This window comes from Ochrobactrum sp. RH2CCR150, from assembly GCA_014138095.1.
Classification (GTDB): domain Bacteria; phylum Pseudomonadota; class Alphaproteobacteria; order Rhizobiales; family Rhizobiaceae; genus Brucella; species Brucella gambitense.
This window is the reverse complement of sequence record JACGXE010000025.1, coordinates 1-43,230: the sequence shown is the minus strand read 5'-3', so window position 1 is coordinate 43,230 and position 43,230 is coordinate 1. Positions and strand designations below refer to the sequence as shown.

Here is a 43,230-nt window from a genome sequence, read left to right as displayed (position 1 = left end):
CAACCCGATACGACAAACGCGACGACAATTTCCTCGCATCTATCCAGCTTGCTTCAATTCGTATTTGGCTTCGATCTTATGAGTCGGTCACCTAGTCTGAATGAGCAGATCCGGTAGCGCTGTCCAGCGACACGCTGGATGAGATGCTGTCTGATTAAAGAGTGTGTCGAGAAATCGCCACGCGGATTCGTCATGCACCAGATGATGGGTCAGGATCCCCATGCTGCCGCCGCCAGCAAACATAACCTGCAGTCGATGGATGATATCTTCAACCAGCGCCGCATGGTCGCGAGCCCCCCGCGTCCCATGCCAGTCCATCAGATCGACATGGGTGTTGATCATCGGCAACGGACCGATCTTCTCTGGTCCGAAAACCGAAAGAGCCTGAAACCCAAGACCGGCAAGCGTCCCCACCAGAGAAGGTGCAATGCGGTTCCATGGCGGCACGAGAACGGGAACGAAGCGGCCATCATGAAGGGCCGCGAGACGGTTCAAACCAGCCTTCAGTTCCGCTGTAATCACTGCGATTGGTCTATGTTCGCCTAGCTCCTGCTTCTTCTCATGTTCGCTGGCAAAGTTGGTGTGCGACCAACCGTGGACGGCTACCGTCGCCAGCGACCAGTCGTTCAGGTACTCCGCGAGCGAATGCCCGGTATGTTCGGGGATAACCGCCAGCGTCACGGGAACAGAATGCCGTACGCTCAGATCACGCAATTGTGCCAGCGCCAGTGTCGGCGAAACGGCATCGTCATCACGCAGCCAGAAGTCGGCGACTTTTCCAGCCTTATACCATCGGTCCAGTTCGCTCTTCAGCGGTTCCCAGATGTCAGTCCCCATTATGTGGTTCCCACGTGATGTTTGAGAATTTCATCAAGACGTTGGGACGCCACTTCCAACGACCGCTCGTCTTGCACAAACTGCCGAGCCGCAGAAGACATGCGGTCGCGGGTTTGGGTATCCGCCAGCATCGAGCCTATCGCTCGAGCAAATGCCCCTATATCGCCCGGTGATGTGAGAATGCCGGTACGCCCGTCGACCACGACCTCCGGTACGCCGGCAATGGCCTGGGCAACAACCGGTAATCCGGCGGCCTGTGCTTCCAAATAGGCAAGTCCGTAGGCTTCGCCACATCCGGGCCAGACATAGAGAGCGCTTTGTGCAAACAGACCTACGATTTGAGACGGCTCCATTTCCCCATGCCACTGGATTCGACCCGGGGAGAAGCCGGCAAACAGTGTTTCCACTTCCGTGCGACAGACACCATCTCCCACAATGGAGAGTGTCCACGGAATATCATTGAGCTGCGCTAACGATCCCGCCAGCATTCGGTAGCTGTCCATTTTGTCGCCGCTGCGCATCATCGCCACCGCTATCAGCCGATCATGCTCGGTATAGGGCACTACCTCGGCAACACTCCCGCAATCGATAAAAGGCGTAAGCATCGCGACGGGAGCGCCAGGGGCCACCTCTAGCAGCCCCCTTCGGTCACGCTCGGTCAGGCAAATGTTGACGGCGGCCTGTCCAACAGCTTTCAACAAGTTTTGCTGTATCTCCGTCCAGAGGCCCGTGTTGCGCCTCGCGGAATAGGATGCTTCTGCTGTCACATAGGGTATGTCGAACAACGTTGATAGCATCGGTCCGAGGAGATCGGGAGCCTTGTAATAGGGATGATATGTCAGCCACAAATCCGGAACGGTATCGCGTCGCCAATGTGCTGAAATCCGTTCAATCTCTCGTTCAGCCTGCACTTCGAGTGTAGCAAATGCTTCGGTCGAGGGAGTTTTCAGGAAGCTGCGGAATTCTGATACGACTTCCACCTCATGGCCGCTACGCCCCAATGCTGCAATCAACAGTCTCGCCATAAGCCGGTCTCCGGAAGGGACCGGATGATAAGGAGACTTTAATGGAGAATAGAAGGCGATCTTCATCGTCTAATCAACTTGTCCGTCACTCCGCTGTCAATTCAGACCCGATTTTTTAGAATCCGCATGAACGTGTATGTGTTTAATTGATATCGAACCAATGTGGCAGGTCAAGGAAAACACTCGTCCCGCGTTCAGGAGGCTGGGAGGCCGTTGATTAACTGAATAGGGTTGCAGATTCCCTTCTTGTCAGTTGGCTGCATAAGGTGAAATTGCTGCCACATTATCGTTGATTTGCATTTCATGGCTTATCGGAGGGAAAGCACGCTGGGTGCATTCCTTGCGCTCGCAAAGTTTGCATCCCGCGCCGATCATCGCTCTCGCGCTCTGATCACCGATGGCCAGCCCCTTGGAGTAGACTACCCGTTCTGCATCCCTGAGGTCGCATCCCAATCCAATGGCAAAAGTCTTATCCGGCGCGCCGTAACCGCCATGATGATGTGTAACGGTTCTGGCAACCCACAGATAAGCCCGACCATCCGGCATTTCAGCAATCTGCGTGCATATCCGCTCCGGCGAAGAGAAGGCATCGTAGACCGTCCAGAGGGGACAGGTTCCGCCTATTCTGGAAAAGTGGAAATCTGTTGCAGACTGACGTTTGGAAATATTACCAGCTCTGTCGACGCGCACGAAAAAGAACGGCACTCCATTTGCACCGGGTCGCTGCAAGGTGCTCAGTCGGTGGCAAATGGTTTCAAAACCCACGCCAAACTGCTGTCCCAGCAAATCAATATCATAGCGCAGCTGTTCCGCCGATTGCAGGAATGATCCATAGGGCAGAATGACTGCTCCCGCGAAATAATTTGCAAGACCGACACGGGCGAGAGCAACGGTTTCGTGACTGGAGAATGTCGCGTTGCCTGTAAGGCTGTCGAGCAGATCCGCTTGTTCCAGAAAGCACAATTGCGTGGCCATCTGGAACGCGCCCTGCCCGGGGGAAAGCGCGTTGGATAATGTCAGGGTTCGCGCGATTGGATCAAAACGCCTAAGAGCGTTTTCCTGATCAAAAGAATGACCATATTCAACAGAGATTGCGTGTCGGCTTTTGAGGCGCTCCGCAAGGGCTTGATCGAAACGACCGATCTTCATGCCAAGTTCTTCGGCAACTTTCTCCGCACACCGGTCGAGTTTCGCAATGTGATTGCTTCTTTCATAGAAATAATCGCGGACTTCCTCATATGGCATTGAAGGAAGCTGCTCTAACGACAATTGCCGTGGATCACCCAAACGCATCGCCAGCGTCTCGGACTGCTCGATGGATTTTCGCATTTGCTTGTATAGCTGGAGGACCGAGCGTCCCACGGCAGGCATATTGCTGGCGATCTCCCTGATCTCACTGTTGCTAACCGTCTCGCCCAGCAGCGGGTTTGAAAATACCTGCTTCAGCTCACCGATCAGGCGTTCGTCATCGTCTTCAGAAAAGAACTGAACATCAACACCAAACGCTGCGTTCATGCGCAACACAACCTGAACCGTGATCGGACGCTGGTTGTTTTCGATCTGGTTGAAGTAGCTGAGAGAAATCCCAAGTGCATTTGCCAGCGCCTGCTGGGTCAGCTGACGTTCCTCGCGCAGTCTTTTCAGCCGCGCGCCCACAAACGGTTTTTTCATCAGCTCCTCCAACCAACAATTGATGACTTTGCAAACTTTGCAAATTCACCGATTTCGCTTCACAAAACTACACAATTTCAGTCATTTACCGAGTTACCGATAAGTGGATATTGCGAATTATTGCGAAATTCGCAAGCGCCAATCTCGAACTGGCGCGATGTGCACTTGAGGAGATGCATTCGTGAATACTCATACCGTCCGCACCTACAAATCAGCCGAACATCTGGACCGAGAAGACCAGCTCGCATGGAAAATCGCATCGGTTGCCGCCGATAACGTGCCACTTGACGACGATGTCGTCGAGATGATCGGCAATCGCATTATCGACAATGCGTCTGTTGCTGCGGCATCCTTGGCGCGACGCCCGGTTGCAAGCGCCCGCGCGCAGGCCATCGCTCATCCCTACGCGCCAGGCGCGACAGTATTCGGGCTTTCAGGTGACAAGCGCGTTTCGCCAGAATGGGCTGCGTGGGCCAATGGCGTCGCGGTTCGCGAACTTGACTTTCACGATACGTTTCTGGCAGCAGATTATTCACATCCCGGCGACAATATCCCAGCTATTCTGGCGGTGGCACAACATTGCGGTCTCTCCGGCAACGATCTGGCTCGCGGCATTGCAACCGGATATGAAATTCAAGTCAACCTCGTCAAAGGCATATGCCTGCATGAGCACAAGATCGACCATATCGCCCATCTTGGTCCATCGGCCGCTGCTGGCATTGGAACAGCGCTTGGATTACCCACTGAGACAATCTATCAGGCGGTTCAACAAGCGCTGCATGTGACCACGACAACAAGGCAATCACGCAAAGGCGAGATTTCCAGCTGGAAGGCCTTTGCACCCGCATTCGCGGGGAAAATGGCCATCGAAGCGGTCGACCGCGTTATGCGCGGAGAAGGCGCGCCGTCACCTGCATGGGAAGGCGAAGACGGGTTTATCGCCTGGCTGCTAAGCGGCCCTCAGGCGCAATATGCTGTTCCGCTACCGGGGAAAGGTCAGCCCAAACGCGCCATCCTGGACACCTACACCAAGGAGCATTCGGCGGAATATCAAAGTCAGGCCCTGATTGACCTTGCGCGGCGTATGGGACCGAAAATTGGCCAACTTTCAAATGTGGATAGCATCGTCATCCATACCAGCCATCACACACATTATGTGATCGGAACTGGCGCTAACGATCCGCAGAAAATGGACCCGATGGCCAGCCGCGAAACGCTTGACCACTCAATCATGTACATCTTTGCTGTGGCGCTTGAAGATGGCGGCTGGCACCATGAGCGATCCTATGCGCCTGAGCGTGCACAGCGACCTGAAACCGTAGCCCTGTGGCACAAGATTGCGACGGTGGAAGACCCCACATGGACAAAGCGCTATCACAGCGCAGACCCTGCGGAGAAGGCTTTCGGTGGCCGGGTCGTCATAACCTTGAAAGACGGATCGATCATCGAGGACGAGCTGGCGATTGCCGATGCCCACCCGTTGGGCGCGCGCCCCTTCAAACGTCCTGACTACATTAACAAGTTCCGGACCCTGGCAGACGGAATAGTCGATGTTTCCGAGCAGGAGCGTTTCATCGCAGCCGTCGAACGGCTGACCTCGCTGAAGCCCGATGAACTTGACGGCCTGAATTTCAGCGTTGTGCCTGATCGGCTGGGCGTTCCCGCCGCGAGCGGAATCTTCGACTGGAAAGTGTGAACATTACGGGAGGAATGGAACATGACTACACCAAAACCCAAGAAGTCTGTGGCTCTTTCCGGCGTTGTGGCCGGAAACACGGCACTTTGCACAGTCGGGCGGACAGGCAATGATCTGCATTATCGAGGCTATGACATTCTCGACATGGCCGAAACCTGCGAATTTGAAGAGATCGCTTATCTCCTCATCCATGGTGATCTGCCCACCCGCACAGAACTTCTCGCTTACAAGGCAAAGCTCAAATCCCTTCGTGGATTGCCTGATGTCGTAAAACGCACGCTTGAACTATTGCCCGCAGCCACTCATCCGATGGATGTTCTGCGATCAGGCGTTTCAGCGCTTGGTTGCGTTCTGCCAGAAGCATCGGACCACAATCATTCCGGCGCACGCGATATTGCGGACCGCCTTCTGGCGTCGCTCGGTTCAATGTTGCTGTACTGGCATCATTTTGCGCACAACGGTCGGCGCGTCGATGTCGAGACGGATGATGACTCGATTGGCGGGCATTTTCTGCACCTCCTCCATGGGGTATCGCCAACGGACTCGTATGTGCAGGCCATGCATGTCTCGCTGATCTTATATGCGGAACATGAATTCAACGCCTCGACCTTCACGGCACGCTCTATCGCCGGAACAGGTTCGGATATGTACTCGGCTATCGCTGGCGCTATCGGCGCCTTGCGCGGACCAAAACATGGTGGGGCGAATGAAGTGGCCTTTGAAATCCAGAAGCGATACAGCCATGCCGATGAGGCGGAAGCGGATATTCGTCGTCGGGTGGAAGCCAAGGAAGTCATTATCGGTTTCGGTCATCCTGTCTATACGGTTGCCGATCCACGCAATGAAGTCATCAAGAAGATTGCTCTGAGCCTTTCAAACGAGGCAGGCTCGACGCGCATGTACGACATCGCCAACCGCATCGAAACGACCATGGCGGACACCAAAAACATGTTCGCCAATCTCGATTGGTTCAGTGCTGTCTCGTACCATTTGCTTGGTGTTCCAACGGCCATGTTCACCCCACTGTTCGTCATCGCGCGAACCTCAGGCTGGGCCGCCCATGTTATCGAACAGCGTGTCGACAACAAGATTATCCGGCCCTCGGCAAACTACGTTGGCCCTGAGAACAAAGCCTTTATTCCCATCGAGCATCGCGGTTCGCTTATTGCTCAACCCCATGCTGCTTAAGGAAATATGATGACCTATCTTGTTGCTTCTGACCTGGCATCAGAGCCCGCTGGCGTGCGGTTCAGAAAACTGCTGGATCAGCGAACCATTTTACAACTGCCGGGCGCGCACAACGGTATGGCGGCTCTGCAGGCCAAAGCCGCAGGCTTTAGCGGGCTTTATCTGTCCGGCGCGGCCATGACCGCTTCGATGGGAATACCGGACCTCGGCATGATTACGGTGGACGAGGTTTCCTTCTTCATCCGCCAGATCGCACGAGCAAGCGGCCTGCCTTTGCTTGTCGATGGAGACACCGGTTACGGCGAAGCGCTCAACGTGATGCATATGGTGCGTACATTCGAGGACGCGGGTGCCGGAGCTGTCCACATTGAGGACCAGCTGCTTCCAAAGAAATGCGGCCATCTCAACGATAAAAAACTCGCAGACGCGCATGATATGGCTGCAAAAGTGGCCGCTGCCGCCAAAGCGCGTCGCCATCTGTACCTGATCGCGCGCACCGATGCCGCAGCAAGCGAAGGTATCGACGGCGCTGTGGCGCGCGCCAAGCTCTATTTGGAAGCGGGTGCGGATGCCATCTTCCCGGAAGCCCTGACCAATGCCGATATGTTTCGCGAGTTTGCCCGCCGAATGCCCGGCGTGCCTCTTCTGGCAAATATGACCGAATTCGGAAAAACGCCATTCTTTACGGCATCCGAATTCGAAGAAATGGGATATCGGATGATTATCTGGCCCGTTTCCTCGCTGCGCATCGCCAACAAAGCGCAAGAACGGCTCTACGGTACGCTCAAGGTGGAAGAATCGACAAAGTCTGTGCTTGGAGACATGCAAACGCGTGCAGAACTCTATAATACAATCGGTCTGACAGCTTACGAAGCCCTCGACGCCTCCATCGTGAAAACGATTGTACCGGAACCTGCCCCCGCCTGACGGCACTTAACGACTTCCCGCAGCGGCGAGGCGCGACATATCGATACGACCACTGCTTCGTTATTGTCGACGAAGCAGTGGTCCGTCATGATCATGTCGGCGTCTTGCAGCTCTGGCGGTACTAGGCCGAAAGTTCCCTTCTGATGATTTCCGCACCTGCACTCAAGGCATTCAGCTTGCCTCGCGCTATTTGCCGAGGCAGCGGAGCCATTCCGCAATTGGTGCACGGATAGAGCTTGTCGGCATCGACGAACTTAAGTGCATTTCGCAAAGTACTGGCGACATCCTCAGCGGTTTCAACAGTATGTGTTGCCACATCGATGGCCCCAACCATGACCTTCTTGCCTCGAAGAAGTTCGATAAGATCGATCGGAACGTGGGAGTTGTGGCATTCCAGCGAGATGAGATCGATATTGGATTGTTGCAGTTTGGGGAAGGACTCCTCATACTGACGCCACTCGGACCCCAATGTCTTTTTCCAATCGGTATTGGCCTTGATGCCGTAGCCATAGCAAATATGGACAGCTGTTTCGCACTTGAGACCTTCAATGGCCCTCTCCAGGGTAGCTACACCCCAGTCATTTACCTCGTCAAAGAAGACGTTGAATGCCGGCTCATCGAACTGGATGATATCAACGCCTGCGGCTTCCAGTTCCCTCGCTTCTTCATTGAGAACCTTGGCAAACTCCCAAGCCAGCTTTTCACGGCTCTTATAGTGGGCATCATAAAGCGTATCGATCATAGTCATAGGCCCCGGAAGAGCCCACTTGATCGGTTGACTGGTCTGCTGGCGTAAGAACCTGGCGTCTTCAACAAAAACCGACTTCGGGCGAGACACAGCACCAACGACTGTCGGTACACTTGCGTCATAGCGGTTGCGAATTCTGACAGTCTCGCGTTTCTCAAAGTCAACGCCGCTGAGATGTTCTATAAAGGTCGTGACAAAATGCTGGCGCGTTTGTTCGCCATCACTGACAATATCGATATCTGCCTGTCGTTGATCGTCCAAGGACAAGCGCAAGGCGTCTCTTTTGCCCTCAATCAGCTCGTCACCCTGCATTTTCCAAGGCGACCACAGTTTCTCAGGTTCAGCAAGCCACGAGGGTTTGGGCAAGCTGCCAGCGGTTGAGGTAGGCAACAATCTTTTCATAATGGGCAGCCTTATGTTTTGTGATTATCAACGAGCGTGATTGGCAGACCATTGTTCAAGAATGGCCTTGTATGGTTTGATGAAGTGTTCCTCAGCAAATTTTCCCTGCTCAACAGCCAGTCGGCTCCGTTCTTCTCGATCATAGACAATACGGGTCAGTGAATAATCCTGATGCTTCAGATTTGGCTGATAGCTGGCCCCTGCCGCGGAATTCGCGTTGTAAATCTCGGGCCGGTAGATCTTCTGAAAAGTCTCCATCGTGCTGATGGTGCCGATGAGCTCGAGATTGGTATAGTCATCGAGCAAGTCACCGAGAAAATAAAACGCTAACGGCGCAACGCTATTCGGAGGCATGAAGAAGCGAACCTGCAATCCCATTTTCTTGAAGTACAGGTCTGTCGCAGACAATTCATCCTGCCGGTATTCAACACCCAACACCGGATGCTGATTTCCAGTTCGAAGATATGTCTTACTGCTAGAAGCACTCAGGCAAATGACCGGCGCCTTATGGAAATGTTCTGTATAAACATCCGAGTTCAGGAAGCATTTGAACAGGTTTCCATGCAGGTCACCAAAATTCTCGGGCGTGGTGAATGCCTGACGACCCTTATTATGTTCTGGCAACACGACGCTGAAGTCATAATCTCGAACATATGAGGAGAAATTGTTCCCCACAATGCCTTTTATGCGTTCATTTGTCTTATGATCAACGATTTCCGTTTTCAGTATTTCGATCAACGGAAAAGCGTCTTCGTTCTCTTCAGCATCGATATTGAGTTCAACCGAAATGATTTTGAGTTCAACGGAATAGCGATCACCTTTTGGGTTGTCCCAATGGGCTAGCGCGTTGAAGCGATTGTCAATCATCTTCAAGGCGTTACGGAGATTTTCCTGGCGATTGTCCCCCCTGGCCAAATTGGCGAAATTGGTCGTGATACGCGTATTATCTGAGGGGTGATAGTCCTCATCAAGAGGTTGACTCTTAAGTCGGAACGTAAAGTCGTGACTCATCAAGATCTCTAGGTGATCAACGAGTGGCTCGCCCTTGGCGATGACTGAAATTGCGGTTTGAGACATGACTTACCCCAAAGAGTTTGGGGGCATGGGTCAGCGAACACATAGCAACACAGACCGCTACGCGGTCTTCGCTACGGCACACCGGGACACCCCGCCCGTGGACGTTATTTCGCTAAGGCAGGTTTCCTGGCTCGCGGGTCGCTGCTGCTGTCCGCCTTCCCAAGGAATCTCCCCAGTGACACGTTGGACATCAGCTCGCCGCTTACAGTTGCGGGGGCAGCGTCGGCTTTCCCGAATGGGACGGGGCACCGACTTCCCTCTTAGCCCCGGCACGTCGCACGCGACACCCGGGGAACCTAAGCACGATAAACTTCGCGCATCAGACACGTAATGTCAATAGCACATAAAGAAATGTTTATATCTTTAAGTCAGATTCACGAGAGTGGCTTTCTTAGCACCAGCTTACCTGTTCTCTTCTCGATTTCCATGACTGGTATGGGGCCGGAGAACGAACCCGCTTCGCAGGAAGGCGCGTGCGACTGAGGTAGCAAGCACAGAGCGACCATTGCACTCTGCGTTGAGTGTCGCTCGGAGCGAGCAGAGAATGACTGGCTTCTTCAACCAGGAGCCTGACTATGCACAACCAACCGAATTCGCCCGCGATCAGCCCGCTTCGTCAACGCCTGATCGACGACATGAACCTGCGCCACTTCGGGCACGAGACCCAACGCAACTATCTGCGCGACATCGGACGACTTGCCAGCTTTCTCGGGAGGCCCCCCGATACCGCGTCCGTGGACGATTTGCGCCGCTTCCAGATATGGCAGCAAAGCGAGGGCGTCCCGGTGCCGACGATGAACAGTGTCGTGTCGGCGCTGAGGTTCTTCTTCAATAACACGATTGATCGCCCTGATCTTGCCCGCCGTCTCGTGCGTCTGGCGCACCCGCGCAAACTGCCGGTGGTTCTGAGCCGTGAGGAAGTGACGCGTCTTCTTGATGCCACAACCTGTCTCAAGCATCAGGCGGCACTGGCCGTTGCCTATGGTTCGGGACTGCGCGTATCGGAAGTGGCTTCGCTGAAAGTCGCCGACGTCGACAGCGAGCGCATGCTTCTGCGAGTGGAGCGCGGCAAGGGCGGGCATGGACGCAACGCCATGCTGTCAGAAGATCTGCTCACGCTTCTGCGCCAATGGTGGCAAGCCGGCTACCGGCAGGGCGTCATGCGGTGGGATGGCTGGCTCTTTCCAGGCATCAACACGCTGAGGCCCATCAGCACGCGCCAACTGCACCGCGTTGTAGTCGAAGCTGCAAGCAAGGCTGACATCGACAAGCGCGTGGGACTGCACACGCTGCGCCATTCGTTTGCCACCCACCTTCTGGACGACGGCGTCGATATCCGCATCATCCAGGTACTGCTCGGTCACGCCAAGCTGAACAACACGGCCCTTTACACCAAGGTTGCGACACGCACTGTGCGCTCAGTGACGAGTCCGCTGGATCGACTTGGTTTGTTCAAAGCGGAAGGGTCTGCGCCTGACAGCTGAGCCATGAAGACCTCGCTTGAGGTCGCCGATATCTTCCATGCTGCTGGTCCTGAATATCGGATCGCCCATGCCGGGCATCTGAGCCTCGACCAGTTGAAGGTGATGTCGGCCGATCGAGAACTGCCGCACCGCAGCGCTTGGCGGGCATGTCGAAGCTTGTGAAGACTGCGGCCAGTGGCGGATCGCCTATAACTCTTGCCGCAACCGGCACTGTCCAAAGTGCCAGGGCGCTGCTGCGCGGACATGGCTTGCGGAGCGCCAGGCCGACCTTCTTCCTGTCAGCTACTTCCACGTCGTGTTCACGCTGCCGACCGAGGTGTCCGACATCGCCTTCCAGAACAAGGCGGTCGTTTATGACCTGCTGTTCAAATCCGCGTCGGAGACGCTGCTGACGATTGCTGCCGATCCAAAACATCTCGGCGCGCGCATCGGCATCACCGCCGTGCTCCACACCTGGGGGTCGGCTATGACCCATCATCCGCATGTCCATATGATCGTGCCGGGCGGCGGCATCTCGCTTGACGGAAGCCGCTGGGTCTCGTCACGCCCAGCCTTCCTGCTTCCGGTGCGCGTTCTCGGCAAGCTGTTTCGCCGTTTGTTCCTCACACGGCTCAACGCCCTGCGCGATGCAGGCCGTCTCGTCTTCTTCGGATCGATGGGCACCTCACTGACCGGCGCGCTTTCCTGCATCACCTTAAGTCTGTTCGAACCAAGCGCTGGGTGGTCTATGCAAAGGCCCCATTCGCGGGTCCGGAAGCCGTTCTCGCCTATCTCTCACGCTACACGCATCGGGTCGCGATCTCGAACCACCGCCTGATCGCCTTCGACAATGACAGTGTCACATTCCGCTACAAGGATTATCGCCGCGACGGAATTGATCGCCGGCAGGTCATGGCGCTGGCCACCGGCGAGTTCATTCGACGCTTCCTGCTCCACGTGCTGCCGCGCGGCTTCCATCGCATCCGCCACTACGGCTTGCTCGCCAGCAGCGTGCGTAAAATCAGCCTGGCGCTGGTGCGCGAACTGCTGAACGTTGTCACGCCAACGGCGACGAATGATCAATCGAAGGAGCCTGATGAATTCCGCCCGCCATGCTCTTGCTGTGGAGGGCGCATGATCGTCATCGAGGTGTTCGAGCGATGGCGGCAACCGCGCGGGCCGCCAAACACACCCAAAACAAACCGGGAGAACTCGCAATGACCCAGCATGGCATAGCCCGGTATTCAACCGAAGGCGCTCGATCTTCGGCAACGCACCCGCATGTGCTGAGCACGATCTTCACCGGCGACATAGCGGCGCTCACCTATCATTATGTCGGCACCCCCATGCGGACACACCGCAGATTCGTCCGACTGCATCAATGGGACCGCCTCCCGGATGCGGGCACGACATCAATGACATCGGCCAAAAAGAGAAATTCCCATAGCCGTTGATTGTGGCCCGCGGGTTCCTTCCCCGGGGACTTTCGTACGCCCAACGGTGCCCGAAACTCTTCACGTGTGCGGACTGTCCGATGTTGGGATGTAGAAAGGTGAGAGCGGAAATCAAAGGGACGGATACCTTTGTCCGAGTTGAGGCCCTTTTCAGTTATTCCGTTGATGGAACGCCGGACCCGAAAGCAGCCACTTGAGCCAAAAATGAAGTCAGGATTGTGCCCAACCTATCCGGTGCGTCATAGGGCAGCCCGTGGCCGATATCAGCAACGTGTTGATGACGGAACAAATGGTTGAGCCCCTGCAAATCTCGCGCCATTTCGCGCGAGATAATGCCACGCTCAGCTGTCACAAGGAGTGTCGGAACTTCAATAGCCCTCGCCACTTCGCGCCAATCCGGGCTTGGTGGAGTGAGAACCTCGCAGGCGGTGATACTGGTCTGAAGTCGAGCGTCGACAAGATGGCGGATCAGTTCTTCCGAACGGTTTGGGTTTTTGTGGCGCGCTTTATCGAGCAGATTATCTCTCGTCGATTGGAGCAACTGAAGGTGTTCCTCACCGACCCCACTTTCGTAGACATCACATTGCATCTTCGCATCGAGGAAGGTTGGATCTATGAGAATGACCGCCCTTACGGACGAACCAAGCTCGCCGGCTGCCACCGCAGCCGTCATGCCGCCCATTGAATGGCCGATCAAGATCGGGCAATCTAGCTTCAAACATTTGATGAGTTCGACAACATCTCTCGCATGGTCGGTATATCGGTAGCCTGTCACAGGTGAGCTAGTTCCACCATGGCCGCGAGCATCGGGAAGGACAACATCAAAATCCGCCAGTGCCCGCGCCATCGGCAAGAGGCAGGCACCGCTTCCAAAAAGTCCATGCAAAGCGATCAGGGAAGGTTTATGCCCCCCTGATCGCCAATAGCGGACTGTCAACCGGTTGGTTTGGCAGGTGCCTCGTTGCCAGTCGACTTGTTCATCGGTATTGCGCATTCAATGACGTTGGCACGATTCGAGTGCGGCGGTCGACGGCAGTATTCCTTGCGGCTAACTCCATCGTGATGCCAACTGCATTCGACTGTCAGCATCTAAGCCTTCCAGAACCTTGACAGGTCTAAGAGCTGACGCCCGTTTTGGAAAACGAGAGAATGTTCCGGTAATGACCGGCATGGGCGCGCATTTCCGACAGACAGGCAAGAGGCAAGAGCAGACATCCTTGGCGAGCATAACGCCTCTATCCAAGATGCTTCCTGAAGAGGCGGACCACACTTCCGGGAGCATCATCACCAAAGAATTGGCTTAGGTTCTGTGCGCTCTGCGCGGCAATTTCGATGCTTCTTGGAAAAAGGTGTCTCTCGTATTCCGACAGGGCAAACTCCAGATTGTCAGGTGACGACACGAGCGCTCTGGCCAGTTCCGAACCATCATAAAGGGCAAGATTCGCACCTTCGCCCGCGAAAGGTGACATCAGGTGCGCAGCATCTCCAAGTAGGGTCACCCCCGAAACCCGGTCCCATCGATGTTCCACTGGCAAGGCATAGATCGGGCGAAGCAAAGGAGCGGTTTCACCATCGGTGATCAGTGCGATAAGCGGAGCAGCCCATCCTTCGAATTGCCCCGCGATCTGGGCCAAGCCCGCCTTTGGATCGCTGAAGTCTATGGAACGCGTCCATTCCTCCGATCTGTTCAAAGCCACATATGTATGAAGCGTCCCGTTTGCGTAACGGTGTGCAAGGATGCCCTGGCCAGGCGAAACCGCCATCAATGTGCCGTTGCCAATCGCGTCCGCGCTTGCCTTGTGGCGAGTATCGCCATCGAACAGCAGTGTTTCTATGAAGGAAATGCCCGAATAGATGGGCGCCGCATCAGACAGAAGCGGGCGAACCTTAGACCATGCGCCATCCGCACCGACGAGCAGGTCGGTTGCAGTGGTCGATCCGTTGGCGAAGGTGACCTCAAAGCGGCCGACTCCAAGCGGAACTATCGAAGTGACTTTGTGGCCCCATCTGATGGTGTCTGAAGGAATAGAACTGATCAGCATATGGCGAAGATCGCCCCTGTCGATTTCGGGACGATTTGCCACTGCGCCGCCGGGATGATCGAATAGGATCACCTCGTTCATATCAACAACACGCTTCGCATCTTCGCCAGGACGGACTAGACTCAGGAATTTTTCATAAAGTCCGGCCGCCTTTAGGGCGAGCTGACCATTATAGGCATGAATATCCAGCAATCCGCCCTGTTTCCGTGAATCCACAGAATTCTCGGCTTCGTAGATGGTCGCTGGAATTCCATGAAGATAAAGAATGCGTGCTAGGGTAAGGCCAGCAAGGCCCGCTCCAATGATCGTGATGAGATTGCGCACGTCAACGCTCCTCTGATTTGCATTTGTTGCTTCGGGAGACGCTGGTGCAGCCACGACAATAGGCGTAGCGGACTTATCTTCGACGGCCTTGGGACGGCGGTCGTTTTTCGCGATGGATATACCTGTATGTTAGCCTGTGAGACAATGCAAGCTTATGACCGCTTCAAAGCGCATTACCGACAGACCGCTAAGAGGCCCAAAGCGACTTTATCATCTTCGTGTTGCGACAGCACCACGGCTTTACAGGCATCATCTCCTCTCGTGCCTCACCTGATCCTTGAGGAAGGCGACGAAGGCGGCGATCTTGCGCGATACGATCTCGGCTGGAAGATGCATGGCATACACATGCTGGTTTGGTAGCCGATGGCCGGGCATGGCATCGACAAGTCGACCGTCTTGCAACTCTGCGGCGATGAACCAGTCCGGCAAAAGGGCCAATCCTGCACCCGCAATCACCATAGCCTTCACGGTGGACGCATTGTTCGTCACCAGACGCGATCTGCGTGGCGCAATGAAGACGTGCTTTTCGCCCTTTTGGTCGAACATCGTCCATTCCCGGACATGGCTCATGGAAGAATGAACCACATGCGGAAGTCGAGTGAGAAACTCGGGGTCGGGAGATGTCATCACACCGTACCCGCGATCAGGAGCAAACACCGCGCGGACCTCATACTCTCCCAAGTGGACCCCGGCGTAATTGAGGTTGGAGAACTGCTCGGAACGGCCTAACCGAATAGCGACATCGAACCGGTCACGCAGCAGATCGGCATTCGATGATCCCGCCTCGAACATAATATCCAGATCGTGGTGTAGAGCGGAGAACCGGGCAAGTACGGGTGCCAGCACGACCGTTCCGTATTCAACAGTCGAGGTTATCCGTAGCGAGCCCTTCAATCCCGTCTGCTCCTGCCTCGCCTCGGCGACGGCCTCATCCATTTCTCCCAATATTCGCAGGCATCTGGCATAAAAGCGCTCGCCCGCATCCGTCAGCGCAAGGCTGCGCGTCGTGCGATGCAGCAGCGTAACGCCCAGTTCCAACTCCAATTGTTTGATGTTGAAACTGACGGCGGCCCGCGCCTGATTGAGACGCTTGGCCGCAAGGGTAAACGACCCGGAATCGACGACAGTACGAAATGCTGACAGGCGATCGAGGCTGACTGACAAAATGGCTCCAATTGGAAAGTATATTCGACGAATGATGTCGAATTGTAGTTTCTAGTTGGCGAAATTGAAAGGTGCTATTGCGATGGCAGTCACGCCCGCCTGGAAGAAACAGCCCGATGTCGCAACGCTTAAAAATCGCCAGTCTTTATCTCCTCGCTTTTGCAGTCGATCTCGCAAATATGTTCATATTCAACGCGGCACTTTCAACGATGCAGCTTGAGATGCAGGCCTCCGTCACGCAGTTGGCCTGGGTCGGAACCGTCTACATGCTCGGTCTTACGGTCGCCATCCCAGTCGGAAGCTGGCTGGCGCACAGTTTTGGGCAGCGTCGCGTTTTCATAATTTCACTATTGGTCGTTTCGCTCGCGGGTATCGGCGGAGCCTTGGCAATCAATATCGAGATGGTGCTGACAAGCCGTCTGCTGCAGGGGCTTGGCGGCGGCCTCCTGGTACCGGTCGGACAGGCTATGGCCTATCGTGCCTACCCGCGCGAGGACAGGGCGCATCTGACCTCGGTCGTGATGATGGTCGCGCTGCTCGTGCCGGCGCTTTCGCCTGCTATATCGGGGTTTGCCGTCGATCATGCCAGTTGGCGCTGGGTATTCGCCGGTGTATCCGTAATGGTCCTTGGAATCGCTGCGCTTGCGCTGGCCTGGATGCCCGGCGAGACCGAAGAAAAAGCGCAAAGGCCGTTTGATCTCATCGGCTTTCTGCTGAGCACGGTGGCGCTCTTTTCACTCCCCATCGGTTTGTCGCTTGTCGCAGAAGGCGAGAGAATGCTGACCGGCGCTCTTATGCTCGGTGTCGCGGTCATTGCCGCTGCGGGGTATATGCACTTTGCTTTGCGTTCGCGAGAGCCCCTCCTTGATCTGCGCCTGCTTTCGAACGAAATGCTGCGTGTAGGCAGCATCATCTATCTTTGTGTACCAGGCGTATTTACAGGTGCCAACATTGTCGTCGCCCTTTACCTGCAAAGCCGGATCGGCCTCACTGCGACCGAAACTGGTTCGATGATGATACCTTGGGCGCTCATGTCCTTTCTCGCCATTCTGACCACCCGGCAGGTCTACCCTGTAAGAGGACCGCGTGTCCTTTTTCTCACCGGCATGGTGCTGGAGAGCGCGGGACTTTTGCTGATGGCCGTACCCATCGCCAACGTGTCAGCCGCAACACTTGCCGCATTCGCCGCGATGGGGTTTGGAGCCAGCCTGTGCACGAGTGCGGCACAGACGGCAGCTTTCGTTTCCGTTCCCTCAGCTCGCCTCGGCGAAGCGAGCGCACTCTGGAACATCAACAGGCAGATCAGCTTTTCTTTCGGCTCCAGCGTGATGGGAAGCCTGCTCGGTCTGTTGATGGCGACGGGCCTTGCCGGAAGCGATGACGCTGCTTATCACTGGACCTTTGTTGCAGCAGCTCTGCTAACCCTTATTCCGGTTCCCCTCGTTCTGCGCTTGAAGGCAACTGCGGTAAATCTGGCTGCATAAGCCCAGCTTCAACTTGAAAGGAATAGATTATGGTCAAGGTCGAAGCGCTGTGCCAAGATATCGTCGATATTCACGTGGACATCGAGAAATGGTTCAGAGGCGAGCTTTCATCTGATCGCCTGACTGCATTGATGACCCGATTTTCGTCGGACTTTTCGATGATAACGACAAAAGGTATCGCATTGGACAAAGACGATGTCAGGCATATGTTCGCCGCAAACCACGGAAAACGGCCAGACTTGAGAATTTATGTCGAAAACATCGATCTTGTTACCGTCTGGGAAACTGGCGCTTTATTGACTTACCAGGAGACTCATCGCGAAGGTGCGGCGTCTAGCACAGTTCGACGCTCCACAGTTGCCCTGAAGATATCTGACAAAGGCCCGCGGTATTGGTGTCATCTTCACGAAACCTTCATTCAATAGTAGGCGGCATCTAGCACAGAACAATCGCTGGACGTCTGCTTTAAAGCGCGAAGCGGGCTCAGCTGAGCGCTGCTAACTTGGGCCGACATCTAACTTTCTCAGCCAATTTCGCGGATTTGGATTGACAACTCCGCCTGATCATAAGCGCGGCGGCGCGCCTTGATGGCATCCAGATTGTCGTGGACCCAGAAGTTGAACCCCTCAAGGGCTTGCAACGCTCCGTGGCCGATCTCCGTCAGCTCATACTCGACACGTGGCGGCACTTCAGGGAAATAATGGCGTCTGACGAAACCGTCACGCTCGAGATTGCGCAGCGTGAGCGTCAGCATGCGCTGGGTGATTTCACCGACCTCTTTTCTCAATGTTGAAAAGCGTAGCCGATGATCGTCAGTAAGAGAAAGACGCCAAAGAACCGGAACAGTCCATTTGTCACTTAGCAGGCTGCAAACCCCGTTTGACGGGATGGGCCTGAATTGCCTGTCGTTCTCTGATGAGCGCGGTGTGCCGGTATCGATATCTTTGTTCAACAGTATCATCCTTGTGCCTGACGCTGAAAAATGCGCCGTCTTCCCGCTGAACATTATTCCTATATATGGATGGCTCTTGTTTAACGCGAGGGTTTCAAGTGACCAATAGCAAGCACCCCATTCTGGTTTTCGGCGCGACTGGAAGACGGGGAGGATCTGTCGCCAAAGCCTTGTTGAAGGCGGGATGGCCCGTTCGCGCGCTCGTTCAGGATTCCAGCACAGCTGCATCTCTGCAATTGCGAAATGCAGGCGTCGAGCTAGTGCAGGCTTCATTTGAAGAGACCAATGTTATCCGCTCAGCGATGAAAGACGCCTATGGCGTCTTTAGCGTACTGCCAGCCAACCTGGCCGCCGAGAACGAAGTTCGTTGTGGTATCTCGATTGCAGATATAGCTGCTGAAACCGGTATCGACCATTTTGTTTATTCATCGGGTGCCAGCGTGGGGAATGAACTGACAGGCGTTCCGCGTTTTGACGCAAAGCCTCGTATCGAAGCTCATGTTCGGCAACTCGACATGACAACCACCATCATCCAACCGATGATTTTCATGGAAATGTTGGTACGGCCAGGCTATGGTCTGGATGAGGGCCGAATAGTGCCCCTAATCCGATCCGACCATTCGATTCAGCTAACCGCTGTGGAAGACATCGGCCGTTTCGTTGCTGCTGTGCTTGCCGACAAGTCCCGCTTTGGCGGCGCAACGCTTAAAGTCGCGAGCGACCGCCGGACCGGGCGCGAGCTTGAGATCGTCCTCAGTGAAGCAGCCGGACGCCCAATAGCCTATGAACGGTTTTCCGACGACATACTCGCTGCAAACGCTGATCTCGCGCATATGGCAAAGAGCCTGGAAGACGGGCCGCTTGCCGAGCAGGTCGATCTGAGCCTCATGCACGAAATCAACCCCGATCTGCTGACTTTCGCGTTCTGGCTTGCCGGCAATGGGCGCAAGTCGCTAGATGCAGCCTTGTGGGCATCAGTCTCGTGACACTACACCATCTTCAATAATTAAATGGAGCCGAAACAAGAGCTAGCTTGCTGGGCAGCTTTCGAATCTTAGATACGATATTCCGGCCCCAGAGGGCCGAATCCAGAACGGTCATTCACGGCAAGGGGGACAACAGCCCTCCGCCTCATTTCGATCGAAAGTGGTGTCTTGCGTTCACCCGGTAAAGTATGAAGCTACGGAGCGCTGCGGATCGACATTCATTTTTCCGCGGCTCGGGTGCCGTAAGCCGGACTTATTACGTGAACCGTCGTATCGATACACTACTCCTCGGGACATGCCCTAGAAATCAGGGAGCGAAACTGCTCCATCACCTCAAGGTTCGCTGGACTATAAACCATCATGCGGAGGTCGGATCTCCCTTCAACGGTAAAGGTCGAAAATTCAAGTTCTATCGGTCCCATTGCAGGATGGCGGAGACGCTTGATGCCTTCCTGAAGACCAGCGATCTCATTGTCGTCCCAGAGCGCCTTGAATTCGGGGCTGCTGGCGGAAAGCTGATTGACCAACTGCTGTATTTCCGCACCCGCACCTGCACGCGTGGCATCGGCCCGGAACGCGGCAACGACATAACGGGCAACACTTCGCCAATCGTCCTGTGCCGCGCGCACCCGTTCGTCGGAAAACATCATGCGAAGGATGTTGCGCCGATCCTTGGGGAGTCTGGCATAATCCGTAAGGATCACGGTTGCAGCTACGTTCCACGCCACCACATCCCATGTCGCTGTCATGATAATGGCAGGACTGAAGGGCATGGCGTCGAGGACGCGTTGCAGTCGCGGTGTTATGCCTTCAGGCTGACGATACCGTGCTTCCGGCGGATGACCGAAAGCGAGAATGTGGAGGTGGTCGCGTTCGGGCTCGGTCAGCATGAGCCCGTTCGCAATCCGGTCCAGCACATGCGGTGACGGCGCTCCGCCACGCCCCTGTTCCAGCCAGGTGTACCAGGTCGGACTTATACTTGACCGCTGAGCTACTTCCTCGCGGCGCAGACCTGGCGTGCGGCGGCGTCCAACCTGAAAGCCGAATGTAGCGGGATCAAGCCGCATACGCCGATCACGCAGGAATGTACCAAGGGCATTCTCGGAATTGCTCACGATTATGATCCTGTTGGAAATTATACCATGATAAAATCACTACTTTAACAGGACAATTTTTCATGGGATCAGGAGCTACGTCAATATCGGAGACTTACCATGCGTGTTTTTCTAACGGGTGCCACGGGTTTCATCGGATCCCGTATTCTTCCGGAATTGTTGGCCGCCGGCCATGAAGTGATCGGCCTTACCCGTTCTAAGGCTGGAGCGAACGCCTTGGCAACGGCTGGTGCAAGTGCTCATATAGGAAGACTAGAGGATCCAGCCGGGCTAGCAGACGGAGCACGAAACGCGGACGCGGTCATCCATACTGCCTTTGATCATAATTTCACGAATTTCGTGGCAAATTGCGAGAAGGATCGCCTTGTTATCGCCGCGCTCGGATCCGTCCTGAAGGGGTCCAATCGGCCACTGCTTATAACGTCGGGCGTTGGCATCGGAGACCCAGGCGATGGTCAGCCTGCCAGGGAAGACGTTTTCGATGCACATCATTTCAATCCGCGCATCGCCTCGGAACTGGCGGGGCAAACGTTGCTCGAAGCAGGCGTAAACCTGTCTGTCGTGCGGCTACCGCAAGTGCATGATACCGTCAAGCAGGGCCTGATCTCCCCCTACATCGAGATGTCGCGGGAAAAGGGCGTGGTCGCCTACGTCGGGCAAGGCGACAACCGCTGGGCGGCCGGCCACGTCCTTGATGTGGCGAAGCTCTATGTGCTTGCCATTGAGCGTGCTGACGCAGGTGCACGTTACCATGCAGTTGCTGAAGAAGGCGTGGCGGCGCGGGATATAGCCGAAGTGGTCGCTGCCGGTCTCAGCCTCCCGATCGTCTCCCTTTCCGCAGAGGAAGCGTCGCCGCATTTCGGCTGGTTTGCCATGTTCGCCGCAGCAGACATAGTGGCATCCAGTGCGCAGACGCGGGAGAAACTGAGTTGGGCGCCGACAGGCCCGAGCTTGCTTGAAGACCTGCGGCAGATGGATTATTCCGCGAAGAAAGCTTGACGCGACTCGTAGGAGAAAAGCGGCGTGGTACGGGCAACTCTGAATTGGCATTCGCGTCTGCACGCCCGGCACGTTTGACGAGCTCGACCACGCTCCACTACGCAGCATGCCGAAGAACCGGGCGAGAATCTGCGGGGACGCTGCAGCGATTTCATCGACGCGAGGAAACAGGTAGCTTTCATAATCCGCAAAAGTAGAGTCGTTGTCCTCGGCGTAGCGGAGGATCGCCTTGGCAAATTAGGTTCCGTCTTATATGGCAGATGCGTCCATTCGCCGACGGAAGGTGACGTGAGGTGTACCCCGTCGCGACTAGGGTGAGGCTTGCTACACGATTCCAACAGGACCCGACCGGAAGCTTATGGATGGAGCGAAGCACCGGATCGGTCTCGCCGTCGGCGATTAACGGCGTCAGGCGGGGTACCAATCCCTCGAATTCCCTCGCGACATGCGCTAGGCCGGGCCGCACGTTGCCAAAGTCGATGGAGCGAAACCAGTCCCCTAGGTTGTACGGCACCACGTAACCTCGCCGGCAAAGGTAGCCTTTCCATTTGCGCGATCGAAAGAATACTCGCCCTGCGGAGACTAAGAATGGCGATCCGGTGGCTTTCGACCTTTGTTGTGGTCGTTCAGATGTCCGTGCGATCATGTTAAAATCGGTCAGGGCTTTTAGGCGAAAAGTGCCACACACTTGGGAAGTTCGAGGTTGCTCGATTATTCTGGGAAAGATGTATTAAAAGTGTAGAGGTTGAATTTCATGAGAATTCTCAGAGCGCGTAATTTCTGTCTGGCTTTGGTGATCGGTCTTTCATGCTTAGTAGCAGATCGATCCGATGCGGAGGAAGTGACGCGGCACTCGGTTTCAAACGGGAGAACTGTGTATGTTGGTGGCGTTGCCAACATTTTAGTGCGAGTAGAAAACCCGAAAGGAAGTCTGCTTCTTCTGGCGGGAGGCAGTCAGCGCCTGAATGTCGGCGCAGATGGAACCTTCACCGAACAGCCACTAAGCGCAATTATTAGAAATCGGGACGCTTTTGCAGCGAGCGGATTCAACATCCTGCTTGTCGATAAGGAAACCAGTCTCTGCGATGCCGTGGAATATATGAGGCGTCTGAAGCGCCCGGTTACCATTGTTTCTCTTAGCAATGCAACGCGGCGGACAGCGAAAGCTCTGGCACACGGCGCGAAGCCTGACAAAATCGTGCTCGCCTCCGGTGAGCTGAATGCGCGCTCAGGGCCATTGGATGGCGTCGCGGACATTCTTCGTGATCCTGCGCTATTGCCTCCCACATTGGTGATTCATCACCGGAAAGATGACTGTCGCGTCACAAATCCTGCGGGCGTGGCTCCATTTCAGGTTTGGGCCGGAGATCGTGTTCGCAAGGTTATATGGATCGACGGAGGCACAAAAGGAACTGGAGGATGTGCTTCCCTAGGCTATCATGGTCTTGGTGGTCAAGATGCAGTGCTGGTTTCGGAAGTCGTCAATTTCGCTGCTGACAAATGACCCATAATACAGACTATGTCCGCCTATCAATCAAAAGGCGGTTATGCGTTCTTTCTCGCTAAAACTTGCCAGTCCGCTTTCCACCCCTTCGCGGCCGTTAAAAACAGGATAAGCGGAACGACCGCTTTGAAAAGCGTGATAATGCTGCGCCAATGACCGCAATGAGGGCGCAAAACAGACATGTGGCGGGCAAACCGAACCTTGATCTGGCCGAGTTCTATTCAAGCCTAGACAGGCGGCGCTTCAAGACGGCTAAAAGCTTCGTCCTGTGAAATGGTATGGGATTCTCACAGGACCTGACCTCTTCGACCGTGCGTCCGCAACCAAGGCGCTACTTGTTGCGCGGACCGTACGGGCAGATTGCGGCGCATGGTGAGCCATTCGTCATCTTCTTACTTCATGTAGGCCCTGACAACGTCGATCAGCTCGGATGCACCTTCGTCACGGTCCTTCTGTACCAGTCCTTCGGCGGCGATATGCATTCGGATGTGGTCTTCCAGGACTTCGCCCATGAGGCCGTTTATGGCTCCACGGACGCCAGCGATGAGCTGCATCACTTCCTCGCAGCCCTTTTCCTCCTCAAGCATCCGCTCAATGCCTTCCACCTGTCCCTTGATGCGGCGAACCCGGTTTATAAGTTTCTGCTTCTCGCGGATCGTATGGTTCATGCGGATGCTCCTCGGATGTAAGTGATCAGGCTGCTCGGGACTCGACCTCGACCGTCACATGCGACAGGTCATGGATCACTGCGAGCTTGGACCGGTAATAGGAAGGTGCCCGAGGTTTGTCAGTGACAATGGAGATGATCGCACCATGGTGGCCCGGACCAAGCTGCCATACGTGCAGATCGACGATCTGAGCATCTTCCCTGCTGATGATCTGCTCAATTTCCTCCGGAAGGTCTTCGTCCTTAGGGACGTAATCGAGGAGGACGCTCCCCGCATCGCGGATAAGGCCCCACGACCATCGGGCGATTACGACTGCTCCAACAATGCCGATTGCCGGGTCAAGCCAGAGCCAGCCGTAGACACTGCCAAGGACAAGCGCTGCAATGGCCAGAACGGAGGTCAGCGCATCGGCCAGGACGTGCAAATATGCAGCTCTGAGGTTCTGATCCTTGGTCGCGTTGCGGTCGTGCGAGTGGCCGTGATCATGTGAATGATGGTGGTCGTCTTTCAACAGCCATGCACACACCAGATTCACCAGCAAGCCGATGACGGCCACGATTATGGCTTCCTGGAAATCGATGGTGACAGGTGCCTGGAAGCGGAGAAAGCTCTCCCACCCGATCAAGAGCGCGATCAGGGCCAGAACGATAGCACTGGCGAATGCCGCCAGATCGCCCAGTTTACCTGTGCCGAACGAGAAGCGGGGATTGCCAACGTGCTTGCGCGCATAGAGATAGGCCAACGCGGCAATAAGCATCGCAGCAGCATGGGTGGACATATGCCAACCGTCTGCCGTCAAAGCCATCGACCCAAATACATTGCCTGCCACGATCTCGACGACCATCATGCTGGCCGTGATGGCGATCACCAACCAGGTACGTCGCTCGTTCCGGGCATGGTCGTCACCGAGGAAGACGTGTTCATGGGACGCGTTTAGGGCTCTGTTATGGCAACGGTCGTGAGCGTGCGAATGCTCATGGTCGTAGTTCGGATCCGATGGCGCACTCATATCTGAACTCCGTTTCTATAATATAGGGGGATACTCTATATTGGAGCAAGTTGCAACCCGTCTTCTGCTTATAGGTAGTCCGGCCAGTGTCAGAAACACTTCCATCATCGATGATGACCGCTATGGTGGCGCAAAGCGGACGCAACATCTTCTCCGCAATTAGGATGGTGAGCAACAGAGGTGGCTTCTATTGCTCATAAACATATGATAGTGAGAGCGATAGAAACGGATGTTATCGCTCATGCCCTGGAACTGGACACAGCCTGATTGGCCACATTTTCGCTATGACGCTTCTGCGCTCGCGGCACTGGAACAGCGATTTCTGCTCTCCTCCGGCGAGGTCATCGGCGCTGTGCGCCACATTGATCCCGACGAGCGCGACCGGTTGCGCATCGAACTCTTGAGCGACGAAGCGGTCAAGACGAGCGCGATTGAAGGCGAAACATTGGACCGCTTGAGCGTTCAGTCATCACTGCGGCGACAACTCGGCCTGGACACGGACCGGCGTTCGGTGCAACCGCGTGAACACGGGATCGCGGAAATGACGGTCGACGTTTATGACACCTATGCCCTGCCGTTCGATGACGCCACACTGTTTCGGTGGCATACCATGTTGATGGCAGGCAGTCGGCATTTGGAGAGTATTGGTGCTTATCGCAGCCATTCCGACGCCATGCAGATCGTCTCTGGCCAGTTGGACCGTCCGACGATTCATTTCGAGGCGCCGCCATCAGCGCAGGTACCAGACGAAATGCACCGGTTCATATCGTGGTTCAACACAAGCGCCCTGACCGGCGGCACGCCCCTCCCCGCGCTTACCCGCGCCGGGCTTGGCCATTTGTGGTTCGAAAGCATTCACCCGTTCGAGGACGGTAATGGACGGCTTGGTCGCGCACTGGCCGAAAAAGCACTCGCCCAGTCACTGGGACAACCGAGCCTGATCATGCTCAGTTTTACCATCGAGCAGCAACGGAAAGCCTATTACGACCAACTGGAAATCCATCAGCGAACCCTCGACGTCACCGAATGGTTGGTATCGTTTTCCCAAACCGTGCTGACGGCTCAACAAACAACACTGGATCGCGTCGCCTTTTACATCGCCAAGGCACATTTCTACGACCGTTACAGGGGAGCGTTCAATCCCCGTCAGGAGAAAGTCATTGCGCGTCTGTTTGAGGCGGGCCCCGAGGGCTTTATCGGTGGCCTCAGCGCAGACAATTATCTCGCCATCACCCGCACGTCGCGCGCCACCGCCACCCGCGATTTGCAGGACCTGGTCGACAAAGGGGCGTTGACGCGCAGCGGTCAGCTTCGTTTCACCCGATACGCGCTGAACTGGGGCAGACCGGTTGGGGAATTCTGATTTAGAGTCAATAACGAGCTCGACCCCTCCTTTGTAAGTGAAGGTAGCTTCAATTCAAGATTGCTAGTCAAGAAGCGAACTATCGTTAGAGCATAGACCGCTCGCCTTGAAAGGGTATGAACCGCTGACCCTGTCATCGGGAGATGTGTTGATTGCTCGTCAGAAGCTGATTATCCCGGAGGAACGTTGCCTCACCCAAAAGCAATATTGGTGGAGAAATCCGTTAAATAGTTCGAATTTATTGGATTCAGGCGTATTCATAATTTATGGAGCTAAGGGATCTGCGCCAGTTCTCCGACGTTTCTACTTATTCGATAAATGCGCGACATAATTGTTTGCCGTCATAATCAATTCTCTGGAGGCGAGCCAAGTATTCGGCGAACACCATCCTTTGAGAACGGTTGTGCCAATTGTGCGAGAAATCCCTTTGCAACCTGCCCCTTGATGCCAATGTCTGTGGATGAGGGTCGATCCGGGTTATGATAGGTTCTGAATATCTGGTCGAACAAGACAATGTTCTCGCCGTAATTGGTATTTCCTTCGCGAATGTCCTTCGAATGGTGCCAACGATGGAGGCGGGGCGTACTAAAGACATAGTCGAATATCCCCGTCCTCATGTCGACATTGCAATGGGTGAGAATGCCCGCAAAGGCAGTGATGGCACCTAACCACCAAAATATCTGTAGTGGTGCGCCCAAGAAATAAAGCGGAGCTTGGCTTAGCCCGACCTTAAACAGGGAATCGACGACATGAAACCGACCGGTGTTGACGACCCAAAGCCGGGTCACAGAGTGATGCAATGCGTGGAAGCGCCAAAAGAACAATCGTTCGTGCGCGATGCGATGAGACCAATACAGGCCGAACTCCGCAATGATTACGGCCAATGCAACCTGTAGCACGCAAGGCAATGTGGTCGGCCAGAAGCTAAACTGAAGCGTAGCCAGCGGCTGCAGAAAGCTGGCAGCGATCATGGGAAACAGCGCCGCAGCAAGTGCGGCGACTTGAACAAGTCCTTTGGTCAACAACGTATGAGCGATATCATTCCAGGTCTCACCATCTGCCTCAAGCCAGCATCCTTCATATGGAATAATGCGTTCCATAATAAACAACACAGCGACGGCGGCAGCATACACTACGGTGAACAATACCATAGGGTGATCGCTGTCGAAGGCGAACTTGGCACCAACCAGCCCGGAAAAGAACACCAATGGCCAGCCGCAATATCGCAAAGCCCATCTGAATAGCTCGAAGTTCAACATTACTTTGAAGTTCCTGTCTGGGCGAACTTTCAATCGTTCCGGGCACGATTGGTACAGCGGGATGTAACCTTTCACAGTTAAGCATAAGTCTGCAACCCCTGTTTCACCGGCAACACCTTAAGAAGATATGAACCACTGGCCTCCTCTGTTGAGAGATGATCTGATTGCCAGTCAAGAATCGCAAGTAGGTGGCTATCAAAGCCCGTTTCGGCGAAAGTGAAGCCCTGCGGGGGACATGCCGGGCCTCGTTTCGGAAAGGCGAGTTGGGGATAACTGCCTTTCCGAATTTGGCGGAGAAGCCTGAATGGTTTTCCGGGATGATGCCTATTCGGCTGCCAGTGCTGATCGCACGGTTGTCATAGACGGTTCTTTCACTGCGGCCTCCGCCGAGGGCTTAATTCTAAACCAGGCCGCATAAAGGGCTGGAAGGAAGAGCAGGATCATTGCTGTCCCGACAGCTGTTCCACCGATCAGCGTATAAGCCATTGAACCCCAGAACACTGAATGGGTCAGCGGAATGAAGGCAAGTACGGCAGCAAGCGCTGTCAGGATAACAGGCCGCGTGCGCTGAACAGTCGCCTCGATGATGGCGTGATAATCATCAAGACCGGCAGCCTGATTTTCTTTAATCTGTTCGGTGAGAATTAGCGTGTTACGCATTAAAATTCCCGCAAGACCAATCAAACCGAGGATGGCATTAAAACCGAAGGGTTGATTAAAGATCAGCAGAACCGGGACAACGCCTGCAAGCCCTAGCGGCGCAGTCAACATGACCATTGTCATCGTCGACAAACTCCTGACTTGCAGGATAATGACGATCAGCATTGCTGCAATCATTGCCGGGAAAATCTTGACGAGAGCCACGTTGGCCTTGAGTGACTCCTCAATATTCCCCCCCATTTCAATGCGGTAGCCGACAGGAAGCGACGCGATCAAAGGCTGAAGTGCTGTCATGACTTGCTGCGAAACCTCTGGTGGCTGGGTAGTTTCATTGATATCGGATCGAATTGTCACAACAGACATCCGGTCCCGACGTTTTAAAATCGGTTCCTCCATTCGAATTTCGGTGTGGCCTATCTGATCGAGTGGAATCTGGCGACCATCCCTGCTCATGAGCGAGAAGTCTCCCAATCGGGACGGATCCAGCCTGGTTGGCCCGGCGCTTCTGGCCACAACCGGCACGTCACGGATATTTTCCCGGACCTGCGTCACAGGAAGGCCGCTGAGAAGCAACTGCAACTGTTGTGCTGCTTCGACCGGTGACAGGCCGATCAGCTTCAGGCGATCCTGATCCGGTATGAAGCGCACAACCGGCGTGCGGTTACCCCAATCCCGATTGGGCTGACGCACGTCTGGAACCGTCTTCATTATTGCAAGCGCCTGTTCCGAGAGCTTGTACAGGTTTGCCGGATCGGGTCCGATGATGCGAAATTCAACGGGAAACGGTGTGTAGGGACCAAATACAAGCTGCGTTACACGTACGTAAGCTTCCGGCGCAAGACCCTGCGATATAGCTTCGCGAAGGTGGTGTTTGAGTTCCTCGCGTGTTTCTGCGTTCGGCGTCAAAATAACTATTTTTGCAAAAGCCGGATCAGGCAATTCCGGAGCCATGGCGAAGAAGAAACGGGGTGCACCCTGCCCGACATAGCTGGTGACAATCTTTGCTTCCGGTTGCTCCTTCAGCCAATATTCCAGTTTTTCGACCGTAGCCGTCGTTGTCTCGATACTGGTACCTTCAGGCATCCGTATTTCGACCAGAACTTCAGGCCGATCGGACGTCGGAAAGAATTGCTGTTTGACGGCGCCCATACCGACAACCGAGAGCGCCATCAATATACCCACGATCGCGCAGGTCATGAATTTATGGCGAACGGCAAACTCGATTGTCTGCCGCAGTCGACGATAGTTTGGCGTATTGTAGATCGCGTGATGTCCGCCTTCCACGGGCTTGATTGCAGGAAGCAGCTTCACACCAAGATATGGCGTGAACACAACCGCTACAAACCACGACACGATGAGGGCGAAGCCGACAATCCAGAATATATTACCGGCATATTCGCCCGCGGTTGAACGCGCAAAACCGACGGGCATAAGGCCAATAATCGTCACGAGTGTGCCAGACAGCATGGGTGCAGCGGTATGGCTCCACGCATAGGCAGCAGCCTTGATACGGTCCATACCTTCTTCCATCTTAACCACCATCACCTCGATCGCGATGATGGCATCATCGACAAGCAAACCGAGCGCAAGAATGAGCGCACCGAGCGTGATACGGTCAAAAAACCGGCCCGTCTCCAGCATTATGAGGAACACCACGGCCAGCGTTAGCGGCACGGCCAGTGCAACAACAATTCCTACCCGCCAGCCAAGACTGACGAGGCTGACGAAGAGAACCACGCCAAGTGCCATGGCAAATTTGAGCATGAATTCACCGACGGCAGTATCGATATTCACCGCCTGATCGCTCACCTTGTCGAGCGTCATTCCGAGAGGCAGAGACTGCGCAATCGTTGCCGAGCGTTCCTCCAGTGCCTTTCCAAGGTCAAGACCGTTCCATCCCTGCTGCATCACAACGCTGAGCATGATTGCGGGTTCACCCTGATGGCGGATCAGATAGGTCGCTGGCTCCTCATAACCGCGCCTTACTTCGGCAAAATCCGAGAGCTTTAATGTTCGTCCTGCTGCAACAATAGGCGTTTCAGCAACAGATTGAATACTGTTATAGGCCCCATCAAAACGTATGAACACTTGCGGCCCGCGCGTATCGATGGAACCTGCCGGCGTGACCGCATTTTGCCGTTGCAAAGCCGTCGCTATATCCTGTGCCGTGATACCAAGTGTGGCCAGCTTCGCGTAAGAAAATTCGACAAATATCTGCTCGGGACGCTCGCCAAGGATATTGATTTTCTTGACGCCCGGAACGTGCAGCAGATCCTGGCGAATTGTTTCTGCCTGACGCACGAGGTCGCGCATAGGCATTCCTTTGGCTTTCAGCGCATAAAGGGCGAAACTGACATCAGAATATTCGTCGTTGACGAAGGGGCCAAAGACGCCTGCAGGCAGATTGCGCGCTTCGTCACCCAGCTTTTTGCGGGCCTGATAAAACTCTTCCTCAACTGCACTTGCGGGCGTGTTGTCTTTCAACGTAACGGTCAGATATGCGTATCCGGGACGCGTTGTTGTTTCCACCCGATCATACCACGTCAATTCCTGTAATCGCTTTTCAAGCGGTTCTGCGACGAGATCCTGCATTTCACGTGAAGTTGCGCCTGGCCACACCGCTGTGACGGTCAAAGTCTTGATTGTGAACGATGGATCTTCTGCACGGCCGAGGCTCAGAAATGCGTAAACACCTGCGGCCGCCATCAATATGATGAAGAAGAGAGTTACGGCACGCTCACGCACCGCCAATGCAGACAGATTGAAGTTCATTGGTTTTCCACCTTCAACTGTTGCTCCGTTCGAACAGCATCACCTTCCCTGAGGAGATGCGCGCCGAGAGCAACGATCTGCTGGCCGGCTTCGACACCAGAGACGAGAGCATTCTCCTGACCTACCTCTTCAATTGTCACCGGAACCAGATGGACTGTGGAGGTCGCCGAATTAACGACCCACACGCCAGTTCTATTTCCATCGTCCAGAACAGCGCTGACGGGAACAGAAATACCGGTAGCCTGACTGCTATCCGAAACCTCGACCGTGACCGTTGACCCAAGAGGCGCAGACGCGGCGGCCCCTTCAAGCACATAGCGCGCTTCATAGGTTCGGGTTTGTGCGTCGGCTGAATCCGATATCTGACGAAGACGCGCGTTACCGCCGCTTTCGCCATTTCCATAGATGTTTGCTCTGGCAACCGATCCGAGCGTTGGCCTCACTGTTTCAGGCAACCAAACGACTGCCTCGCGCGGACCGTTGTGAGCAAGCTGAGCCACTGTCTGACCCGCGGCGACAACCTGTCCCGGTTCGCCCAGAGTGTTTACGACCATACCGTCAGCATCTGCGGTCAGGACCGAATAGCTGGCTTCGTTTTCTGCAACGCGGGCTTCTGCCTCTGCGGCCGATAGCTGAGCCGCAGCCGTGTCGAGAGCAGCCTTTGCCTGTTCGTAACGCTGTGGCGTCGCTGCCAGTCCTTTTCTAACCAGGATCGCATAGCGTCGTTCGTCCGCCTGAGCTTGTACGAGGATTGCGCGTGCTGCATCAATTGCATTTCGCTTCGCAGTCAGTGCCAACTGCAAATCTGTCTCATCAATACGCATAAGGGCTTGTCCAGCCCTGACTTGTTGTCCGACGTCCACCAGCCGCTCAACAATCTTCCCTGGCACACGAAACCCGAGATTGCTCTGGATTTTTGCTTCGACCGTACCGGTAAATGAACGTGTCTGGGAGCCGGCTGACTGTGCTGCAACCAGACGAACCAGAGCTGGTGCACTACGTGGATCGGCATCGGTCCGTTCATGGCCGGATCCTTCGAATAAGATGAACGCAGCGACACCCAATGCAGCAATGCCGCTGCCTAATGTCAAAACGTGTTTGCGCTTCATAGCAGGTGGACCTTCTAAACGGACAAAAGCGATTTATTTAGATTGCAATTAACATCTAAATTTGTTATAGATGTCAAATGAAATCTAAAGGAGGTGGCAAATGAGAGTCAGCCGAGCGCAGGCGGAAGCCAATCGCGAGACAGTGATCGATGTTGCAAGCAGGCTTTTCCGGCAGCATGGATTTGATGGCATCGGACTAAAGGACTTGATGAAGGGCGCCGGCCTGACACAGGGGGGCTTTTATAAGCAGTTCGAATCCAAAGATGATCTAGCGGCCAAAGCATCACGCCGCGCGATGGAAGGCGCTACTCGCAGGTGGGCCGACGCTGCTGCGGGCAACGCCGTTCAATTGGAAGCGATTTTGAATCTCTATCTCTCCCTCGACCATCGGGATGAAATTGGAGATGGATGCCCTCTCGTGGCGCTTGGCGCCGACGTTGCACGCCAAAGCCCGGATGTGAAAGCTCCCTTCGAGGATGGTATCCGCGGCCATCTGGCCGTTCTTGATGAACTGCTCACAAGCACACCGGCCCGAGAAAGAAGCGACAGAGCCATGGCACTGCTTTCCATCATGGTTGGTGCCGTTACGCTTTCTCGCGTTGTGAACGATAAGGACCTATCCAAACGATTTCTCGATGCGGCAGCTGCCGAAGCAAGGCGCATGAGCGGTCTGGCCGGTGCTCGTTCAGAATCAATGGATTGAAATCGGAGTATTCGTCATGCGCCGTATCGTTGTGACAGGAATGGGGGCAGTCAGTCCCCTTGCGGCCAATGTGCCGGTAACGTGGTCTCGTTTGCTTGCCGGGCGTTCGGGCGTGAAACGACTTTCCGATGACATTGTGGGCGATTTGCCATCGAAAATCGGTGGTGTGGTGCCATCCATATCGGAAGACACTGAGGCGGGCTTTGATGCTGATAGTGTTCTTGCCCCAAAAGATCAGCGTAAGGTAGACCGTTTCATATTATTCGCCCTTGCAGCCGCTGACGAGGCGCTAAAGCAGGCTGGATGGCAACCTGTTTCGGAAACCGAGAAAGAGCGGACCGCAACCATCATAGCATCCGGCATTGGCGGTTTTCCCGCTATTACAGAGGCAGTCCGAACCGTTGACCAAAAAGGTGCCCGTCGTCTTTCACCGTTCACCGTTCCGTCGTTCCTCGTCAATCTGGCAGCAGGACAGGTATCAATCCGCCATGGTTTTAAAGGGCCAATTGGAGCACCGGTCACGGCCTGTGCGGCCGGTGTTCAGGCAATCGGAGACGCCGCACGCCTCATCAGATCCAACGAAGCCGATATCGCGATATGTGGCGGGACGGAGGCCTGCATCAACGAAGTCAGCCTGGGCGGATTTGCAGCCGCACGATCATTGTCAACGGGTTTCAATGATACTCCTGAAAAAGCCTCCCGTCCGTTCGACACCCAACGTGACGGATTTGTTATGGGCGAAGGTGCCGGCATCCTTGTGATAGAAGCACTCAGTCACGCTTTGGCGCGTGGAGCAACTCCGCTGGCTGAACTGGCTGGATACGGAACATCTGCTGACGCACATCACATCACCTCAGGGCCCGAAGACGGCAGCGGCGCGCGACGGGCGATGGAGCTTGCCGTATCCCAGGCTGGCATTTCCTATGACGATGTCGCGCATATCAATGCGCACGCGACTTCTACCCAGATCGGAGATCTGGGCGAAATGACGGCCATAAAATCCGTATTTGGGTGCCGGGCCGACTTGGCAGTCAGCGCAACCAAATCGGCGACTGGCCATCTCCTGGGCGCAGCCGGTGGACTGGAAGCGATTTTCACGATCCTTGCTCTGCGTGACCAGATCGCACCACCCACTCTTAATCTGGATGACCCGGATAGTGCCGGTGAAGGTCTCGGGTTCGTGGCGAAAGAAGCCCAGTCGAAAGTCATGGAGTATGCACTTTCCAATGGTTTCGGCTTCGGAGGAGTGAATGCCAGCGTGCTTTTCCGCCGTTGGAACAACGAAATTTGAAACAGAAATCCGGACAGACCGACTTACAGCCGTTAGTCGTGAAACACTGAGGACAGCTTCCATGAATCGCTCAAAACCTGATGTTGCTCTTGTCACCGGGGCCTCTTCCGGCATCGGCCTGGCCACGGCAAAAGCATTGCTTAACGCCGGATACCGCGTGTTCGGAACAAGCAGGCGCGCAAATTACGAAAATGTCGACGGCATCACCATGGTGCCTTGCGATGTCACTGATGAGACGTCGGTGGCAAAGCTGGTCGAGACTGTCTTGAAGGAAGCAGGTTCGATTGATGTGCTGGTAAACAATGCCGGTATTGGCCTCCTGGCCGGGGCGGAAGAATCCTCAATCGCTCAGGCGCATGCCTTATTTGATGTGAATGTCTTCGGCGTCATTCGAGTTACGAATGCGGTATTGCCCGTAATGCGCAAACAGAAGTCAGGCCGCATTATAAATATGAGCTCGGTACTGGGTCTCATCCCGTCGCCCTACAATGCGCTTTATGCCTCAACCAAACATGCGATAGAGGGTTATTCGGAATCTCTCGATCACGAGATTCGCACGTTTGGAGTTCGGGTGGTTCTGATCGAGCCTGCCTATACTCGCTCCGCCTTTGAGGAAAATGTACTGAAGCCCGACCAGCCTATCGGCCTATATGAGCCGATGCGCTTTACGATGTCGGAGCACTTGCGTGATCAGATCGCTGTCGGAGATACCCCTGAAACGGTAGCGACTACAGTTGTCGCAGCTGCAACTGCGTCTTCTCCCAAGCGCCGCTACACCGCCGGAAAGCTCGCTGGAAAAATACGACTGCTGCGTCGGCTCGTACCTGAAGCGGCATTCGATAAAAGCCTGCGTAAACAATCGGGACTACCGGTCTAGTTGAGCAGTTATCCCATAACTTAAGGGTTCTCATTATGAAAATTGGTATTATCGGTGCCGGCAATATTGGTGCTACCCTCGCGAGGAAGTTGGCAGCATCCGGTCATGAAGTTAAAATTGCAAACTCAAAAGGACCGGGATCTCTTCGCGCGCTGGCGCGCGACATCGGTGCGGCAGCCGTATCGAAGGAGGTGGCGTTAGAAAATGTCGATGTCGTTATTCTCTCGATCCCATTTGGAAACAATCGAGATCTTATGTGTCGCTTTTTGAAAGTTACCCGAGGCACCATTATCGTAGATACTTCGAACTATTATCCGTTTCGCGACGGCGTGATTTCAGGCATCGATGGTGGCGTACCAGAGAGCGTCTGGATCGAGCTGCAACTTGGACTTCCGGTTATCAAGGCCTGGAATGCTGCATTGGCGACCACTCTGGCCGAACGAGGCCGCCCTAAGGGGACAGGCGTACGCATAGCGATACCTGTGTCCGGTGACGAGCCAGTTGCCAAGGCGATAATCATGGAGCTCGTCGAGGAAACCGGTTTCGACACTGTCGACGCCGGAATTATATCGGACTCCTGGAGACAACAACCCGGAACGCCCGCTTATTGCACGGAGCTTGCCAAGGACGAATTGATCGAGGCACTGGAATCGGCTGACAGGCTCAAAGCACCAGTTAATCGAGATCGTCTGATTGAGAAATTCATGCGGTCTCAAGGCGGCGTTACACATGATGAAATAGTTGAACTAAATAGAATTGAGACTAAGTAACTGAGCCAGTCGTTTCATTCCCAGATTGCCAGTCAAGATTCTGTCTCGGGAGACGCGGCGTCCTATCGCGAACTCTCGCCACAATTCTTTTTCTACTGACCGCAGTATCCATCGTCATATTCAACATTTGGAACAATATATCGTGAGCGTTGCGGGCAGAGTAACATGGGGCAATTTGCAACGGATGGAAGAGCTTCAGTGGGCTTCACGCATCTTTGCTGTTTTAAACCCAGAAAACTGCCGAATTCCAACGGGAACTAACATGAGCAAGCCCAACATCGATGAGTAAATCTCCGGTGCAACTAATAGAACCGCCGCCAAGATCATAAGGATGTTCTCCCAAGGCTTTGTTCTCACCAACAAAAAGCCAGAGAGCGCAGCGCCAAGTGCGGTAATACCGATGGCGCAACCGAAAAACGCTATAAAGAAGTCAGGCCAATTGAAATTGGATGTTACCAATAACAGCGACGGCGAAAAAACGAAGACAAACGGCACCAATACTTTGCCCAATCCCAAGCGAAACGCCGTATTACCGGTCTTGAATGGATCGGCCCCCGCCATACCCGCAGCTGCATAGGCGGCGAGCGCCACGGGTGGTGTTATGTCGGCCAGAACGCCGTAATAGAATACAAAGAAATGCGCGACGATGGGCTCCACACCAAGAAGCCCCAGAGCAGGTGCGGCAATCGTGGCCATAATGATGTAGTTCGCCGTTGTCGGAATGCCGCACCCCATGAGGATGCAGACAATTCCGGTCATTATGAGCGTAAAAAGGAGTGTGAGACTCTGCGGTCCAAACCAGCTAACTGGCAGGATCGTCCCAAAAAAGCCGGCGAGCTGGGCGGCTGTCGATGTTACTATATAGGAAATTTTGAAACCAACCCCGGTGAGCGTTACCACGCCCACTATAATGCCGACAGTAGCCGCCGCTGCACCAACGGCAAGAGCGTATTTCGCACCGTCTCGCAGACCGTCAAGTATCTCCCCCACCGTCATGCGCTTGCGGGGATTAAGAAGGCCGACCGCAATACACAAGGTTATACCCCAGAAGGCCGCGAGATAAGGCGTATAACCGGACAACAGAACACCAATCAGCACCACGAGTGGAATGACTGTCGGCCAATCGCGCTTAAAGGCCTCACCGAGATCTGGCAACTCCTCCTTGGTCATGCCGCGCAAACCATTGCGCTTGGCCTCAAAATGAACCTGCATCAACACACCGAAAAAATGCATAAAGGCCGGCACAATAGCGGCCAGGATGATAGTCGTATAAGGCAAGTTGAGAAATTCGATCATCAGGAACGCAGCTGCACCCATGATCGGAGGCGTAATTTGTCCCCCCGTTGAGGATGCCGATTCCACCGCTGCCGCGAAATGCCTTTTATATCCAAGCCGGATCATCGCAGGGATAGTCAGAGAACCGACCGTGACCGTGTTGGCGACTGAAGAACCAGAGATCATACCGAATAGCGCTGAGCCAAAAATCGACACCTTTGCAGGTCCGCCAGCGAAGCGCCCTGCCACCCAGGCTGCACAATCAAGAAACAACTGCCCCAAACCAATGCGGGTTGCGAAAACACCAAACAAGACAAAATGGAAGACATAGGTGGCAACGACGCCGAGCGCGATACCATAGATGCCCTGCGTCGTCAGATAAAGATGATCAATCAATTGGCTTACAGTCGCACCCGGATGAACCAATATGCCGGGCATATGGCGTCCATAGAGCGCGTAAAGCATGAACAGAATTGAGATAATGGGCAGCGGCCAGCCCACCGAGCGCCGTGTCGCCTCCAGAAGCACTACGACCAACAAACCTCCAAGAACAACGTCTGTGGTGGTCGGGTTGCCAACCCGGAAAGCAAGATCGTCAAGCGGTATTAAAGGGACGTGCAGTACTGCCACAACAGCGATAATCGCCAACGTCCAGTCAATGATAGAAATACCGAGAGGCCTTAGCAGCGAAGAGGTTTCAGGCTGATCGTAACCCTTGCGCGAAAAGGGGAAGACTAGAAAAACCAGGCCCAACACGAAGGAAAGATGGATGCCGCGATGCACCATTTCCGACAAAAGGCCGAAACCTGCGGTATAGTAGTGAAACAAAGATAAAACGATGAGCAGGAACCCGACGATACGAGCGGCAATCGGCGCCAGCGGACGAAACCGTATCTCGGAATCGAACTGCTCTTCAAGCTCTCGTGCTTTGGCCTCATCCAATTCCATGGGCGAAAGTTTCGTTTCTTGACCGTTCACCACACCAGCCCTCCTTAGTTTCACATCCACCTGGATGTCATGAAACCCAACCTTTTGCGGGCACCAATCTGGCGCCCGCATCTCTGAGTTGTGTTTCAACGTGCCCATTCATTCCACTTGGAAAGGATAGACTTACTTAAGAACACCTGCTTCCTTGTAGAACCGCTCCGCACCTGGGTGCAGCGGAATTCCAAGACTGGTGGTTGCTGTATCAAGCTTGATAAGCTTGCCTTTTGCGTGACCGGCATCGAGAGCCTGCCTGCTTGCATCATTGAAGAGAGTCTTTGTGATGTTGTAGACCAGTTCATCCGGCTGCTTTGCGCTCGTCACCCACTGGGCCGCAACGGCGAGCGTTTCTGTCTGCCCAACATCCTTGTAGGTATCTGCCGGCACGGTATCCTTTGAGAAGAAAGTGTATTTTTCTCTGATCTTTTCAGCCTCGGGGCCGGAAATCGGAACAAGAGAAATGCCATTCGATGTAGCAAGCTCCGAAATCGCTCCCGTGGGGTATCCACCAACGAAGAAATAAGCATCGAGCGCGCCATCCTTCAGACGCTCGCCCGCCGGACCTGGCTTTAGATGCTCTGCTTTCACGTCACTTTCACTCAGGCCATAGGCCTCAAGAACGATCCGAGCATCAACAATCGTGCCAGAACCGGGCTCATCAATAGAAACGCGCTTCCCCTTGAGGTCGGCAACAGATTTGATCCCTGCATCTTTACGCGCTACCAGATGTATGGTTTCAGGGTAAAGAGTCGCGATCAGACGCAGATCTTCGACCTTGCCCTTGCCGTCATACAGGCCAGTGCCAGTATGAGCCCAGTAAGCAACATCCGACTGCGTAAAACCCGACTCCAGCGAGCCAGATTGAATCGCGTTGATATTAGCGACTGATCCGTTCGATGAAACAGCGGTGGCCACCAATCCTGGGACACCTTTATCTCCGGCACCGGAAATCGCATTCGCGATCAGCCCACCGATCGGGTAATAGGTGCCTGCCGTTCCACCGGTGCCGATGCGAAAAAACGCAGGAGCTTGTGCAAAAGCAATGCTCGTTCCAACGGCAACAAAACCTGCAACAACGGCAAATGCCGCCCGACGACTGAACTTTCTCACTGTCATTTTTCTCTCCGTTCCCTCATTAATTTTGTTTAAATTATGTCTTGGAGCATGAAAAGCTAGCCATGGCTTGTCAAGCGCTCGATCGGTCTTTGGTCGCTGCTGCCGGCCTGAAAGAATTACCCATTCAGCAAAATTGAATTTTTCGTCGCCGCTTCAATGTATAATTGCAATTTTCACAGTTATATATTTGATTGCCATCTAAATATTATTATCATTAATAATGAATACAATACGTTATATATAATATCAGCGTTATTTCGGCTTCGTATGCTGCTTTATAAAACACGAATCTATATTGATGACGTCAGAATTCCAAAACAGTTTGGGATTTTAGAAAGAATGCTGTAGCGTTCAGCAAGTCTGTGGGAGGACATTTTCGAATATGGCAGAAAAGCATTCTGCATAGACTTTTGTCTGATCGCTGAACTGATAGTCCAGCGGTATCTTTCGAGGTGAGGAGGGAGCATGCAATTTTTTAATCGTAAAACTACTGTTTGTCTGGCCATGGCTCTAGGATTAGCCGTCGGTGTAACGCAAACACGAGCTGAAGAATTTGTAAATATTCTGACGGGCGGCACCAGCGGCGTCTACTATCCGCTCGGGGTCGCGATGGAAAAAATCTATTCGAGCATTCCCGATGTGCGACCCTCGGTTCAGGCGACCAAGGCGTCCATCGAGAATATCAACCTAATTAATAGCGGTCGCGGGGAAGTCGCCTTCACGCTGGGAGATTCCCTGCGCGACGCTTATGAAGGCAATGAAGCTGCGGGCTTTAAAAAGAAGCTCACCAATCTCAGCACCCTTGCCGCGATATATCCGAATTATGTCCAGATCGTCGCCTCCAAGGAATCCGGCATCAAGACATTGGCCGATCTCAAGGGAAAACGTCTTTCCGTCGGCGCGCCCAAATCGGGAACCGAACTGAATGCTCGCACCATTCTGGAGGCCGCGGGGCTTTCTTATGACGATCTCGGCAAGATCGAATATCTGCCTTTCGCAGAATCTGTCGAGCTGATGAAGAACCGCCAATTGGACGCGACCTTGCAGTCTTCCGGACTTGGCGTGGCCTCGTTGCGCGACCTTGCCAACTCCGTGGACATCAACGTTGTTGAGGTTCCGGCAGACGTCATTGAGAAGATTGGTGCGCCTTATCAGGTCAACACAATCCCGGCGAATACCTATAGTGGCCAGGACAAGGACGTCGTGACGGCTTCCGTGATCAACTATCTGATCGTTCGTCCTGATATGGATGAAGAACTGGTTTACCAGATGACCAAGGGGTTCTTCGAGAATCTCGACCAGCTGGCTGCTGCTCATTCTTCCGCAAAGACAATCAAGCTCGACAAAAGCACCATCGTATCTCCGGTTCCGATCCACCCCGGCGCATTGCGTTACTACAAGGAAAAAGGCATCGAATAGGCTGGTTTGAGCTCTTTCGTCGGTTGGCGCCCGCGTAACAATCTCGGGCGCCGTCCCCCTTTTTAGCGGTTGAGGCCCGATTCTTCTACATGGCGTCGTTTCCGAAACCGTTGTTTCCAACATGCATAAACGGATGAAGGTTTGTTCATGACGCAGAGCGAGAAGAGTGCCGTAGAATCGGCCGAGCATATTCCCGCCTGGGGCACAGGCACAGGCGCAAAAATCCTGTTTGCCATTGCCGTGGCTTTTTCGGTTTTCCAGCTTTGGACTTCCGCTTATTCCCCATTGCCAAGTCAGGTCGTCCGCTCCGTCCATGTGGGCTTTCTGCTTCTGCTTCTTTTCGGCCTTTATGCCAATGCGAGCACTGTCGCTGCAAAGCGAGCGGCGTTCTGGCTGGCGGCAATCCTCACCTTCGCGCTCAGTCTTTATCATTGGGTATTCTACGAAGACCTTGTAATTCGGGCGGGCGAACCCAATACGCCGGATATCGTAATCGGCATTCTCGTGGTCGCTCTCGTCTTCTGGGCTGGGAAAAAGATGATGGGCTGGACCTTGCCGCTCATCTGCGCGATATTTCTGGCATATGGTTTGTTCGGACAATATTTGCCGCAGCCGCTTAATCACCGCGGGTATGATTTCGAGCAGGTGGTCGAGGTTCTGTTTCTGGGAACAGAAGGAATTTACGGCACGCCGATCTATGTCTCGTCGAGCTATATTTTTCTGTTCATCCTGTTCGGGGCTTTTCTTGAGCGTGCGGGCATGATCCAGCTCTTCAACGACATTGCGATGGGCACGGTCGGCGCATCGCGGGGTGGCCCGGCAAAAGTTTCGGTGATCTCCTCTGCCTTGATGGGAACGATCAACGGGTCCGGCGTCGCCAATGTCGTGACCACGGGCGCGTTCACCATTCCGCTTATGAAGCGGTCCGGCTTCCGCCCGGCCTTTGCCGGTGGTGTCGAGGCTGTGGCGTCAATGGGTGGCCAGATCATGCCCCCGGTCATGGGCGCGGTTGCTTTCATCATGGCCGAAACGCTGGGTCTGCCTTATGTTGAGATCGTCAAAGCGGCAATTGTGCCTGCTATTCTGTATTTTATAACTGTCTTCGTGATGGTTGATCTCGAGGCGCGTCGCCTTAAGATGAAAGGCCTCAACAAAGGCGAAATGCCAAGTGCTCTCGAAGCAATCAGAAAACGCTGGTTTCTGGTTCTGCCGCTCGTCGCATTGGTATGGCTGCTTTTCTCCGGCTATACGCCACTTTTTGCAGGCACGGTCGGCCTTAGCCTGACCGCCCTCATCATTCTTGGTGTGCCGGTTTCCGGCTCCATGTCTATGCCTTTGCGTGTGCTGTTCTGGGTCACGCTGGGTGTCATGTCCGCCGCTGCATTTGGTACGACCTTCAGTATCTTCGGTTATGCCCTACGCGGCATTACGCTGATCATTGCTCTTGTAGCACTTCTGGTCGCGATAAATTTTCTGGTACGAGGCGGTCGTGAAACGCTCAGCCTTTGTCTTCAAAGTCTCGCGGAGGGCGCAAAGAACGCGCTTCCCGTCGGCATCGCCTGCGCCCTTGTTGGCGTCATCATCGGCGTTCTGGCGCTTACCGGAGCCGGGTCGACTTTCGCCCGCGTGATCGTCAGCGTTGGCGAAAACTCGCTGTTTTTCTCTCTGGTGCTAACCATGCTGGCGTGTCTTGTGCTTGGCATGGGCATTCCGACCATTCCAAATTACATCATCACATCGTCGATCGCGGGGCCTGCGCTTCTGCACCTTGAAGTGCCACTTCTGGTGTCGCACATGTTCGTCTTCTATTTTGGCATCATGGCCGATCTCACGCCGCCCGTTGCGCTTGCAGCTTTCGCGGCGGCGCCTATCGCGAGAGAGTCGGGCATGAAGATCGGCATGCAAGCGATCCGGATCGCAGTCGCGGGGTTCGCTGTGCCTTTCATGGCGGTGTATGAACCGGTCATCATGCTCCAAGAGGGCGGACCGCTTTCAGAAAAATTCGGTTTCTGGCCAGCCTTTGTCTATATGTTCATCAAGGCTCTGCTTAGCATTCTGCTTTGGGGCGCCGCCGCCATCGGTCATCTAAGAACACCGCTGAACATGTGGGAACGCATATGGGCTTTTGCTGCAATTGCTTTGATGCTTGCAACCTATCCCTATAGTGATGAGCTTGGCTTTGCTGCGTGCGCCGCGTTCTTGATATGGCACTTCTGGAGGTCGCGGCCTTCCGTTGTCGCGTCATCCGGTTGATGGCGGTCTGCATTGCAACGGCTGGCGGCGTCCTGAAAATCGCCGCTACAAGCTTCTTGCTGTCATGGACCCACAGCGTCGAAAAAGTGCCATGGCAGGAGTCCTGGACTGTCTCATCTCAGGGGCTGGTCTTGTCGGAAGCCCGCATCAAGGGCTCCGGCGCGGGGATGGATCCGCCTGCGGATGCGGTTCTGAAAGATGGCTGGTATATCTACCACCCAAATATTCCACCGCGTGGTGAAATCATCCTCGCAGCCTCCGGCAAGACGGGCGGAGGCTGGACTTTCTGTTCGAAAAAGAAATGTATGGAATTGGGTGGTAGGGCAGAAGAACCCATCCGTATACATATCTGCAACTAGTTCTGTTCGCGGTATTTAAGCGAACAGAATGATCTCGGAGAACGATCAACTATTTCAACCATTTGATTGCCAGTACAGGTTTCCTGCCCCAAATTTGCATGAGTAGCAATATCGCTCCTTACGCCTTGAATGGATATGAACCACTGTCCCCCGCAATAGGCGAAGTGCTGACTACTAGTCAAGAATTATGCAAATCGCCTTTTCAATGCAGTTTATAGTGGCTAGAGGCTCAGGCGGCTTCGAGGCGTCATATTCCCCCATACCAATCATATCCATAATCCTCCC

At 54.5% G+C, this 43,230-nt stretch carries 35 protein-coding genes, 1 pseudogene and 1 riboswitch; of the genes and pseudogenes, 19 read left to right on the top strand and 17 right to left on the bottom strand.

What is annotated here, in order from left to right:
• Nucleotides 1-87: 87 nt before the first annotated feature.
• The 3 genes from FHW03_RS25185 to FHW03_RS25175 form a co-directional block, all read right to left on the bottom strand.
• The gene (locus tag FHW03_RS25185) at nt 88-837 is read right to left on the bottom strand and encodes a polysaccharide deacetylase family protein (RefSeq protein ID WP_182523157.1); all 750 of its coding nucleotides are present in this window, start codon (nt 835-837) and stop codon (nt 88-90) included.
• A complete protein-coding gene (locus FHW03_RS25180; protein ID WP_182523156.1) occupies nt 837-1,928 on the bottom strand; it encodes a glycosyltransferase family 4 protein in 1,092 nt (363 codons plus the stop codon). Before FHW03_RS25180 ends, FHW03_RS25185 begins: the two co-directional genes overlap by 1 nt.
• 183 nt (nt 1,929-2,111) lie before the next feature.
• The gene (locus tag FHW03_RS25175; RefSeq protein ID WP_182523155.1) at nt 2,112-3,533 is read right to left on the bottom strand and encodes a short-chain fatty acyl-CoA regulator family protein; all 1,422 of its coding nucleotides are present in this window, start codon (nt 3,531-3,533) and stop codon (nt 2,112-2,114) included.
• A gap of 181 nt (nt 3,534-3,714) precedes the next feature.
• Here FHW03_RS25175 and FHW03_RS25170 point away from each other — a divergent pair, with 181 nt between their 5' ends.
• From FHW03_RS25170 to prpB, 3 genes are read left to right on the top strand one after another with little or no spacing between them, the layout of a single operon-like run.
• Nucleotides 3,715-5,229: an MmgE/PrpD family protein gene (locus FHW03_RS25170; RefSeq protein ID WP_182523154.1), complete on the top strand. Its 1,515-nt coding sequence runs from the start codon at nt 3,715-3,717 to the stop codon at nt 5,227-5,229.
• 21 nt (nt 5,230-5,250) lie between these two features.
• A complete protein-coding gene (prpC, locus tag FHW03_RS25165; RefSeq protein WP_182523153.1) occupies nt 5,251-6,417 on the top strand; it encodes a 2-methylcitrate synthase in 1,167 nt (388 codons plus the stop codon).
• Between the two features lie 9 nt (nt 6,418-6,426).
• The gene (prpB, locus tag FHW03_RS25160; protein WP_182523165.1) at nt 6,427-7,344 is read left to right on the top strand and encodes a methylisocitrate lyase; all 918 of its coding nucleotides are present in this window, start codon (nt 6,427-6,429) and stop codon (nt 7,342-7,344) included.
• 121 nt (nt 7,345-7,465) lie between these two features.
• On the opposite strand, the gene FHW03_RS25155 is transcribed toward prpB, so the two are convergent.
• Nucleotides 7,466-8,494, bottom strand: coding sequence for a methionine synthase (locus FHW03_RS25155; protein ID WP_182523152.1), 1,029 nt, complete (start codon nt 8,492-8,494; stop codon nt 7,466-7,468).
• 27 nt (nt 8,495-8,521) lie between these two features.
• Entirely contained in the window at nt 8,522-9,505 is a 984-nt protein-coding gene (locus FHW03_RS25150; protein WP_182523164.1) for a DUF1852 domain-containing protein, read from the bottom strand.
• Nucleotides 9,506-9,669: 164 nt separating this feature from the next.
• Nucleotides 9,670-9,886: riboswitch (cobalamin riboswitch) on the bottom strand.
• A gap of 260 nt (nt 9,887-10,146) precedes the next feature.
• Between FHW03_RS25150 and FHW03_RS25145 the strand changes: the two genes are divergently transcribed.
• The 3 genes and pseudogenes from FHW03_RS25145 to FHW03_RS25135 all read left to right on the top strand — a co-directional run bounded on the left by FHW03_RS25145 (nt 10,147) and on the right by FHW03_RS25135 (nt 12,488).
• On the top strand, nt 10,147-11,055 hold the full coding sequence (locus FHW03_RS25145; protein ID WP_182523151.1) for a tyrosine-type recombinase/integrase: 909 nt from the start codon (nt 10,147-10,149) through the stop codon (nt 11,053-11,055).
• A 3-nt stretch (nt 11,056-11,058) separates the two neighbouring features.
• Nucleotides 11,059-12,255, top strand: a pseudogene (locus tag FHW03_RS25140) (IS91 family transposase).
• Entirely contained in the window at nt 12,252-12,488 is a 237-nt protein-coding gene (locus FHW03_RS25135) for a hypothetical protein (RefSeq protein WP_182523150.1), read from the top strand. The pseudogene FHW03_RS25140 and the gene FHW03_RS25135 overlap by 4 nt, the downstream one beginning before the upstream one ends.
• A gap of 154 nt (nt 12,489-12,642) precedes the next feature.
• On the opposite strand, the gene FHW03_RS25130 is transcribed toward FHW03_RS25135, so the two are convergent.
• The 3 genes from FHW03_RS25130 to FHW03_RS25120 all read right to left on the bottom strand — a co-directional run bounded on the left by FHW03_RS25130 (nt 12,643) and on the right by FHW03_RS25120 (nt 16,018).
• On the bottom strand, nt 12,643-13,482 hold the full coding sequence (locus FHW03_RS25130; protein WP_182523149.1) for an alpha/beta fold hydrolase: 840 nt from the start codon (nt 13,480-13,482) through the stop codon (nt 12,643-12,645).
• 241 nt (nt 13,483-13,723) lie between these two features.
• Nucleotides 13,724-14,854, bottom strand: coding sequence for an NAD(P)/FAD-dependent oxidoreductase (locus FHW03_RS25125; protein WP_182523148.1), 1,131 nt, complete (start codon nt 14,852-14,854; stop codon nt 13,724-13,726).
• A gap of 249 nt (nt 14,855-15,103) precedes the next feature.
• The gene (locus FHW03_RS25120; protein ID WP_182523147.1) at nt 15,104-16,018 is read right to left on the bottom strand and encodes a LysR family transcriptional regulator; all 915 of its coding nucleotides are present in this window, start codon (nt 16,016-16,018) and stop codon (nt 15,104-15,106) included.
• A gap of 116 nt (nt 16,019-16,134) precedes the next feature.
• On the opposite strand from FHW03_RS25120, the gene FHW03_RS25115 reads away from it, so the two are divergent.
• Nucleotides 16,135-17,502 (top strand): MFS transporter, encoded by a 1,368-nt coding sequence (locus tag FHW03_RS25115; RefSeq protein WP_182523146.1) that lies wholly within the window; start codon nt 16,135-16,137, stop codon nt 17,500-17,502.
• A gap of 29 nt (nt 17,503-17,531) precedes the next feature.
• Nucleotides 17,532-17,927: a DUF4440 domain-containing protein gene (locus FHW03_RS25110; RefSeq protein ID WP_182523145.1), complete on the top strand. Its 396-nt coding sequence runs from the start codon at nt 17,532-17,534 to the stop codon at nt 17,925-17,927.
• A gap of 98 nt (nt 17,928-18,025) precedes the next feature.
• Here FHW03_RS25110 and FHW03_RS25105 read toward each other — a convergent pair whose 3' ends face one another.
• Nucleotides 18,026-18,463 (bottom strand): helix-turn-helix domain-containing protein, encoded by a 438-nt coding sequence (locus FHW03_RS25105; RefSeq protein ID WP_280992515.1) that lies wholly within the window; start codon nt 18,461-18,463, stop codon nt 18,026-18,028.
• An 89-nt stretch (nt 18,464-18,552) separates the two neighbouring features.
• Here FHW03_RS25105 and FHW03_RS25100 point away from each other — a divergent pair, with 89 nt between their 5' ends.
• Complete coding sequence (locus FHW03_RS25100; RefSeq protein WP_182523144.1) at nt 18,553-19,440, top strand: NmrA/HSCARG family protein; 888 nt, start codon at nt 18,553-18,555, stop codon at nt 19,438-19,440.
• 281 nt (nt 19,441-19,721) lie between these two features.
• Here FHW03_RS25100 and FHW03_RS25095 read toward each other — a convergent pair whose 3' ends face one another.
• Nucleotides 19,722-20,555 (bottom strand): helix-turn-helix transcriptional regulator, encoded by an 834-nt coding sequence (locus FHW03_RS25095; protein ID WP_377515725.1) that lies wholly within the window; start codon nt 20,553-20,555, stop codon nt 19,722-19,724.
• Nucleotides 20,556-20,654: 99 nt separating this feature from the next.
• Between FHW03_RS25095 and FHW03_RS25090 the strand changes: the two genes are divergently transcribed.
• Nucleotides 20,655-21,554, top strand: a complete 900-nt coding sequence (locus FHW03_RS25090; RefSeq protein WP_182523143.1) for an SDR family oxidoreductase — start codon at nt 20,655-20,657, stop codon at nt 21,552-21,554.
• 754 nt (nt 21,555-22,308) lie between these two features.
• Nucleotides 22,309-23,058, top strand: a complete 750-nt coding sequence (locus FHW03_RS25085) for an alpha/beta hydrolase (RefSeq protein ID WP_280992475.1) — start codon at nt 22,309-22,311, stop codon at nt 23,056-23,058.
• Nucleotides 23,059-23,450: 392 nt separating this feature from the next.
• Here the strand turns inward: FHW03_RS25085 and FHW03_RS25080 are convergent, their stop codons facing one another.
• Together FHW03_RS25080 and dmeF are read right to left on the bottom strand one after the other, a co-directional pair.
• Nucleotides 23,451-23,726: a metal/formaldehyde-sensitive transcriptional repressor gene (locus FHW03_RS25080; protein ID WP_182523142.1), complete on the bottom strand. Its 276-nt coding sequence runs from the start codon at nt 23,724-23,726 to the stop codon at nt 23,451-23,453.
• Nucleotides 23,727-23,751: 25 nt separating this feature from the next.
• Nucleotides 23,752-24,735 carry a CDF family Co(II)/Ni(II) efflux transporter DmeF gene (dmeF, locus tag FHW03_RS25075; protein ID WP_182523141.1) on the bottom strand — a complete coding sequence of 328 codons (984 nt, stop codon included), beginning with the start codon at nt 24,733-24,735 and terminating at the stop codon, nt 23,752-23,754.
• A gap of 241 nt (nt 24,736-24,976) precedes the next feature.
• On the opposite strand from dmeF, the gene FHW03_RS25070 reads away from it, so the two are divergent.
• A complete protein-coding gene (locus tag FHW03_RS25070) occupies nt 24,977-26,098 on the top strand; it encodes a Fic family protein (protein WP_182523140.1) in 1,122 nt (373 codons plus the stop codon).
• A gap of 347 nt (nt 26,099-26,445) precedes the next feature.
• Here FHW03_RS25070 and FHW03_RS25065 read toward each other — a convergent pair whose 3' ends face one another.
• From FHW03_RS25065 to FHW03_RS25055, 3 genes are all read right to left on the bottom strand, one after another.
• A complete protein-coding gene (locus tag FHW03_RS25065) occupies nt 26,446-27,357 on the bottom strand; it encodes a sterol desaturase family protein (protein WP_182523139.1) in 912 nt (303 codons plus the stop codon).
• A gap of 324 nt (nt 27,358-27,681) precedes the next feature.
• Nucleotides 27,682-30,789, bottom strand: coding sequence for an efflux RND transporter permease subunit (locus FHW03_RS25060; protein WP_182523138.1), 3,108 nt, complete (start codon nt 30,787-30,789; stop codon nt 27,682-27,684).
• The gene (locus FHW03_RS25055) at nt 30,786-31,898 is read right to left on the bottom strand and encodes an efflux RND transporter periplasmic adaptor subunit (RefSeq protein WP_182523137.1); all 1,113 of its coding nucleotides are present in this window, start codon (nt 31,896-31,898) and stop codon (nt 30,786-30,788) included. Before FHW03_RS25055 ends, FHW03_RS25060 begins: the two co-directional genes overlap by 4 nt.
• 100 nt (nt 31,899-31,998) lie before the next feature.
• Here FHW03_RS25055 and FHW03_RS25050 point away from each other — a divergent pair, with 100 nt between their 5' ends.
• The 4 genes from FHW03_RS25050 to FHW03_RS25035 all read left to right on the top strand — a co-directional run bounded on the left by FHW03_RS25050 (nt 31,999) and on the right by FHW03_RS25035 (nt 35,539).
• On the top strand, nt 31,999-32,601 hold the full coding sequence (locus FHW03_RS25050) for a TetR family transcriptional regulator (protein WP_182523136.1): 603 nt from the start codon (nt 31,999-32,001) through the stop codon (nt 32,599-32,601).
• 16 nt (nt 32,602-32,617) lie between these two features.
• Entirely contained in the window at nt 32,618-33,892 is a 1,275-nt protein-coding gene (gene fabF / locus FHW03_RS25045) for a beta-ketoacyl-ACP synthase II (protein WP_182523135.1), read from the top strand.
• Nucleotides 33,893-33,953: 61 nt separating this feature from the next.
• The gene (locus FHW03_RS25040) at nt 33,954-34,769 is read left to right on the top strand and encodes an oxidoreductase (protein WP_182523160.1); all 816 of its coding nucleotides are present in this window, start codon (nt 33,954-33,956) and stop codon (nt 34,767-34,769) included.
• On the top strand, nt 34,751-35,539 hold the full coding sequence (locus tag FHW03_RS25035; protein WP_377515734.1) for an NADPH-dependent F420 reductase: 789 nt from the start codon (nt 34,751-34,753) through the stop codon (nt 35,537-35,539). Before FHW03_RS25040 ends, FHW03_RS25035 begins: the two co-directional genes overlap by 19 nt.
• A gap of 195 nt (nt 35,540-35,734) precedes the next feature.
• Here FHW03_RS25035 and FHW03_RS25030 read toward each other — a convergent pair whose 3' ends face one another.
• Together FHW03_RS25030 and FHW03_RS25025 are read right to left on the bottom strand one after the other, a co-directional pair.
• Nucleotides 35,735-37,762 (bottom strand): TRAP transporter permease, encoded by a 2,028-nt coding sequence (locus FHW03_RS25030; protein ID WP_182523159.1) that lies wholly within the window; start codon nt 37,760-37,762, stop codon nt 35,735-35,737.
• Nucleotides 37,763-37,924: 162 nt separating this feature from the next.
• Nucleotides 37,925-38,914, bottom strand: a complete 990-nt coding sequence (locus FHW03_RS25025; RefSeq protein WP_007881537.1) for a TAXI family TRAP transporter solute-binding subunit — start codon at nt 38,912-38,914, stop codon at nt 37,925-37,927.
• Nucleotides 38,915-39,379: 465 nt separating this feature from the next.
• Here FHW03_RS25025 and FHW03_RS25020 point away from each other — a divergent pair, with 465 nt between their 5' ends.
• The 3 genes from FHW03_RS25020 to FHW03_RS25010 all read left to right on the top strand — a co-directional run bounded on the left by FHW03_RS25020 (nt 39,380) and on the right by FHW03_RS25010 (nt 42,945).
• On the top strand, nt 39,380-40,333 hold the full coding sequence (locus tag FHW03_RS25020) for a TAXI family TRAP transporter solute-binding subunit (protein WP_182523133.1): 954 nt from the start codon (nt 39,380-39,382) through the stop codon (nt 40,331-40,333).
• A 147-nt stretch (nt 40,334-40,480) separates the two neighbouring features.
• A complete protein-coding gene (locus FHW03_RS25015; protein WP_182523132.1) occupies nt 40,481-42,586 on the top strand; it encodes a TRAP transporter permease in 2,106 nt (701 codons plus the stop codon).
• Nucleotides 42,586-42,945, top strand: a complete 360-nt coding sequence (locus FHW03_RS25010; protein ID WP_182523158.1) for a DUF1850 domain-containing protein — start codon at nt 42,586-42,588, stop codon at nt 42,943-42,945. Before FHW03_RS25015 ends, FHW03_RS25010 begins: the two co-directional genes overlap by 1 nt.
• The last annotated feature ends 285 nt before the right edge of the window (nt 42,946-43,230 follow it).

Coding starts and splice junctions, on each gene's coding strand:
- FHW03_RS25015 (WP_182523132.1), top strand. CDS start 40,481: ATGACGCAGAGCGAGAAGAGTGCCGTAGAATCGGCCGAGCATATTCCC.
- FHW03_RS25150 (WP_182523164.1), bottom strand. CDS start 9,505: ATGAGTCACGACTTTACGTTCCGACTTAAGAGTCAACCTCTTGATGAG.
- FHW03_RS25115 (WP_182523146.1), top strand. CDS start 16,135: ATGTCGCAACGCTTAAAAATCGCCAGTCTTTATCTCCTCGCTTTTGCA.
- FHW03_RS25185 (WP_182523157.1), bottom strand. CDS start 837: ATGGGGACTGACATCTGGGAACCGCTGAAGAGCGAACTGGACCGATGG.
- FHW03_RS25025 (WP_007881537.1), bottom strand. CDS start 38,914: ATGACAGTGAGAAAGTTCAGTCGTCGGGCGGCATTTGCCGTTGTTGCA.
- FHW03_RS25020 (WP_182523133.1), top strand. CDS start 39,380: ATGCAATTTTTTAATCGTAAAACTACTGTTTGTCTGGCCATGGCTCTA.
- FHW03_RS25105 (WP_280992515.1), bottom strand. CDS start 18,463: ATGATACTGTTGAACAAAGATATCGATACCGGCACACCGCGCTCATCA.
- FHW03_RS25080 (WP_182523142.1), bottom strand. CDS start 23,726: ATGAACCATACGATCCGCGAGAAGCAGAAACTTATAAACCGGGTTCGC.
- prpC (WP_182523153.1), top strand. CDS start 5,251: ATGACTACACCAAAACCCAAGAAGTCTGTGGCTCTTTCCGGCGTTGTG.
- FHW03_RS25040 (WP_182523160.1), top strand. CDS start 33,954: ATGAATCGCTCAAAACCTGATGTTGCTCTTGTCACCGGGGCCTCTTCC.
- FHW03_RS25145 (WP_182523151.1), top strand. CDS start 10,147: ATGCACAACCAACCGAATTCGCCCGCGATCAGCCCGCTTCGTCAACGC.
- FHW03_RS25010 (WP_182523158.1), top strand. CDS start 42,586: ATGGCGGTCTGCATTGCAACGGCTGGCGGCGTCCTGAAAATCGCCGCT.
- FHW03_RS25050 (WP_182523136.1), top strand. CDS start 31,999: ATGAGAGTCAGCCGAGCGCAGGCGGAAGCCAATCGCGAGACAGTGATC.
- FHW03_RS25155 (WP_182523152.1), bottom strand. CDS start 8,494: ATGAAAAGATTGTTGCCTACCTCAACCGCTGGCAGCTTGCCCAAACCC.
- FHW03_RS25065 (WP_182523139.1), bottom strand. CDS start 27,357: ATGTTGAACTTCGAGCTATTCAGATGGGCTTTGCGATATTGCGGCTGG.
- FHW03_RS25180 (WP_182523156.1), bottom strand. CDS start 1,928: ATGAAGATCGCCTTCTATTCTCCATTAAAGTCTCCTTATCATCCGGTC.
- prpB (WP_182523165.1), top strand. CDS start 6,427: ATGACCTATCTTGTTGCTTCTGACCTGGCATCAGAGCCCGCTGGCGTG.
- FHW03_RS25175 (WP_182523155.1), bottom strand. CDS start 3,533: ATGAAAAAACCGTTTGTGGGCGCGCGGCTGAAAAGACTGCGCGAGGAA.
- FHW03_RS25130 (WP_182523149.1), bottom strand. CDS start 13,482: ATGCGCAATACCGATGAACAAGTCGACTGGCAACGAGGCACCTGCCAA.
- FHW03_RS25135 (WP_182523150.1), top strand. CDS start 12,252: ATGACCCAGCATGGCATAGCCCGGTATTCAACCGAAGGCGCTCGATCT.
- FHW03_RS25085 (WP_280992475.1), top strand. CDS start 22,309: ATGAGAATTCTCAGAGCGCGTAATTTCTGTCTGGCTTTGGTGATCGGT.
- fabF (WP_182523135.1), top strand. CDS start 32,618: ATGCGCCGTATCGTTGTGACAGGAATGGGGGCAGTCAGTCCCCTTGCG.
- FHW03_RS25030 (WP_182523159.1), bottom strand. CDS start 37,762: ATGGAATTGGATGAGGCCAAAGCACGAGAGCTTGAAGAGCAGTTCGAT.
- dmeF (WP_182523141.1), bottom strand. CDS start 24,735: ATGAGTGCGCCATCGGATCCGAACTACGACCATGAGCATTCGCACGCT.
- FHW03_RS25060 (WP_182523138.1), bottom strand. CDS start 30,789: ATGAACTTCAATCTGTCTGCATTGGCGGTGCGTGAGCGTGCCGTAACT.
- FHW03_RS25055 (WP_182523137.1), bottom strand. CDS start 31,898: ATGAAGCGCAAACACGTTTTGACATTAGGCAGCGGCATTGCTGCATTG.
- FHW03_RS25070 (WP_182523140.1), top strand. CDS start 24,977: ATGCCCTGGAACTGGACACAGCCTGATTGGCCACATTTTCGCTATGAC.
- FHW03_RS25090 (WP_182523143.1), top strand. CDS start 20,655: ATGCGTGTTTTTCTAACGGGTGCCACGGGTTTCATCGGATCCCGTATT.
- FHW03_RS25110 (WP_182523145.1), top strand. CDS start 17,532: ATGGTCAAGGTCGAAGCGCTGTGCCAAGATATCGTCGATATTCACGTG.